We start from the raw sequence: 55854 nt of genomic DNA, 5'->3' as shown, positions 1-55854 counted from the left end.
CCGACGGCTACATCCACCTCTCGACCGCCGAGCAGTTGACCGAGACGGTCGACAAGCATTTCGCCGGGCAGAGCGATCTGCACGTTGCTGCGGTCGATCTCGGATCGTTCGGTGCGGGCCTCAAATGGGAAGAGTCGCGCGGTGGCCAGCTCTTCCCGCATCTGTACGGTGGTCCGCTGCTGCTCGAGACGGTAATCGCCTACGGCCCGCTCGAGCGCGATGCCGACGGCAAGGTCAAGCTGCCCGTCGCCGGCTGAGCGCAAGGCTCAACCGCGCATCGCCACCGCTTTGGTGAAGGTGTTGAGGTTGGGCAGATAGGGATTGCTGCGAACAACGGCGAGCGGCGCGATCGGCTTGTGAAAGTTGACGCCGCACGCGGTGCCGTCGCTCCAGACCACGGTACCGACGACTTCGAGATCCTTGGCCAGCAACAGGATCTCCTGGCCGCGCTGCGGCAAATCGTGCCCGCGAACGCACGCGCCGACGCAGGAAATATCGGCGATCTCGATCGCAAGTCGCTGGCGATCGACGATCACTGTACCGGCGAAGCGAGTCGGGTACCGCTGCTCACGCCGCGCCGTCTGAAGCTCCTTGATGCTGCGCACGCCCATAATCCTGTCTACTCGGGTATTGGCCCTCGACCGATAACAGACGCTGCACAGCTCTGTTCCTAAGATTGATGCTTAGCAAAAGATGACGACACTTTAAGCGAACAGATCGATCACTTCGGCATCCGCCGCTTCGGCCTCGAGCAGCAGCGTGCGATGGCAATGCCGCGGGTCGCGCTCGAAGCACAACAGGGCGCTCGGCTTCTCCGCCGCGAGTTCCAGCATCTGCGCGGTTTGCGCCTGCGCTTCGGGCAGGACGAGCTGTTCGGCATAGACCGCCTCGAGCGTCGCGACATCGCCCTTCTTGGCAGCATCGCGCCCACGTTTGGGGGTGCCGAGCGCTCTCAAATGGACATAGTCGATCCCTGCTTCAGCGAGCGACGCCGCAAGCGACGTCTTCGAAAATCCCGGCCGGCGCGACAAAGGCAGCGCGCGAACATCGATCACGCGGGCGACGCCCGCACGAGTCAGCGCATCGATAAACGCCGCCATCGTCGTGGCTTCATACCCGATCGTATAGATCTTCATCGCAACTCCTCGTCCGCTATGTCGGAACGAAGCGCCGCGCGATCAATGCGTCCGCCGCGATACCGCAGCTCAGCGCGCGGCGTGTTGCGCGGCCCCCGACGCCGCAAGCAGCGCCTGTGCCCGGGTCTTTTCGGGTGAATCGTACCCGCCATAGAGCACCGGTATCAGCACTTGCCGCGCGAGATCGGCATGCCCCTGCCGCACCAGCTCCTGCGCGAGCAGCAGCCGTGGCCCGGGCGCGGCGGGGACTTCCTGCGTCACCTTGACGAGCCCGAGCATCGCCTGGTCGGGCACAGGCTCGCCCGCCTCGGCATAGCTGTTGAAGAAGGCGAGCAACGGGAGCGGCGTATCGTTGTCGATCCGCAGCGCGCGGACGATCGGCACACGCGCCGCTTTGAGCGCGGCCACGCGATCGGCCGTCGGGCCTGCCAGCGCCTGATGCGTCAGCGCGATTCCCTTCCACGCGAGCGCGCGGATATTGTCGGGAACCCTGGCAAGCACGCGCTCGGCCGACGCGAGACATGCGGCATGCTGACCAGCGCGGCACTCGACCTCGGCTTCGGTCAACAACGCCTCGGGATTGTACGGCAGATCGGCCACCGTATCGTGCAGCTGTGCCACCCAGCCGCTGTCCGCCGCCGCGGCGGCAAGCCGGGTCCCTAGTTCGAGCCGCGCCTCGATCACCGCGGCGCTGCTGCGCGGCACGACGTTGATCGACGGATCGCCGCCCGGTGGTGGCACGGCGTCGGCGCGGGCATATTCGGTGCCGCGCTCCTGATAGATGTCGAGATCGTGCTGGAGACGGCTGAGATCGCCGAACACCTTTGCCGCCTCGGCCATCGGCACGCCCTGTCCGATCGCCGCCATATAGCGTTGGAATTGCGCGCTCCGCTCGGCCTTGAGCTGCGAGAAGAGGAAGAAATGCGTCAACAGCCAGGCATGATACGGCGTCCAGCGCATCTTGCCCGTATCCCCCTGGAGATATTCCCCAGTTATGATCGGCTTCACGCGCAGCGGCCCATAGGCATTGAACACCTGACGGTAATCGAGCGGATCGCGCGCATAGTCGACCTTGCCGTCCCGCCGCACTTCGAGCGTCGAGAACAACGCGCCGACCCCGTCGAGATACCAGCGCGGATAGGCGGCTGGCACGTAGGTCAGCAGGAAATGCTGCGCGAACGCCGAATAGAGCACCGCCTCCCATCGCCGCGCGATCGGCGCACGCGCCATCGCGCCCATCATGCTCGTCCCGCCGCTCGCCTCGTCATTGGTCGACGTCGACCCATCTTCGAGATCGCGATCCTCGGCGAGCGCGGTGGAAAGCTTGACCACTTGATCGGTCCGCGCGACGGCGAGGACCGGACCATCTTCGCGCGGATCGTAATAGCGCTCGCCGGCAAAGGTCGTCGCATAGGGGCCTTCTTCGGAGCGCAGGTTGCGCAGCTTCATCGCCTTGAAGAAATCGGCCGAGTCGACGAGCGTCACTTGCAGCTTCACCGTGTCGTCGGCGGAATTGGTCCGGTGATAGAGCCGCGCCATCAACGCATAGAGCCGCTCGAGCGTGTTGGTGACGCGCTTGAGTTCTGCCTCGCTCCCCTTGCTCGTGACGATGACATGCGCCGACTCGGCGCGCCGCCATGCGCTCGGCGTATCCGACAGCCCTTGGACGACGATGTCGGGCCCGGTCTTGGCCTGGACCGGCGGCTGTTGTGCCGCGCCGGGTGCCGCGACGCCCCACCATATCACCGCTGCAGCAAGATACCGGCCGATCGCCATGACACGACTCCGTAAGGGGCGGCTTTCAACCGCGAGGAACGTTCTCCGAGCGCAATCATATCGCGCGGCGGGGGCGAGCGGTAGAGGGCGGGCGCGCTAAGTCTCGAAATTCATGCGTGAAGTTTCTGTCATCTCGCGAACGCAGTGCTGTCGACGCGGGGCCGCGAAGCGCTCCGCACGCACGGCCTTTGCCACCCCGCCCCGCGCCCGCTATCAGCCAGCACATGACACACGACGTACACATTATCGGCGGAGGCCTTGCGGGCTCCGAAGCCGCCTGGCAGCTCGCCGAGGCCGGCTTCAAGGTGAAGCTCTCCGAAATGCGCGGATCGGGCGAGATGACCCCGGCGCATCAGACCGATGGGCTCGCCGAACTCGTCTGCTCGAACAGCTTCCGCTCGGACGATGCGACGAGCAATGCGGTCGGGCTGATCCACCAGGAAATGCGCACGCTCGGCTCGCTGATCCTGCGCGAGGCGGACGTCCACAAGGTGCCGGCGGGCTCCGCGCTCGCGGTCGATCGTGATCGCTTCTCCGACGGTGTAACGGCGGCGCTCAGCGCACACCCCAACATCACGATCGTCCGCGAACGCGTCGACGTCCTGCCCGCCGAGGGGCTCACGATCGTCGCGACGGGTCCGCTCACCGCGCCCGCGCTGGCCGACAACATCGGCGGCGCGACCGGCAAGGATGCGCTCGCTTTCTTCGACGCGATTGCGCCGATCGTCCATTTCGACAGCATCGACATGGAGACCGCCTGGATGGCGTCGCGGTGGGACAAGGGCGATACGAAAGATTACATCAACTGCCCGATGACGAAGGACGAATATCTCGCCTTCCACACCGGGCTCATGGAAGGCGAAAAGACCGAGTTCAAGGAATGGGAGAACGTCCCCTATTTCGAAGGCTGCATGCCGATTGAGGTCGCCGCATCGCGCGGTGTCGACACCTTGCGCTACGGGCCGATGAAGCCGGTCGGGCTCGACGATCCGCGCACCGGGCGCTGGCCCTATGCGGTCGTGCAGCTGCGGCAGGACAATGCCTCGGCCACGCTGTGGAACATCGTCGGCTTCCAGACCAAATTGAAGCATAGCGAGCAGGTCCGCCTGTTCCGCACGATCCCCGGGCTGCAGAATGCCGAGTTCGCGCGATTGGGCGGGTTGCACCGCAACACCTTCATCCGCTCGCCCGAACTGCTCGATCCGACGCTGCGGCTCAAGGCGCGCCCGAACATTCGCTTCGCCGGACAGATCACTGGCTGCGAAGGCTATGTCGAAAGCTCGGCGATCGGATTGCTCGCGGGGCGCTTCGCCGCGGCCGAGCTCGGCGGGGCCGCGATGACGCCGCCGCCGGTCGAAACCGCGCTCGGCGCGCTGCTCCACCACATCACCGGCGCCGCTGTCGCGGAAACGTACCAGCCGATGAACGTCAATTTCGGCCTGTTCCCACCGATCGAGGGCCGCACCAAGAAGGCCGATCGCAAGAAAATGTACACCGACCGTGCCCGCGACGCGCTTGGGGTGTGGATGGCAGCGTAACGCCGCCGTTCAGCTCTCCTCGGCGTTCGCCGGCGCGTCGTCCTTGGCCGCCGGCGGACAATCGCGCCGCACGCGCGGCGGCTTGCGCTTGACTGCGGTCCTGGCGAATTCGACCGGGGTCATCGCGCCCGATTTGTCGCCATCGGCCGCGGCGAACTTGCCTTCGGCCTTCACCGCCCATTCGTCGAACGCCAGCAGGCCGTCATGATTGACGTCGAGCTTGGCGAACGCCTTGCGCCGCGCGGCGAGATATTCCTCGCGCGTCACCTTGCCGTCGCGGTCCTTGTCGTAGCGGTCGAAGCGCTTCTGCTCGCGCGTTCTGTCACTTGCCTCGGGCACGGTATCGGGGAGCGGCGCCGCCGCGCCCGTCGCCTGTCCCTGCCCGACCGGCGCCAGCGGCAACGCGGCGACCGAGCGCGCGTTGCGATTGAACACCAGCATCCCCGCCGCCGCCAGCGCCAAAGCCGCCAGCCCGCCCACCAGATAGCGCCACATATCGTCCCCCCACGATCGTCGCGGCAGGATAACCCTTTCTGGCGCCTTGCGAAAGGCTATCGTCCGGTAATGCGGTGCAACGCCAGTCGCGCGACCCGTCGCGGTGCCCCATGCGGCACGGCGGTATCGAGCGGGACCGCCAGGTCCATCCGTGCAAGCTGCGCGAGCGCGCCGAGCGAGCGCCCGGCGCGGCTCCAGCGCACCGCCGTTGCCGCTGCGATCGCCTGTGAGGCGGAAGTCGCGGCGCGATGCGCGACCGCCGGGTCGCGTACGTGGCGCGCGAGGTCGGCCAGCACCCATCCCTCCCCTGCCGCCTCGACGGGGTCGGCTGGCGCGCCGCCGAGCACGGTCCGCGCCGCGACGAACAAACCGCGCCCCCGCGCTTCGGCATGGAGCTGCAGCGCGGGTCCGTCGATCGCCTCGGCTTCGAGCAGCGCTTCCCACCCATCGATCATCGCGGCGAGCTGCGCGCCGCTAACGCCCTGCGCCACGACATGTTCGGCGAGCGCCTGTAAAACAGGCTGCGCGGGGGGCGGCGCGCTGTCGAGCGCGCGCAGCGCCTCGTGCCACCATGTCAGCCGCATCTGTCCCACCAACGGCTCGCGCGTCGTCCGCAGGATTTGCCCCAGCGTATCGTCGAGCGAGAAAAGCGCGGCTAGCCCCGACCGCGCGGTCTCGGCCGCATAGGAAAGCGCTAGGGCTCGCTCGGCCGACCTGGCCTGCCCCGCGGTTAACGCACCTTTTACCATCGATCTTGTACCCAATTTAGCCGCCTCTTGTCCAAGGCGGCCCGATCTTTTGTTCAAGGCGTAACCATGTTCCGGCGTATCGCGAAACCCAAAGACGACGTACGACCATTTTTGAGCCGCCTGCGACACGATGTGCGCGGCAACGCCCTGGCGATCATGGCGGCCGCGATGGTCCCGCTGATCGGGTTCGCCGGCTCGGCGATCGACATGGGCCGGCTCTACGTCGTCAAGGTCCGGCTGCAGCAAGCGTGCGATGCGGGCGTTCTGGCCGGGCGCAAGACGATGACCGACACATCGACGACCACAGCGCTCGATTCCACGGCATCCGCGCAAGCGCAGAGCTTTTTCGCGAACAATTTCAAATCGGGTTTCTATTCGAGCACGGCGGTGGCGTTCACGCCGACCAAAGCGGTCAACGGAACGAACTCGACCGTCGCCAACGCGGTGACTGGCAGCGCCACCGCTACGGTACCGATGACGTTGATGGCCTTTTTCGGCCAGCCGGCGATAAAGCTGACCGTTGCGTGCCAGGCGGTGTTCGACCTCGCGGATACCGATGTGATGTTCGTGCTCGACACGACCGGTTCGATGTCGTGTCAGCCGAGCGATCCCACGAGTTGCGCGAATGCAGCCGTGTCGTACACGCGGGGCGACGGAACGACCGGCTATTACAATCAGGAAAGCAGCAATTCGAAGATCGAGGCGCTGCGGCAGGCGGTCGTGCTGTTCGATACGACGATGCGGTCCAGCGCCGACGTGGCGACGCATTTTCGCTATGGCTTCGTGACCTATTCGTCTGCGGTCAATGTCGGCGGGGTCATTCCGCCGAGCTACCTTCAGAACACGAACTGGACGTATCAGAGCCGGCACGTTCAGGGAGATTACAATTACGGTGCGGCCACGTCGGTCAGCTATACCGGTGTTCCAAGCGCCTCTTGCGTTGCGCAACGCATGCCGGCGACCGGCTATTCGCGGACCGGGCTTACCTGGACCGATCAAGGCTATTACCAGGCGCGGAATTACTACAACCTTTCGTGGACTTCGGCGAATGGCGGAACGTGTTCCGGCATGCAGCAACCGTTGCGCCCGCTGTGGCGCTATGAGCCGACCATGCTCAATACGAGCGGGCTTGTGTCCAGCCTCAGCACCGGCACCCCCGTCACCAATCCGACCAAGCTCGACGGATCGACGTCGACCTGGCGCGGCTGCATCGAGGAACTCGATACCACGACGGGGTCGTCGTTCAATGTCGCCAATCTGCCCGATGATCTCGATCCAGATATCATTCCCAACGCAACCGCCAACAAATGGCGTCCGCGCTGGCCCGAAGCGGAATGGCTGCGAAACACGATCGGAGCGCAAGACGTCAAGGACGATGCGATCGTAGAGGACAGTACCAACGCGTACTACAACCTCAACTATCGCCCGGGCGGTTATATGGACAAATTGGGCTCGTCGGCATGCGGTATGCCAGCCCAGCGGCTGAAGGTGTGGACCGCACAACAGGTCAACGACTATGTCTACAATGTCGATTTCAAGCCGTTCGGCGGAACGTATCACGATGTCGGGATGATCTGGGGAACGCGCATGCTGGCACCTGCCGGCGTCTTCGCCAGTGACACGGCAGCATGGCCGGGCCGCAAGGATCCCACGCGCAATATCGTGTTCATGACCGACGGCACGATGTCGCCGAGCCAGACGTCCTACGGACAATATGGCGTCGAACAGTGGGACAATCGTACCGGCGGAGCGGGCAATTCGACCACCGACTACAACAATCATACCGCGCGCTTCCGCGTGGAATGCGATGCCGCCAAGAAGCGCGGCATCACCATCTATGTCGTGGCCGTCGGCACCGGAGTCACGACCGACCTGACCTATTGCGCGTCGCCGGGGCAGACGTTCCAGGCATCGAGCAAGGATGATCTGACCAAGGCCTTCAAGAGCATCGCGCAACGCATCGCGCAGCTTCGGATCACGCAATGAGGATCGTGCGTGAAGCGCGGCGCGTCGTGCGGATCGTCCGCGACACGCGCGGCGCGACGATCATCGAATTCGCGGTCGTCGCCCCCGTGATGATCCTGTTGATCATGGGTTTGTCCGACCTTGCCTATCAGGGGTACATCATGTCGATCCTCGACGGGGCGATGCAGAAGGCCGGACGCGATTCGACGATCCAGGGCAACGATACGACCCCGAGCGGCGCCGCGATCGACCAGAAGGTGATGGCGTCGGTCTGGCTGGTGATGAAGAGCGCGACCTATGTCTCGTCGCGCAAGAGCTATTCGCAGTTCGGCAACATCGCGCCCGAATCGTTCCGCGACGATAACGGCAACAAGGTGTACGACGCCGCGACCGAATGCTTCACCGACGTCAACGGCAACAAGACGTGGGACGCCGATCCCGGCGCGTCGGGTCAGGGCGGCGCGAGCGACGTCGTCGTCTACAAGATGACGATCACCTACCCCCGGCTGTTTCCCATGGCCGGCCTTGCCGGCCTTTCGCAAACGGTCACGAATTCATCCACGACCTATCTGAAGAACCAGCCTTATGCCGGGCAGGTCTCCTACACTCCCACTTTGGTGTGCCCGTGATCCATCCCAATCCTATCGCCGCGCTGCGCGACTGTTCGCGCCGGCTCGTCTCTGCCAAGAGCGGGCTTGCCCTGATGGAGTTTGCCCTCACGCTGCCGCTCGTGCTGACGGTCGGCGGATATGGCATCGAATTGTCGTCGGTCGCGCTGACGAACATGCGCATCAGCCAATATGCGCTCAATCTCGCCGACACGACGTCGCGTCTCGGGCGAGACGCCGGCGGGGGCGTGATCCAATTGCGCGAGGCGGACGTGAACGATGCGTTCCAGGGCATTCGCCTCGCCAGCACCGCGCTCGATCTGGCCACGAACGGGCGTGTCACCCTATCGAGCCTCGAGAACACGAAGCAAACCTACGACACCGCCTATGTTCAGCGGATCCATTGGCAGCGGTGTTTCGGAAAGATGAGCGGCGTCAATTACGACTCATCCTATGGCACGACAAAGGCCACCGATGGGACGAGCAACACCGCGGCCGACGCCGGAACCGTGACAACGGCGGGCATGGGGCCAACCGGCGGCAAGGTCAGCGCTCCGCAAGACAATGCGGTGATGTTCGTCGAGATCAACTACAATTACAAACCGCTGTTCGGGTCGATGTTCGTCGCCCCGCAGGTCATTCGCTATACCGGATCGCTGCTCGTCAGAGACAATCGCGACTATCGTCAGATCTACAATCCAACTCCAGCCGCGACCGCCTCCACCTGCGATAAGTATACGAGCTGATCCGTATCCGGGGCTGATCAGCCCCGGTACGTCACCTGCTTCACCGCCGCGACGATCTTGTCGGCGTTGACCAGCATCAGCTTCTCGAGGTTCGCCGCATACGGCATCGGCACATCCTCGTTGGTGACGCGCAGCACGGGTGCGTCGAGGTCGTCGAAGCCCTGCTCCATGCACAGCGCCTGGATTTCGGACGCGATCGAGCAAGTGGGCCAACCCTCCTCGGCGACGACGAGGCGGTTGGTCTTCTTGAGGCTCTTCAGCACCGATTCGGTGTCGAGCGGACGCAGCGTGCGCAAATCGAGCACTTCGGCGTCGATACCCTCTGCGGCCAACTTCTCGGCGGCTTCGAGTGCCAAGCCCACGCCGATCGAATAGCTGACGATCGTCACGTCCTTGCCCTCGCGCATGATCCGCGCCTTGCCGATCGGCAGGACATAGTCATCGAGCTTGGGCACCTCGAACGTGCGGCCATAGAGCAGCTCGTTCTCGAGGAACACGACGGGATCCTCGGTGCGGATCGCCGCCTTGAGCAGCCCCTTGGCGTCGGCCGCGTCATATGGCGCGATCACGATCAGGCCGGGGACGCTCGCATACCACGGCGCATAGTTCTGCGAATGCTGCGCACCGACGCGGCTTGCGGCGGCGTTCGGCCCGCGGAACACGATCGGGCAGCGCATCTGGCCCCCCGACATGTAATTGGTCTTGGCGGCCGAGTTCACGATGTGATCGATCGCCTGCATCGCGAAATTGAAAGTCATGAACTCGACGATCGGACGAAGCCCGCCCATCGCCGCGCCCGTGCCGATGCCGGCAAAGCCATATTCGGTGATCGGCGTGTCGATCACGCGCTTGTCGCCGAATTCCTCGAGCAAGCCTTGCGTCACCTTATACGCGCCCTGATACTGCGCGACTTCCTCGCCCATCACGAAGATGCGCTTATCGGCGCGCATTTCCTCAGCCATCGCGTCGCGCAAAGCTTCGCGCAACGTCAGCGTGACCATCTCGGTCCCCTCGGGGATCGCGGGGTCGCTGACTTCGGCCTTGTGCTTGGCGGCATCGGCCAGTTGCTGCGTGCCCGTTTCGGCCTGCTTGGGCGCGGGCGTCGCCTCGAGCTTCTGCTCGGGTGCAGGCGCGGCAGCGGCCGGCTTGGCGTCGCCGCCAGCGTCGGGCGCTTCGCCCTCCGCGGTCAGCGTCGCGATGACGGTGCCGACCTTTACGTTATCGGTGCCCTCGGCGACGAGGATCTTGCCGATCGTCCCTTCGTCGACGGCTTCGAATTCCATCGTCGCCTTGTCGGTCTCGATCTCGGCCATGATGTCGCCCGACTTGACGACATCGCCTTCCTTGACGAGCCATTTGGCGAGCGTGCCCTCCTCCATCGTCGGGGAAAGCGCGGGCATCTTGATTTCGATGGGCATCAGTACGTTTCCACCAGAATGTCGGTGTAGAGTTCGGCAGCCTCGGGTTCGGGCGCCTGCTCGGCAAAGTCGGCGGCTTCATTGACGATCTTGCGGATCTCCTGATCCACCGTCTTGAGCTCGGCCTCGGTCACGCCCTGCGCGTCGAGCAGCTTCTTGACGTGGTCGATCGGGTCCGACTTGTCGCGCACCGCCTGGACTTCGTCGCGCGAGCGATACTTGGCCGGATCGGACATCGAATGGCCGCGATAGCGATAGGTCTTCATCTCGAGGATGATCGGACCCTTGCCGGCGCGGACCCAGGCGAGTGCTTCCTCGGCCGCACCGCGGCACGCCAGCACGTCCATGCCGTCGACCTGGATGCCGGGGATGCGGAACGATTCGCCGCGGCGGAACAGCTGGTCCTCGGCCGACGAGCGGTTGACGCTCGTGCCCATCGCATATTCGTTATTCTCGATCACGTAGATGATCGGGAGCTTCCACAGCTCGGCCATGTTGAAGCTCTCATACACCTGGCCCTGGTTCGACGCACCATCGCCGAAATAGGCCATGGCGACGCCGCCATCCTCATTGTATTTGTGCGCGAAGGCGAGGCCGGTGCCGAGCGACACCTGCGCGCCGACGATGCCGTGGCCACCGTAGAACTTCTTCTCGGTCGAGAACATGTGCATCGATCCGCCCTTGCCGCGGCTGATGCCCGCGCCACGCCCGGTCAGCTCGGCCATGATCACCTTTGGATCGATGCCGTAGGCAAGCATGTGGCCGTGGTCGCGATACCCGGTGATGACCGAGTCCTTGTCGCCATCGAGACCCGACTGCAGGCCGACCGCAACGGCTTCCTGACCGATATAGAGGTGGCAGAAACCGCCGATCAGGCCGAGGCCGTACAGCTGTCCGGCTTTCTCTTCGAAGCGGCGGATCAGCAGCATCTGCTTGTAGAATTCGAGCAGCTCTTCCTTCGAGGCCTCGTACGCTTTGGGCTCGTCGGGGCGCTCGCGGTTGGGCACGGGGGGTAGTGCCTTTACGGCAGCGGGGGCTTTTGCCACGTCTGGAAGACCTCATGACCTGGGGAGAGGGACGCCGAGCCTATAGGCGCGATGTTGCGCCGATATCAATCGCCCCTGTCAAAACGATGCGCATCGCCGATGTTTTCCGCCGAACCGCCACCGGGGTAGCGAAAGCGCGTGGCACGCGTCGATCGCGGATCAAGTCCCGGATGACGTGCGAACAGCGCAAGTTTCCACAGGCCAAGCACATCCTCGATTGCCCCTCCCGCATCGCACCGCTTAAGGCGGGGCGAGATGACCGCCGCCCGCCACCCGCTCCGCATCGCGCAATTCCGTTCGTATTGGGCGGCGCGCTTCGCGATGACGATCGCGCAAAATGCGATGATCATCGTGATCGGGTGGCAGACCTACACGATCGCGCGGACGACGATGTCCCCCGCCGGCGCCGCGGCGCAGCTCGGCTTGATTGGGCTGCTGCAATTCGTGCCGCTGTTCGTGACGACGCCACTCACCGGCTGGGTCGCCGACCGATTCGACCGGCGGCTGATCACGCGCTGCACGCTCGCCTTGCAAGTGGCGTGCGCGCTGATTCTCGCGCTCGTCACCTATTCGGGCGGCATGACGTTGCCGGTCCTGTTCTCGGTCGCGGTGCTGCTCGGGCTCGGGCGCGCGTTTGCGGGTCCGGCGTTCGGCGCGCTCGCGCCCAATCTCGTCCCCCGCGAAGTCCTCCCGACCGCGATCGCGCTGAGCTCGATCTCGTGGCAAGTCGGCACGATCGTCGGGCCAGCGCTCGGCGGCTTTGCCTATGCCGCCGCGCCGTGGGGCGCCTATGCGCTCGCCACGGTGCTGTTCGCGGTCGCGTTGGCGTGCATGCTGACGATCCCGCCGGTGCCGCGCACGATCACCCCGAACAAGGGCAACCCGCTGCGCCAGATCGTCGACGGCCTGGCATATGTGGGGCAGAACAAGCTGGTGCTCGGCGCGATCACACTCGATCTGTTCGCCGTGTTCCTGGCAGGGACGAGCGCATTGCTGCCGATCTACGCGCACGACATTCTGAAGGTCGGGCCGCAAGGGCTGAGCCTGCTCGCCGCCGCGCCCGCTGCAGGTGCCTCGGTCGTCGCGCTGTTCTTCTCCTTCCGCCCGATCAAGACCAATGTCGGCCCCAAGATGCTCGGCGCGGTGCTCGTCTACGGCGTGGCCACGGTGGTATTCGGACTGTCGCAGATCATGGCGCTCAGTCTGGCCGCGCTGGCGATCGCCGGGGCTGCCGACATGTTCTCGGTCTATATCCGCCAATCGCTGATCACGCTACACACACCCGACGACAAGCGCGGGCGTGTGGGCGCGGTATCGCAGCTCACCATTTCGGCGTCGAACGAGCTCGGCGAGGCCGAGTCGGGGTTCCTCGCGGCGGCGCTCGGGCCGGTCGGCGCGGTGCTGGTCGGGGGCGGCGGGGCGATTGTCGTTACGATCCTGTGGACCTATCTCTTCCCCAGCATTCGCAACGCCAAGACTTTCGATCTGCCCAAAAGCGCCCAAGATTCCCGCGATCTCGAACTGGAGGCCACGCCATGAAAGCCAACACGATCCTCGACACGATCGGCAACACGCCGCACGTCCGCGTCCAGAAGCTGTTCCCCGGTGCCGAAGTGTGGATCAAGTCCGAACGCTCGAACCCCGGCGGCTCGATCAAGGACCGCATCGCGCTGGCGATGATCGAGGCGGCCGAGCGTGACGGGCACCTCCAGCCCGGCGGCACGATCATCGAGCCGACCAGCGGCAACACCGGCGTCGGTCTGGCGATGGTCGCCGCGGTCAAGGGCTACAAGCTCGTGCTCGTCATGCCAGAGAGCATGAGCCTCGAACGCCGTCGGCTGATGCTGGCATATGGCGCGACCTTCGACCTCACCCCGCGCGAGAAGGGCATGAAGGGCGCGATCGAGCGGGCGCTCGAGCTCGTCGAGCAGACGCCGGGCGCGTGGATGCCGCAGCAGTTCGAGAACCCCGCCAACATCGATGTCCATGTCCACACGACCGCGCTCGAAATCCTCAACGACTTCCGCGATTCGCCGATCGACGTGATCATTACCGGCGTCGGCACCGGCGGGCACATCACCGGCGTCGCCGAACGGCTCAAGCAGGATTGGCCCCACCTCAAGGTCTATGCGGTCGAGCCCGCCGCCTCGCCGGTAATTTCGGGCGGCTCGCCCGGCCCGCACCCGATCCAGGGGATCGGCGCGGGCTTCGTGCCGGCGAACCTCCACACCCAGGCGATCGACGGCGCGATCAAGGTCGATGCGAGCGTCGCCAAGGACATGGCGCGCCGCTCGGCCGCCGAGGAAGGGATGCTCGTCGGGATCAGCTCGGGCGCGACGCTCGCCGCGATCCTGCAGAAGCTGCCCGATTTGCCTGAGGGGGTGCGCGTCCTCGGCTTCAATTACGATACGGGCGAGCGCTATCTGTCGGTGCCGGACTTCCTGCCGGAGAGCTGAGCCCCGTCGCAACACGCGGGCCGGACAAGCTACAAACATTTGTTCGTCACCCCGGGCTCGTCCCGGGGTCCACCGGGATAGCCGCACGCCGCCGTTGCTCATGCGGCACGGTGGACCCCGGCACGAGGCCGGGGTGACGGTTGGGGGGGTGTTCGCCCCTTCCGAACCGAACCGGACCGCGCACGGCGATGACATCGCGCCCATTTCGTATCCGCGCGGGAATGCGCTAAAGGCGCTGGCCCATTTCGGTCAGGAGCCGTTCGTGCCCCCGTTGCTTCTCAATTTCCGGTCTTGATCGCGTGACCCCCGTCCGCCCTCCCAGCGCCACGCTGCGCGCGATCGTCGTGGCGATCGCGACGCTCGCGATCCTCGCCCCCGTCCTGCTGATCCGCTTCGCGCCGCCATTGGTGCGCCACCATGTCGCGCGCAGCGCAGCGCAGCGCGTCGTCCCCGCCGCCGAGCTGCCGCCGGTCGAGCCCGTCGCGTTCCAGGATCTCGACCCCGACGACGCCCGGGCGTTCAACGCGAGCGTGCCGTTCGTCGACGGCCCCAACCCCGCCGCGCGCCCGTTCAAGCTCGCCGGCGACCCGATCCAGCGCGCGCGCGCGATCGACTGCATGGCAGCGGCCGTCCTGTACGAGGCGGGCGACGATCCGGTCGGGCAACGCGCCGTCGCGCAGGTGGTGATCAACCGCGTCCGCCATCCCGCCTTCCCCAAGACGATCTGCGGCGTGGTATTCCAAGGCGCCGAGCGCTCGACCGGCTGCCAGTTCACCTTCACCTGCGACGGCGCGCTGGCCCGCCATGGCTGGCTCGACGTGCAATGGGCGCGCGCGCGCGAAACCGCGACGGCGGCGTTGACCGGCGCGGTGTTCAAGCCCGTCGGCTACGCAACGCATTATCATACCGACTGGGTCGTGCCCTATTGGCAGTCGAGCCTCGACAAGATCGCCGCGGTGAACACGCATCTGTTCTTCCGCTGGACCGGCTGGTGGGGCACCCCGCCCGCCTTCAATCGCCACGTGTCGAACGACGAGCCGCTGATCAGCGCGCTCGCGCCCTATTCCGACGCGCACAAGGACGCCGCAGAGTTGAAGGTGAACGAAGCGCTCTATGTCGACCCGGTCGCCGCGGCGACGCCGCTGCCGGGCGCGCTGCCGGGCGAGGAGAACAGCTTCCTGCTGGTGCTCGACGCGAAGAAGATGACAGCCGACGGCTTCGCCCAGCTCGCCACGCGCACCTGCGGCGACCGGCCGTATTGCAAGGTGATGGGCTGGACCGACAAGACCAAGCTGCCGAGCGCACTGCCCCTCCAGCCAGTGCAGATCGCGGCGCTGTCGTTCAGCTATCTGCGCGACCGAGCGCATGATTACGACAAGGCGCTGTGGAATTGCAGCGAGTTCAAGCGCGCCGACATGGCGCAGTGCATGAAGCAGCAGATCTATGTGCCCGCGCCGCGCAGCGCGGACGGCTTCCGGCTCGAGACCCTGCCCGTCGCGGAGCGCGCGCCGGGGGTTCCGGCGGCGGCCGACGGCTTGGTCGGCGTGCGGCGCAAGGCCGAGGTCGCGCCGGCGGCCAAGGCGACGCCGGTCGCCAAGCCGGGCGCGGTCGCCGAGGGACGCTGAACGCTGGCAGGCGGCGCGCGATGATCGCGAAAGGCCCAGCAGCCTCCCTCGGCGCTACCTTCGCAACGTCCGTCTTCCAACATCCACCATCAGCAAGCTCGAGATAGATGCTGCGCAGCAGATCAGCAGCGCCGTGAAATACGCGACCGCGTAGAGCGGATCACGGTCCCAAACACCCCACCAGACAGTGGCCGTGAGAGCAGCGAGGGGGCCCACGGCAATCACCGCTGCCGCGATCCATCGCTGCCGGGGAAAGATCATCTGCACCAGCAAGCCAGCGATGAAAGTGGCCGCGAACAACGTCCACGGGTTTAGCGACAAGACCATAGAGGCAACGTTACGCCTTTCTGTTCGCGCCGCAATGTCCGCAATTTGGTCGATGCACGACGGCGCGCTGTTTCGCCCGACAGCTGCCACTCGGCTTTCAGGCGATCCACGCGCACAATCGACGCCGGAAGGGCGAGCCCTACCGATGGCCGGCCGCCGTTCCCGAGAACGATCTTCCACGAACTCCGACACGACCACGCTTTGGAGATTTTTTAGTTCAACTGCACCAGGTGATCGAACTTTAATTCTTTCGTTCTAGCGTCTTGATCGCAGGGATAGGATCGAAGCCGCATGGGACGTCTACTCAGGACCGCGCCAGTGATGATCGCAGCACTCTCGCTAGGGAGCTGTGGATCGACGCGCTCAGGCGGCGCGCTGCGTCTCCGGCACGTCGTCGTCGTGGCAACCGCCGCTGGCGAGCGGACCTTCGACACCGTCCTCCGCCTCGACGGGTACCAGCATTGGAACCAGGCGTTTGGCGGTCCAGGCTGGGGCGCAATTACCTGCAGGCTCACGGGGGACGCCCTTCGCACCACCGTTGGCGACCGCGACTTCCTGTTCCTGCTCTCGAAGCCGGGAGAAACGACGCCGGCCTCGACCCAGATCGACCTCATCAAGACGCACTTCGGGCTGCCCAACTGGACGGCGGACGCGGGTTGGGTCGGGCAGTGGAAGGACCTCGCGGCGAGCCGGCGTGGCGTCGATCTCAGGGGCGCCGAATTGCCGGCCATCGCCGTGATGCCGCACAACGGGTGGGTCAATGATGCGCGTATCATCTCGCTGGAGGAGGCCGAACGCCTCGGTCTACGCGTCATCCGGTATCGGCTGGAGATCACCGGGGAATCTGCGGGTTCGAGCTCGCGGTTGAGCGTCAGATACCGGGGGGCGACGAATAGGACCATGACCGACGTAGGGCGGGAAATGCTCACGGTGACAAACGGCGAGTCTTAAATCCGTGGTCGTTTACCGCGCCTGCTCGCAGCGCGAATCCAGGTGACCGAGGGATTCCTCCCCCGCCACTGCGGGGGAGGATGTTTCGTGCGCCTTACGCGGCAGCGAACATTTCGGGCGGGAGCGCCATCATCGCTTCGCTGCCCGCCTCGATCTTGCGACGCAGCGCGCCCGTCTCGGGCATCACCCGCTCGGCGAAATAGCGCGCAGTGACCAGCTTGGCGTCGAGGAACGCCTGATCGCCCTCACCCGCCGCCTTAAGCTTGGTCGCGGCGGTCGCCATGCGCAGCCACATCACGCCGAGCGCCACGATGCCCATGATGTGCATGTAGGGGTGCGCGCCCGCGCCGACATTGTCGGGGTTCTGCATGCCGTTCTGCATGAACCACATCGTCGCCGCCTGGAGGTCGCCATTGGCTTTTTCGAGGCGGCTGGCGAAGTCGGCGGTCGCCGGATCGGCCCTGCCTGCCGCGACGTCGTCGGCGACGACCTTGAAGAACGCCTGCACCGCACGGCCACCGTTCTGTGCGAGCTTGCGCCCGACCAGATCCATCGCCTGGACGCCGTTAGTGCCCTCGTAGATCATCGCGATACGCGCATCGCGGACATACTGCTCCATGCCCCATTCGGCGATGTAGCCGTGGCCGCCATAGACCTGCTGAGCGTTGGTCGCGACGTCATAGCCCTTGTCGGTGCCGTAGCCCTTGATGACGGGCGTGAGCAGGCCGATCAGGTCGGAAGCGAGCTGGCGCTCTTCCTCGGTCGCGCCGGCATGTTCGAGATCGACCTGGAGCGCGCCCCACAGGCACAGTGCGCGAAGGCCTTCGGTCAGCGCCTTGGCTTCCATGAGCATGCGGCGGACGTCGGGATGGACGAACAGCGTGTCGGCCTTCTCGTTCGGCTCCTTGGGGCCGGTCAGCGCGCGACCCTGGCGCCGGTCGTGGGCGTACTGGACGGCGTTCTGGTAAGCGACTTCGGCGACGCCGAGCCCCTGCAGGCCGACGCCGAGGCGGGCGGCGTTCATCATGATGAACATCGCCGCGAGGCCCTTCATCTCCTCGCCGACGAGCCAGCCGATCGCGCCGTCATAGTTCATCACGCAGGTCGAATTGGCGTGGATCCCCATCTTGTGCTCGATCGAGCCGCAGGTGACGGGGTTGCGCGCGCCGAGCGAGCCGTCGTCGTTGACGAGGACCTTCGGCACGACGAACAGCGAGATGCCCTTCGAGTTCTCGGGCGCGCCCGGGGTCTTTGCCAGCACGAGGTGGATGATGTTCTCGGTCAGGTCATGCTCGCCCGACGAGATGAAGATCTTGGTGCCGGTGATCGCATAGGAGCCGTCGGCCTGCGGCTCGGCGCGGGTGCGGATGAGGCCGAGATCGGTGCCGCACTGCGGCTCGGTCAGGTTCATCGTGCCGCCCCACTTGCCGCTGACCATGTTGGGGACGTACTTGGCCTTCTGCTCGTCCGAGCCCTTCGCCAGCAGCGCGGCGATCGCGCCGTGCGACAGGCCGGGATACATGGCGAACGCCATGTTCGAGGAGATCATGAACTCTTGGAACGCGGTCGAGACGACGTGCGGCATCGCCTGGCCACCGAATTCTTCCGGCGCGCTGAGCGTGCCCCAGCCCGATTCGACGAACGCGTCATAGGCTTCCTTGAAGCCCTTCGGCGTGGTGACCGAACCGTCCTCGTGACGCGTGCAGCCTTCCTGGTCACCCGAAGCATTGAGCGGGAACAGCACTTCGGCGACGAACTTGCCGCCTTCGTCGAGCACGGCATCGACCACGTCGGGGGTCGCATTCTGGAAGCCGGCATGGTTGGCATAGTTTTCGAGGCCGACGACATGCTCGAGCACGAAGCGGACGTCGCGAACGGGGGGCGTATATTGGGGCATCAGGCTTCCTTCGGATGATTATGTTCGACGAGTTCGATGAACTCGGTCAATTCGGCGATGGCGGCGTCGATGTCGCGCTTCTGCGCATCGAGCAGGGCGACGCGGCTGCGGCAGCGCTCGATCGTGACGGCACGCTGCGCGCGGCGTCCGTCGCCGATATCGTAGAGGTCGATCATCTCGCGGATCTCGGACAGCGAGAAACCGACGCGCTTGCCGCGCAGGATCCAGGCGAGCCGCGCGCGATCGCGCTGCGAATAGATCCGCGCGGTGCCGCGGCGTTCGGGGGCGATCAGCCCCTCATCCTCGTAAAAGCGCAACGCACGCGCGGTGACGTCGAACTCTGCCGAGAGATCGGAAATCGAGAAATGATCGCGATCGGGATGACGCTCGATCAAGGCATAGGCGGGATCGCTGGACATGCCCGCTAAATAGTTGCCGCTTACGTGAACGTCAACCCGCAAGGCGCCGGTTCGGGATCGTTTCGTGGGTCGGGCTGACCAATCCGTCGCGAACCCGCGGCTAGGCTAACCGCCATCCCCACACAGCAAACGCCCCCGCGCGTCGCGCAGCGTTGCAGCTTCCGACGCAGATTCACTCAGCCGCGTCACGTCGAGCGCGGCGATCGACGCGCGACCGCGGCACGCCTTCTGGCACGCGTCGGGGACGCGCGGCGGGAAAACGATGCGATCGCCCTCGAACCGCGCATCGATGGTGCAGCCATCGCCGCTCGCGCCGAGCGTCACGTGCAGCGTGTCGCCGTCGCGCGTGACGACGCCCGATCCGCCGCAATTCTGCGTCTCGTCATAATCGACGAAGACGCCGATCCGATATGCCTTCGCGCTCGGCACGATACAGACCCGGTCGTTCCCGGTCGCATAGACGCCGGTGAGATCGGTGCTTGTCGGGTCGGGAATGACGCCCGCCTGGATCGCGGCGGCTTCGAGCCCCTGCGGGGTCGGCGACGCGGCCGGATCCGATGCGCTACGATAGCATCCGGCCAGCAGCAGGGTCAGTACGACAAGCGCGACCTGCGCCCTCCCCCATACGCGCGTGCGCCGCCTCGGCATCATTCCGCCAATGCCAGCCGATCGCCCTCGATGCGGCGGTAGAAACAGCTGCGCGCGCCGGTGTGGCACGCAGGGCCAGCGGGATCGACGATCAGCCACACGGCATCCTGATCGCAATCGATCCGCATGTCGCTGACCTGGAGCACGTGCCCCGAGGTCTCGCCTTTCTTCCACAGCGCAGCCCGGCTGCGCGACCAGAAGTGCGCGACCCCGGTTTCCACCGTCAGCGCCAGCGCTTCGGCATTCATATGCGCGAGCATCAGGACGTCGCCCGTCACGCGATCGGTTGCGACCGCAGTGATCAAGCCGGCGGCATCGTATTTCGGGTCCAGCACTAGGCCGGTTTCGCGGGGATCAGGCATGGCTTGCCAATAGCGCCGCTCCCCCCTTCCGTCACCCCGGCCCGGTGCCGGGGTCCACCGGGCGGCAATCCCGCGTTTTGGTTCAAGCGGCCGCGCGCGTTGCACGGTGGGCCCCGCCACGAGGCCGGGATGACGGGTGGCATCCTCAATTCTCGCGAATCGCCTTCACCAATTCCGCCTTGGTCATCTTCGATCGGCCGGGAATGCCGATCTCGCGCGCTTCCCTCATCAGATCGTCCTTCAGATCGTCCTTCGTTCGATCCTCGAGCGCAGTCGCGCGATGGTCGATCGTCCCCGCCGCCTTGGCGTTGGCGATTCGCGCGGCTTTTTCCTTCGACGCGCCGTCGCGGCGCAGATCCTCGTAGAGCGTATCGTTCTTGACGCTCGGTCCATGATCCTTCGCCACCGCAACCTCCTGCTATTCAACGCCAAAAAACCCGCGATGCGACCAAACGCTCCGCGCGTTGTTACAAAAGCGCGACAAATCCCGGAGCCCTCCCTATATGCCACCGCGAGCGCTACCCCCGAAGGGCGATATGCTGACCACGAACCCACATGAAGACGACACGCTGCACGAAGAGTGCGGCATTTTCGGCATTTCCGGCGCGACCGACGCGGCCCGGCTGGTTGCGCTCGGGCTGCACGCGCTGCAGCACCGCGGCCAGGAGGCGGCCGGCATCACCAGCTTCGACGGGGTGGAGTTCCACACCCATCGCGCGATGGGGCATGTCGCGGGCAATTTCGATCGCGAGGACATTATGGTGCCGTTGCGCGGCTCGGTCGCTTGCGGCCATGTCCGCTACTCGACGACCGGCGAGACGGCGTTGCGCAACGTGCAGCCGCTCTACGCCGATCTCGCCTCGGGTGGTTTCGCGATCGCGCATAACGGCAACATCTCGAACGCGTTGCGGCTGCGGCGCGATCTGGTGCGGCGCGGGTCGATCTTCCAGTCGACCAGCGACACCGAGACGATCATCCATCTCGTCGCGACCTCGAACTACCGCACCACCGTCGACAAGTTCATCGATGCGCTCAAGCGCGTCGAAGGCGCCTATTCGCTGATCGTGATGACGCCCGAGGGCATGATCGCCTGCCGCGATCCGCTCGGCATCCGTCCGCTCGTGATGGGCAAGATCGATGGCCCGGATGGCGGGTCGATCATCTTCGCGTCGGAGACCGTGGCGCTCGACGTCGTCGGCGCGACCTTCGTCCGTTCGATCGATCCGGGCGAACTGGTGATGGTCAAGGGCACCGAGATCACCTCGCACTGCCCCTTCGCGCCCGTCGCGGCGCGGCCGTGCATCTTCGAATATGTCTATTTCTCGCGCCCCGATTCGATCTCGGAAGACCGCAGCGTCTACACCGTCCGCAAGGCGATCGGCGCGCAGCTGGCGATCGAGAGTCCAGTCGAGGCCGACCTCGTCATCCCGGTCCCCGATTCGGGCACGCCGGCGGCACTGGGCTACGCGCAGGAATCGGGCATTCCCTTCGAGCTCGGCATCATCCGCTCGCATTATGTCGGGCGCACCTTCATCCAGCCGAGCGACAAGGTCCGCCATCTCGGCGTCAAGCTCAAGCACAACGCCAACCGCGCGCTGATCGCGGGCAAGAAGATCGTGCTGATCGACGATTCGATCGTGCGCGGGACGACCAGCCTTAAGATCGTCGAGATGATGCGCGAGGCTGGCGCCGCCGAGGTGCATATGCGCATCGCCAGCCCGCCGACGCGGCATTCGTGCTTCTACGGCGTCGACACGCCCGAGCGCGCAAAGCTGCTCGCTGCGACCAAGAACCTCGAGGAGATGGCGGCGTATATCAAGGCCGACAGCCTCGCCTTCGTCTCGATTGATGGCCTGTACAAGGCGCTCGGCGAGCCGCAGCGCAACGCGATCCGGCCGAGCCATTGCGACGCCTGCTTCACCGGCGATTACCCGACCAGCCTGACCGACCAGGACGACGTATCCTCGGTCGATCAGTTCGCGCTGCTCGCGGAACGCGTGATCTAAAGACACTTAGCCCCGCCCCTTAAGGGGAGGGGTTGGGGTGGGGAAGTAACGGGCGCTGGCGCTCTGCGAGGCACGTCCCCACCCCCAACCCCTCCCCTGAAGGGGAGGGGCTCAAAGGGAGAGAGCCCCGAATGACCGACAAGCCACTCGCCAATCAAGTTGCCCTCGTCACTGGCGCAAGCCGCGGGATTGGCGCTGCAACCGCACTCGCACTCGGCGCGGCGGGCGCACATGTCGTGATCACGGCGCGCACCGCGGCGGGCCTCGAGACCGTCGAGAACGCGATCTTCGACGCGGGCGGATCGGCGACGATCGCACCGCTCAACCTGACCGAGACCGACAGCATCGCGCGCCTCGGCACCGCTATCGGCGAGCGCTGGCCCGCGCTCGACATCATGGTCCTAAACGCCGCGATGCTCGGGCAATTGTCCGCCGTCCCAGCGATCGACGCCAAGGAGATGGCGCAGGTCCTTACGCTCAACGTCAGCGCGCAGGCCGCGCTGATTGCGGCGTTCGACCCGATGCTGCGCAAATCGGCGCACGGCCGGGTGATCGGCCTCACATCCAGCGTCGGGCGCAAGCCGCGCGCCTATTGGGGAATGTATGGCGCATCGAAGGCGGCGTTCGAGACGCTGCTTTCGGCGTATGGCGACGAAATGGAGCTGATCAGCAAGGTCCGCACCGCGATCATCGACCCCGGCGCGACGCGCACCGCGATGCGCCACAAGGCCTATCCGGGCGAAGACCCCAAGTCGGTCAAGGATCCGTCGGTAGTGGCGGATCGGATCGTCGCTTTGCTGACCGAGGATTTCGCGACCGGACATTTCGAACGCGTCGAATAGAGCGCACGAGTCGAATAGAGTTCCCCTCACGCTTCCGGGAGGGAAGCCCTCAAAACTCCCCTCCCGCTTGCCGGAGGGGCTGGGCGAGGGAAATGCCGGGGGGCGCGGCGCGCGAGGCACGCCCCTCCCCTAACCCAGTTTGAGGTGAACGATGCCCCGCATCGTTCAGGTCATGCCGGGGGCATGACCGACCTCAAACTCGCAAGCGGGAGGGGAAATCTTCACCAGCGTGACATGCGCGACGTCGATCCCGCCGCCGCGAAAACCGCCTTCGCAATACATCAGATAATAGCGCCACAAGTCGATGAACGACCGGTCGAACTTGTCCGGCAACCGCCCGGCCGCGACCGCATCATCGAACGCCGCACGCCAGCGCCGCAGCGTCTCCGCATAATGCAGCCCGAAGGTGCGATTGTCTTGCCACTCGAGCCCTTCCGCCTCGGCCAGCGCGCGAAAGCGGCTCTCCGACAGCAGCATACCGCCGGGAAAGATGTAGCGCTGAATGAAATCGACATTCTCGGCATAGGCCGGGAAGATCGCGTCATCGATCGTGATGTACTGCAACGCCGCGCGCCCCCCGGGCTTGAGCGCGCGCGCGACCGCGGCGAGATAGGCCGGCCAATATTCCTGCCCGACCGCTTCGACCATTTCGATCGAAGCGACCGCATCGTATTCGCCGGTAACGTCGCGATAGTCGATCCGCGACACCGTCACGTCGCTCAAGCCGGCCGCCGCGATCCGCTGCTGCACCGCCAGCTCCTGCTCGGCCGACAGCGTGATCGCATCGACGCTGAGCCCGCGCCGCGCCGCGGCTTCCGCAAACGCCCCCCAGCCACACCCGATCTCGAGCACGCGGTCCCCCGGCGCCACCGCCAGCCGGTCGAGGATCGCGTCGATCTTGGTCGCCTGCGCGGCCTCTAGACTTTCCGCCGCCGACACCGGCGCGGCGAACAAGGCGCTCGAATAGGTCAGGCTCGGGTCGAGCCAGACGCGATAGAAATCGTTGCCGAGATCATAGTGGAACTCGATGTTACGCCGCGCGCCGACGCGCGAATTGCGCCGCCGGCTGTTCGCGATGCGCCGCAGCGTACGGATCACCCCGCCCGAGCGCGCGGTGCCGCCGAGCGTCACGCGGTTGCGCATGAACAGCTCGAACAGCACGGTCGGATCGGGGCTCGCCCATTCGCCCTTGGACCAGGCGACGTACCAGCCGGCCGATCCGCCCGTCGCCAGCCGCAGCAATGCGCGCCAGCTGCGCAGATCGACTACCGCCGCCGGCCCCGGCGCGCGGCCGCCGAGCAGCCGGTCGCGCCCGTCGGGCAAGTGCGCGGCAAGCGATCCCGCGACCAGACCTGCGTCGATCCGGTCGAGCAGGCGGTGAAACAATTTCGAGAAGGCCCCAAGCATCGCGCGCCCCCTCGCATCCATGCCCGCGTACCGCAACGGGATTTTCAGCGCGCCTGGCGTGCCGCCTCGAGCGCCCGCTCGCGTGCCTCGCGATGCCCGATGATTTTTGCCGGGTAGCCACGCGGGCGACAGCCGGCCTCTTCGGGATCGTGGACGGCATCGCCCTTGATGCCGGCAAGCTCGGGCACCCACTCGCGGATATAGTCCCCGGCATCGAATTTCGGCGACTGGACGAGCGGCGCCATGATCCGCACGAACATGTTCGAATCGATCCCGGTGCCTGCGGTCCATTGCCAGTTGACCGCGTTCGATCCGTAATCGGCATCGACCAGACAATCCCAGAACCAGCGCTCGCCCTTGCGCCAGTCGATCAGCAGATGCTTGATCAGGAAGCTCGCGGTGATCATCCGCACGCGGTTGTGCATCCAGCCCGTCGTCCACAGCTGACGCATCCCGGCATCGACGATCGGATAGCCGGTGCGGCCCTGCTGCCACGCCTCGAGATCGGCATCGGCGGACTTGCCCGTCCGCCAGGCGAGGTCATCGAGCGCGTCGCGACCGTTCTTGGTGCCGTAATCGGGATATTGCTGGATGACGGTCTGCGCATAATCGCGCCACCCGATCTCGCTGAGGAAGACATCGACCGAGCCCCCCGCATCGGCGACCGCGTGCCACACTTGCGCCGCCGACACTTCGCCGAAATGCAGATGCGGCGACAGTCGCGAGCTGCCCTCGACCGACGGCAGGTTGCGAGTCTCGTCATAGCGGTCGGCATGATCCGCGAACGCCTTCAGGCGCTTGCGTGCGCCCTTTTCGCCCGGCGTCCATTCCTTGCCGAACCCGGTCGACCAGTCGGGCTTGGTCGGCAGCAAGTCCCAGCCGGCCAGCGAATCGCTCTTCGGCCAGTGCGCCGGCGCGGGGATATGCGCGGGCACGTGGCTCGGTTCGGGCGGCGGCAGCGTCGCCTTGAGCGCGCGCCAGAATGGCGTGAAGATCTTGTACTGCCCGCCCGAGCCCGTCGTCACCGAGCTCGGCGGCGCGAGATAATTGCCGTCGTGGCACGCCAGATCGAGCCGCTTCGCCACCGCGCGCTCGGCATTTCGCCACCACGGTTCGAAATGGCGGATCGCATGGACGCGTTTCGCCCCGGTTTCCTCTGCGAGCTTGGCCAGTTCGACATCGCACACCCCGCGCCGCAGGATCAGCCGCGATCCCTTCGCGCGCAAAGCGGCATCGAGGCTTTCGAGGCTGTGATGCAGCCACCAGCGCGACGCGCCGCCCATCGCATAGTGTTTCGGCGTGTCGTCATCGAGGATGTAGACCGGGATCACCGCCCCATCCTCGATCGCAGCGAGCAAGGCGGGCTGGTCGGCCAGTCGCAAGTCGCGGCGCAGCCAGAGAAGAACGGAATCGGTCAAGCGTTGCCTCACAAACGAACGGGAGCGGCACCTCTTTAGGCACCCTGCCCCGCTTCCGTCATGCTCAACTTGACGGGAGCGCCATCGTTCCCGGAGTGGCCCGCGCCGCGTGATATGCGCGCCCCAAGGTCAGGATCACCGCGACATGCGTCGCGGCGAGCGCGCGGACGTCGTCGCCATACCCGCCCCCCACCGTGCTCGCGAGCGCGATGCCGCGCGTTGCGGCGGCTTCGGCGATGAAGCGGTCGCGCGCAACAAGCCCCTCGGGTGTCAGCGCGAGCCGACCGAGCCGGTCGCCCGCGAGCGGATCGATCCCTGCCTGATAGAGGATCAGGTCGGGCCGATAGTCGCGAATCAGCGGCAGCAGCGTCGCTTCGAGCGTCGCGAGATACGCGGCATCGCCGATCCCGTCGGCAAGCGGCACGTCGAGGCTCGAACGGGCTTTCCGCGCCGGGAAGTTCTTCTCGGCATGGATCGAATAGGTCGCGATTCCCGGTCGGCCAGCGGTGAGTGCCGCGGTGCCGTCACCCTGATGCACGTCGCAATCGACGATCAGCACGCGCGCGACATCGCCTTCCTCGACCAGCCGCACCGCCGCGATTGCGAGATCGTTGAACACGCAATAGCCGGCGCCGGTCTCGGCAAGCGCATGATGGCTCCCGCCCGCACTATTGGCGGCGAACCCACGCTCGAGCGCGAGCCGCGCCGCGAGCCACGTGCCCGCCGGCACGACCTGCGCGCGCGCCGCGACGCTCGGCGTCACCGCAAAGCCGATCCGCCGCTCTTTTTCGCGCGGCACGCGGGCTTCGAGTACCTCGGCGACATAGCCGGGATCGTGCGTCGCTTCGAGCCAGTGGAGCGGCATCGGCTCGGGTTCGTGCCAGTCGATCGCACTCCCATGCGTACGCAGCAGATCGCGAATCGCGGCATTTTTGCTGAGCTGGCTCGGGTTGGCCGCCTGGCCGTTCGCAACATAGGCTGGGTGATGGACGACCGCGATCATCCCCCCTAGGTAGGAGCAAACACGGCATAGACCAGATGGAGAGCAGCGTGACCGATCCGTATGTGCGCCCCGATGTCGCGGGCTTCCTCGCTTTCCTCAATAATATTCCCGGCCCCAAGATGCACCAGCTCGAGGCACCCGCCGCGCGCGCGACCTATGCCGCGATGAAGGACATTGCCGATCCGCCGGTGGGCGAGCTCGCGACGATCACCGACCTGAAGATCCCCGGCCCCGCCGGCGACATTCCCGCGCGGCTGTTCGACACCGCTGCGACGCGCGCGGCAGGGCCGCTCGTCCTGTTCTTCCACGGCGGCGGCTTCGTGATCGGCGATCTCGACACGCACGCGAGCTTCTGCGCCGAAGTCTCGCGCAGCCTCGACTTGCCCGTGCTCGCGGTCGATTATCGCCTCGCGCCCGAAAGCCCCTGGCCCGCCGCACCAGACGATTGCGAGGTGGCGGCACGCTGGGCGGCGGCGAGCCCTGAGGCGCTCGGTCGGTCGGTCACCGGCCTGATCGTCTGCGGCGACAGCGCCGGCGGCAATCTCGCGATCGTCACCGCGGTGGCGCTGCGCGATGCGCCCGCGGCGGTGCCGGTGATCGCGCAACTGCCTTTCTATCCCGCGACCGACACGAGCCGCGAATATCCGTCTTACTCGCAGTTCGCCGACGGCTTCCTGCTGACGCGCGACAGCATGGAATGGTTCAACGCCGCCTATCAGGCCGAAGCCGAGCATATCCGCACGTCGCCGCTCAAGGGCGACCTTGCGGGCATGCCACCCGCGGTCGTGGTGACCGCGAGCCTCGACCCGATCCGCGACCAGGGCCGTGCCTACGCCGCGGCACTGGCGGAGGCGGGCGTTCCGGTCGTCTTCCGCGAGGCGGTGGGCAACATCCACGGTTTCATCACGCTGCGCAAAGCGATCCCGTCTTCGGCGGAGGATGTCGCTGGTGCGCTGGCCGCCGCAAAAACGCTGATTGCCGAAGCCCTTTAATCCCTCCCTCCGGGAACCGGGGAGGCGGACAGCCAGCCTCCTTCAGGCTGGTGGTGAAGGGGGGCCGTCACACGCGTACCGCTCGCGGATAGCCCCCCTCCACCCCTCGCTGAATGCTCAGGGTCCCCCTCCCCCGTTCCGCGCGGGAGGATTTCCTAACGAAAGTCCCCAATGACCGACCCCACCACCCTGCCTTATCGCCCCTGCGCCGGAATCATGCTGCTCAACGCCGACGGCCTCGTCTTCGTCGGCCAGCGGATCGATGCCGAAGTCGAAGCGTGGCAGATGCCGCAAGGCGGGATCGACGATGGCGAGGACCCCGAGGCCACCGCTTTGCGCGAGCTCGGCGAGGAAACCGGCATCGCATCTAAGCATGTCGAACTGATCGCCGCCGCGCCGCACGAACTGTTCTACGATCTGCCCGAAGAGCTCGTCGGCCGCGTCTGGAAAGGCAAGTGGCGCGGGCAGCGGCAGCGCTGGTTCCTCTACCGTTTCCTTGGCAGCGACGCCGATATCGACATCGCGACCGAGCATCCCGAGTTCAAATCCTGGCAATGGATCCGCCCCGAGACGCTCCCCGACGTGATCGTCCCGTTCAAGAAGACGCTGTACGAGGACGTCCTCGCCGCCTTCGCGCCGCATCTGTCCTGACGCGGTGCCAGGGGTGGAGCGTACCGCGCAGACCGGCTAGACCGAGCCTATGGTGGGGATGACAGAAACAGACCGCGCGGCCGTCGCCTATGTCGCGACGCAGCCGATGCTGGCACAGGTCGAGGCCTGGTCGGCGATCAACAGCGGCACGCGCAATCTGGCCGGGCTGGCGGCGGTGGCGGATAAGCTCGCGGCGGCGTTCGGCGCGCTGCCGGGGGAGCTCGCGCTCGTCACGGGGGACACCGCCGAGAGCGTCGCCGCCGACGGGACCGTCACCACGCTCGATCACGGCAAGCATTTGCATCTCGTCGTCCGCCCCGATGCGCCGGTGCAGCTGCTGCTGACCGGCCACATGGACACGGTCTATCCGGTCGACCACGCCTTCCAGACGCTGACCTTCCGCGACGACGGCACGCTCAACGGTCCGGGCGTCGCCGACATGAAAGCCGGGCTCGCGGTGATGCTCGCGGCGTTGGAGGCCGTCGAGGCGAGCCCGCTCGCAGCGCGAATCGGCTATGAAGTCGTCATCAATTCCGACGAGGAAACCGGCTCCTTCTCCTCCTCGGCGCTGATCGCTCGCGCGGCACGCGGCAAGCTCGCCGCGCTGACCTACGAACCAGCCTTGCCCGACGGCACGCTGGCGGGCGCGCGCGGCGGCACTGGAAATTTCTCGATCGTCGTCACCGGCAAGAGCGCGCACGCCGGCCGCAATCCCGACGAAGGCCGCAACGCGATCGTCGCAGCGTCCGATCTCGCGGTGCGGCTGTTTGCGGTTCGCTCGCCCGCGCTCGCGGTCAATCCGGCTCGGATCGAGGGCGGCGGGCCGAACAATGTCGTTCCCGACCACGCCGTGCTGCGGATCAATTTCCGCCCGGCCGACCATACCGAGATCGCGCGCGCGCAGGCGGCCATCGACACGCTGGTGGCCGAAGTCGCCGCCGCGCACGACGTGACCATCGCGGTCCACGGCAGCTTCAACCGCCCGCCAAAACCGATCGACCCAGGCGCCGCCAAGCTCTTCGCGCTCGTCAAGGAATGCGGCGCCGCGCTTGGCCTCGACATCGCGTGGCGCGCGACGGGCGGGGTGTGCGACGGCAACACCATCGCGGCGTGCGGCGTTCCCGTCGTCGACACGATGGGCGCGCGCGGCGGTGCGATCCACTCGACCGACGAATTCCTGATCGTCGACTCGCTCCCCGAGCGCGCCGCGCTCTCAGCGCTGACGATCCTGCGCCTTGCCGAAAAGGGCTTATTGTGACCCACGTGATCCGCGCCGCGCGCGACAGCGATCTGCAGCCGCTCTACGAAATGGCCAAGCTCACCGGCGGCGGCTTCACCAATCTCCCGCCCGATCGCACCGCGCTCAAGGCCAAGCTCGATCGCAGCGCCGCCGCCTTCGCCCGCAGCGACGATGGCAAGGCCGACGACCTGTTCGTGCTCGTGCTCGAAAACGTCGCAACCGGCGAGGTGCGCGGCACCTGCCAGATCTTCACGCATGTTGGGCAGAGCTATCCGTTCTACAGCTATCGCCTCGGCACGCTGACGCAGCACAGCAAGGAGCTCGGCCGCACCTTCCGCGCCGACATGCTCGGGCTGACCACCGATCTCGAGGGCTGCAGCGAAGTCGGCGGGCTGTTCCTCCATCCCGGCGAGCGCGCCGGCGGACTCGGCATGCTGCTCGCGCGCAGCCGCTACCTGTTCATCGCGGCACATCGCGCGCGCTTTGCCGATCGCGTGCTGGCCGAACTGCGCGGGATCATCGACGAAGCGGGCGGATCGCCCTTCTGGGACGGGCTCGCGGGGCGCTTCTTCGGGATGAACTTCCAGGACGCCGATCAATTCAACGCGGTGCGCGGCCACCAATTCATCGCCGATCTGTTCCCCAAACACCCGGTCTATATCGCGATGCTCCCCGAAAGCGCCCGCGCGGTGATCGGCCTGCCGCATCCCTCGGGCCGCGCGGCGATGCGGATGCTCGAGAACGAAGGCTTCGCCTACGAGAACTATGTCGATATTTTTGACGGCGGCCCGACGATGATTGCCAAGACCGACCAGGTCCGCACCGTGCGCGATGCGCGGTCGTCGCGGATCGTCGCGCTCGACGGCGATGGCGGCGATCCCGCGCTTGTCGCGCACGGCCGACTCGCCGAGTTCCGCTGCGCCTATGGCAATGTCCGTCCGTGCGATGGCGGCGTGGTGCTCGATCACGCCACCGCCGATGCGTTGCGCGTGAGCGAGGATTTCGTCGTGAGCCACGTCGCCCGCACCTGATCCCGGGTGTCGGGTTAACTGACAGGTAACCATCTTCGTACACGAAAACCCACGCGAAACAGCGCTTGGCCCGCCCCTTGCTTAGCGATTTGCATGTGGACCAAGATTTCCAGCCTGTTCGTCATCAAGACCAAGTTCGAAGCCTTTGCGGTGATCTACGCGCTCGCGCTCGGCGCGGTCGAGCGCGGAGTGCACTATCTTTTGCAATATCCCGGCATCGGTGGCTGGCTGCTGTTCGCGGTCTGCCCGATCGCAGTGTTCATGGCGGGAGCCCGCATCCTCGACTCGGTCGAGCGCAACGCCGAGGTGTGAGCGCGCTTTAGACGCCAACAGGATAAGTTGATCGCGCGGCGGCGTTTCTGCACTATCTGCAACGCAGCATGACGACCCTCACCCACCTCCAGCGGCTCCAGGCCGAAAGCATCCACATCCTGCGCGAGGTCGTCGCCGAGGCCGAGCGCCCGGTGATGCTCTATTCGGTCGGCAAGGATTCGGCGGTGATGCTGCATCTTGCGCGGAAAGCGTTTTTTCCGGGCAAGCCACCCTTCCCGCTGCTCCATGTCGACACGACCTGGAAATTCCGCGCGATGTACGATCTCCGCGAGCGCGCGGCTGCAGAAGCGGGGATGGAGCTGATCGTCCACCAGAACCCCGACGCGGTCGCGCAGGGGATCAATCCGTTCGACCATGGCAGCCGCCACACCGACATCTGGAAGACCGAAGGGCTCAAGCAGGCACTGACGGCTGGCGGCTTCGACGTCGCGTTCGGCGGCGCGCGGCGCGACGAGGAGAAGAGCCGCGCCAAGGAGCGCATCTTCAGCTTCCGCTCGGCGAGCCAGCGCTGGGACCCCAAGGCGCAACGGCCCGAGCTGTGGCACCTCTACAATGCCAAGAAGGCCAAGGGAGAGAGCATCCGCGTCTTCCCGCTGTCGAACTGGACCGAGCTCGACATCTGGCAATATATCCTCGCCGAGCAGATCGAGATCGTCCCGCTGTACCTCGCCGCCCCGCGCCCGACGGTCGAGCGCGACGGGATGCTGCTGATGGTCGATGACGACCGCTTCCGCCTCGAGCCCGGCGAAGTGCCGGTCGATCGCTCGATCCGCTTCCGCACGCTCGGCTGCTATCCGCTGACCGGCGCGGTCGAGAGCCAAGCGACGACGCTGCCTGAAGTGATCCAGGAAATGCTGCTCACCACCACCTCCGAACGCCAGGGCCGCGCGATCGATCACGATCAGAGCGTCAGCATGGAGAAGAAAAAAGCCGAGGGGTATTTCTGATGGGCGCCAAGCCAGACCTCGTCGCCCCGGAGAAGGCCGGAGCCGCCGCGTTGGAGCGCGAAACGCCGGCCGCCCCGCCGCCATCCGGCGACCCCGGCCTTCGCCGGGGTGACGAATATACCCCCGACGCGCTCATCGCATCGGACATCGACGCGTACCTCCTCCAGCACCAGCACAAGTCGCTGCTGCGCTTCATCACCTGCGGCTCGGTCGACGACGGCAAATCGACGCTGATCGGCCGACTGCTCTACGATTCGCGCGCGATCTTCGCCGACCAACTCTCCGCGCTCGAGGCCGACAGCAAGCGCGTCGGCACCCAAGGCCAGAACATCGACTTCGCGCTACTCGTCGACGGCCTCGCCGCCGAGCGCGAGCAAGGCATCACGATCGACGTCGCCTATCGCTTCTTCGCGACCGAAAAGCGCAAGTTCATCGTCGCCGACACGCCCGGCCACGAGCAGTACACGCGCAACATGGTGACCGGCGCCTCGACCGCCGACGCCGCGGTGATCCTGATCGACGCGCGCAAGGGCGTGCTGCACCAAACCCGCCGCCACAGCTTCCTCGTCAAGCTGCTCCGGCTGCGCCACGTCGTGCTCGCGGTGAACAAGATGGATCTGGTCGAGTACGACCAGTCGGTATTCGACACGATCGTCGCCGACTATCGCGCCTTCGCCAGCGCGATCGGGATCGAGCGCTTCACCGCGATCCCGATTTCGGGCTTTGCCGGAGACAATGTCGCGAGCGCCTCCACCGCGATGCCGTGGTACGACGGCCCGACGCTGATCGAACATCTCGAAACGATCGACGTCGAGGCCGATGCCGCACAGGCGCGCCCGTTCCGCCTGCCGGTGCAATGGGTCAACCGCCCAGACTTGGATTTCCGCGGTTTTTCCGGCCTGATCGCAAGCGGCAGCATTCGCCCCGGCGATGCGGTCCGCATCCTGCCCTCGGGCCGCACCACGACGGTCGCGCGGATCGTGACGATGGACGGCGACTTGCCAGAAGCCGTTGCCGGCCAGTCGGTCACGCTCACGCTCGCCGACGAGGTCGATTGCTCGCGCGGCGACGTGATCGCGCTCGCCGACGCGCCGCCCCAGGTCGCCGACCAGTTCCGCGCGACGCTCGTCTGGATGTCCGAAACGCCGCTGCTGCCGGGGCGCAGCTACTGGCTCAAGCTCGGCACGCAGACGGTTGGGGCGACGGTCCAGGAACCGCGCCACGCGATCGACGTCAACACGCTCGCCGAGCTCTCGGTCAAGACGCTCGGGCTCAACGATATCGGCGTCGCCGAAGTCTATACCGACCGCGACATCGTCTTCGAACCCTTTGCCGATGGCGCCGATCTCGGCGGGTTCATCTTGATCGACCGCGCGACCAACGCGACGGTCGCCGCCGGGATGCTCGATTTCGCGCTGCGCCGCGCGCAGAACGTCCATTGGCAGGCGATCGACATCACCAACGCCGCGCATGCCGACCAGAAGGGTCAGACCCCGCGGCTTTTGTGGTTCACCGGCCTGTCGGGCTCGGGCAAATCGACGATCGCCAATCTCGTCGAGAAGAAGCTGTTCGCGCTCGGCCGCCACAGCTTCCTGCTCGATGGCGACAATGTCCGGCACGGGCTCAACAAGGATCTGGGCTTCACCGATGCCGACCGCGTCGAGAACATCCGCCGCATCGGCGAGGTCGCCAAATTGATGACCGATGCCGGGCTGATCGTCCTCACCGCCTTCATCTCGCCGTTCCGCGCCGAGCGCGACATGGTGCGCGCGATGCTGCCGGGCGCGTTCGTCGAGATCTTCGTCGACACCCCGCTCGCCGAGGCCGAGGTGCGCGACGTGAAGGGCCTCTACGCCAAGGCGCGTGCGGGACAGATCGCCAACTTCACCGGCATCTCGAGCCCGTATGAGGCGCCCCAGCATCCCGACATCCGCGTCGACACGACGCGCGAGAGCCCCGAGGCGGCCGCCGAGCGGATCGTCGAGCATATCATGGGCGTATGGAGTCACGACCTGTGATCGATCAGACCGACGCCCAACTCGCCCGTACGGTGGCGCTCGCCGCGGGCGACGTCCTGCGCGATCTCTGCGTCGCTGGCGCCTGCCCCGATGCCGAGCTGGGCGACCGCGGCGACACGGATGCCAATACGCTGATCCTCCGCCTGCTCCACGAAGCGCGCCCCGATGATTACGTGCTGTCGGAAGAAGCCGCCGACGACGGCCTGCGCTGCGCCGCGCGACGCGTCTGGGTGGTCGATCCGCTCGACGGCACGCGCGAGTTCCGCGAACGGCGCGAGGATTGGGCGGTCCACATCGGCCTCGCGATCGACGGCGTGCCCGTCACGGGCGCCGTCGCGCTGCCGGCGATCCAGCGCGTCTTCGCGACCGACGATCCACGCCAGCCTTTCGCCGCGGCCCCACAGCGCCCGCGGATGGTCGTCAGCCGCTCGCGCGCGCACCCGGTCGTGCTCGCGGTCGCCGAGGCGATCGGCGCCGAGCTCGTGCCGATGGGCTCGGCCGGCGCCAAGGCGATGGCGGTGGTGCAAGGCGATGCCGAGATCTACCTCCACGCCGGCGGGCAATATGAATGGGACAATTGCGCCCCCGTCGCAGTCGCGCTGGCGGCCGGCCTGTTCGCGTCGCGAATCGATGGCAGCCCGCTGGTCTATAACTGCCGCGACCCGTTGCTCCCCGATCTGCTGATCTGCCGCCGCGAATATGCCGAGCACGTGCTCGCGGCGGTTGCCGCAGCGACGCACCTGCTGCCCTGACCCCGCTACATCAGCCCGGGCTCGTAACGGGGCCAACCGTGCCGCACAGCGGGCCCACGAAGCCCGCGCTTTCATAGCGCGACACCTCACCCATCTTCGTCATCCCGGGCTCGTCCCGGGGTCCACCCTGCCGCACAGCATGCCCGCCAAGCGCGCGTGGCACGGTGGGCCCGGCACGAGGCCGGGGTGACCTCGGACGCTGAGGATGTGCCCCCACCGACACCCCCAGAACGCAGAAAAGCCGGGACATTTCTGTCCCGGCTCATCGCCCGCCATCCGGCGGAAATAGGTGGTGCACCCAGAGCGATTCGAACGCCCGACCCTCAGATTCGTAGTCTGATGCTCTATCCAGCTGAGCTATGGGTGCAGTGGAGTGGCGCTGTTAGCGGCGTCTTTCGGGGGACGCAAGGGCGTTGCGTCACCTTTCTTGCCAGCATAGAGAATTTATCGATGAACCAGCCGCTTTTGCCCGCCCGCCCCGCCGCTTTCGCGCTGGCCGTGACCCTCATTCTCGGAGGATGTGCCGCGCAGACGTCGACGCGCTATCCCTCGCTGCTGCCGCGCGCGATCGAATCGCGCAGCGATGCCGAGCCCGAATCCCCCGTCGTGCTTGCCGAACCCGAGCCTTCGACCGATTCGGCGCTGGCCGACCTGCGCAAGACGCTCGACCGCACGAGCGCCGACTTCGCGCCCGCTGCGACGCGCGCCGAGCGGCTCGCCGACGCCGCCCGCGGTGACGCGCCCGGTGGCGAACGCTGGATCGCGGCGCAGACCGCGCTGGCCGAACTCGACGGTTATCGCGCAACGACGTCGGCCACGCTCTCCGCGGTCGATACGATGGCGTCGGACCGCATCACCGGCGGCAAACCCGAATATCCCGCGATCGCGACCCTCCAGACCGCGGCACAGGCCGCGCTCGAGGCGCAGAGCACACGCATCACCGCAATCTCGGCAAAGCTGCGTAGCGCCTAGCGGACGCCTTTGAGCAGCGGCAGGATCGTCGAATAATCGTCGGTCCACGGCGTGAAGCCCGCGCGGACCGGGACCGCCCCCCATGCCGCGTTGCCGCGCTGCAACGCCGCGATGATCTTGGAGTCGTGCGACAAGGCCACCCATTGCGACTTGGTCGCGCCTGCCGCGTTGGCCTGCGGCGGACGATAGAAGAGCTGGACGGCGTGCCACCCCCCAACCTCGGCAGCGCCCGCAACGACGGGTTCGAGATCGAGGAAGCGGTTCGAGATGTGCACCAGCAACAGCCCGCGCGGCGTGAGCACTCGCGCATAGCTCGCGAACGCCTCGCGCGTCATCAGGTGCATCGGCACCGAATCGGACGAGAAGGCATCGAGCGCGAGGAAATCGAGCGATCCGCTCGCCGCGTGCGCAAGGTTGAGCCGCGCATCGCCGAGCACCACCGGGGCATCGGGCAGACAGCGCGACAGGAAGCTGAAGCGCGTCCGCGCGATTCGGACGATCGCCGGATCGATCTCGTAGAACCGCCAGTCCTGTCCGGGCTTGGCATAGCAAGCCACCGTCCCTGCCCCCAGACCCACGATGCCGACGCGTGCCGCCGGCCCGTACAGCGCCGGGACCGCCTGCAACGCCTGTCCGATCCCGGCACCAGGGACGTAATAGGTCGTCGCGGTCCGCTCGCGTGCGGGCGTGCCGAGCAGCTGCAGGCCGTGCACCGTCGTGCCGTGCGCGAGTTCGCGTTCGCGCGGGTTTCCGCGGACGGTGTAGATGCCGAAATAGCTGCGCGTCCGCGCATCGGGCTCGAGCGAGATCATCACCGCGTGATAGCCACCGAATGCGATCAGCGATCCGAACATGGCAATCGCGAAAGCACGACGCGATTCGATCGTCAGCAAGCCGAGCGCCACCATCACCATCAGCGTGATGTGCTGCGTCGGTCCGGGGCGACCGATCGGGCCGGGATAGGTGAGCACGAGCGCCACGAGCCCGACCACCGCGATCGCCACAACATAGAGCAGGATCCGCTGCCGCTGCGCATTGCCGTCCCACAACCGCGCGACCACACCGAGCAAGGCGCGTTGCGGCGTCAGCACCGCCGCGGCGAGGATGAGGATCGGATATTCGTAGGTCCAGTCGAACAGCAGCGGCGCGAGCAGCGCCGAGAACACCCCGCCGAGCGCCCCGCCGACCGACATCGCGAGGTAGAACCCGGTCAGCCGGTCGGGCTCGGGCCGCAGCCGGTACAGCGCGGTATGGAGCGCGACCGAGACGAGGAACAGCACCGCCAGCGCCATGATCGCGCCGAGCATCGGCATCCCGGCCATCCCACCGACGAGCAAGCCGCCGAACAGCAGCATCGCGATCGGCGCGATTCGCGTCTGGATATCGGCTGTGGTGCGGTCGCTCGCAAACGCGATCGTGAAGCTCAGCAGATACAGCCCGAGCGGGAGCACCCACAGCAGCGGCATCGCGACGATATCGGTGGTGATCAGCGTCGAGGTCGCGAGCATCAGCCCCGACGGCACGAACGCCAGCAGGATCCAGTGCGCAACGCGTCGCCGACCCGGCGCGGGCGACGTGGCGCGCGGTGCTGCATCGGCCACCGGCCCGCCGCGCGGCAGCGTCGCCGCGCACAGCGCCACCAGCAGACCGACCAGGATATAGCCGCTGCTCCACACCACGCGCTGCCCGTACAGAGCGAGCCCGGGCTCGACGAACAGCGGGTAGGCCAGCAGCCCGGCAAAGCTCCCGAAGTTCGACGCGGCGTACAGCGCATACGGATTGTCGCCGTGCCGCGTCAGGCTGAACCAGCGCTGCAGCAACGGCGCCTGCGCCGAGATCGCGAAGAACAACGGCCCGATCGACAGACCGAGCAGCCACGGCACCCAGATCGCGGGCTGCGCGGTCGGGCTCGGCTGGAGCGCGGTGAGCCCGATCGGCAGCCACAACCCCGCGACGAGCAGGACGCCGAGATGCGTCATCGCCTGCGCGCGTGGGTTCATCCGACCGAGCCAGTGCGCATAGCCGTACCCGGCGAGCAGCAGCGCCTGATAGACGAGCATCGCCGAGTTCCACACCGCCGGCGCACCGCCAAGCCGCGGCAGCGCCATCCGCGCGACCATCGGCTGGACGAGGAAGAGCAGGAACGAGCTCGCCAGGATCGTCAGCACGAACAGCGGCCGGGCAAGGCGCATGGGAGCTCGGAGGGTCGTCATGCGGTCGGCCGATCGATTCGATAGAGGATGAGGCGCCGGAGCGGATCGCCCGCGGCGAGATTGGGATGGTCGAAATCGCCACCCACGACGCGCGTCATGCCGAGCCGCTCCATCAGCCCCCAGCTGCGCGTATTGGCGGGGACGGTGATCGCGGTGACACGCGGAATGGCGAGGTTCGCCCAGCCCCAGGCGAGGCTCGCCTCGGCCGCCTCGCGCGCATAGCCCTGCCCCCACGCATCGCGCGCCAGCCGCCACGCAATCTCGGTTTCGCCCGCAAGGAAGCTGTCACCCGGCTTGATCCCGCAAAATCCGAGGAACGCACCGTCGGCACGACGTTCGACCGCCCAGAAGCAGAAGCCGTGCGCATCCTGGCACGCGACCATCCGGTCATGCCCCTCGCGCGCGGCGTCGATGCTCAGCGGCGGGCCGAGATAGCGCATCACCTCGGGGTCCTGCCCCATCGCGTGCAACGGCGCGATATCGCGCTCGCGCCAGCCGCGCAGGATCAAGCGCTGCGTCTCGATCATGCGCGTGGACGGTCGATCACGTAGACCACGCTGTCGCGCAGCCGGTGCCCTTCGGCAAAGGCGGGATGCTCGAAATCGAGCGCGGGCGCGGCGTGCATGCCGATCCGCTCCATCAGCCGCTGGCTCGCGACATTCACGCGGGCGGTAATCGCGCCGATTTGCGCGTCGCGGCAGTTCGGCCACGCCCAGGCGAGTACCCCCGCCGCAGCCTCGCGTGCATAGCCCTGCCCCCAATGCGCGGGCCCGAACATCCAGCCAATCTCGAGCGCGCCCGCCAGCGGTGTTTCGGGGTTGCCGCGCTTCAGCCCGCAAAAGCCGAGCGGCACACAGTCCAGCCTGCGCTCGACCATCCAGAAGCCGAGGCCTTCGCTACGATACCCGTCGTGCCGTGCGATCGCGGCATCGGCCGCCGCTGCATCCATCGCCGGCGCGAGATCGGCCATCACCTGCGGATCGCCGAACCAGCCATGCAGCGTCGCGCGGTCGCCCGGTCCGGGAACGCGCAGCCGCAACCGCTCGGTCTCGACGATCGCGTCGCTCACGCGCCCAGCAAGCGCGCCGCATGCGCCGCATGATAGGTCAGCACGCCAGAACAGCCCGCGCGCTTGAACGCCATCAGCGTCTCGAGCACCATCGGGTCGCGCTCGGCCGCGCCGGCCGCGACCGCGGCCTCGATCATCGCATATTCGCCGCTCACCTGGTACGCGAACACCGGCACTTCGAACGCCGATTTCACCCGCGCGACGATGTCGAGATAGGGCAGCCCAGGCTTGACCATCACACTGTCGGCGCCCTCGGCGAGATCGAGCGCGACTTCGCGCAGCGCTTCCTCGGCATTGGCCGAGTCCATCTGATAGGTCTTCTTGTCGCCCTTCAGCAGCCCGCGCGAGCCCACCGCGTCGCGGAACGGGCCGTAGAACGCGCTCGCATACTTGGCCGCATAGGACATGATCTGGACGTTGTGGTGCGCATCAGCCTCGAGCGCCTCACGGATCGCGCCGATGCGGCCGTCCATCATGTCCGAAGGGGCAATGATGTCCGACCCCGCAGCTGCCTGGTTGAGCGCCTGCGCGACCAGCGCATCCGAGGTCGCGTCGTTGAGCACATAACCTGCCGCGTCGAGCAACCCGTCATGCCCATGGCTGGTATAGGGATCGAGCGCGACATCGGTCAGCACGCCCACTTCGGGGACCGCGTCCTTGAGCGCCTTCACCGCGCGGCACATCAAATTGTCGGGATTGATCGCTTCCTCGCCCGTCGCGCTGCGCAGATGCCCCGGCGTATTCGGGAACAGCGCGACGCACGGAATGCCGAGATCGCGCGCTTCACGCCCGCGGGCGACGATCCCGTCGACCGACCAGCGCGACACGCCGGGCAGCGATGCGATCGGCTCCTCGACGCCGGTGCCTTCGGCGATGAACAGCGGCCAGATCAGATCGGCGGGGGTCAGCACCGTCTCGGCATAGAGCCGCCGGCTCCAGGCCGAGGCGCGAGTACGACGAAGGCGAAGCGCTGGATATTGGGCGGTCATGTTGCGCGTTCTGGAACCTCGCGCGGGCGGGCGCAAGCGGTCTTGCGCGTCAGCTCGACGGGTGCAGCCGCCCCGCGGGTTCGGCCGAGCTCGGCACCTGTTCCTGCGCGCGCTCCGCCGGCACGACGAGCCGCTGGTTGCGCCAGCCGCCATAGCGATAATAGCACAGCGCCATCACGAAATTGGCGCACGAGCCGAGCGGGAAGCTCCACCACAGCGCATCCGCGCCCATCGTCGGCTGGAATAACAGCGCAAAGCCGATCCGCACCGGATACATCGCGACGAACAGCATGATCAGCGGCGCCCACACCGCGCCGTTCGCGCGGACGGTCGAGAACAGCACCATAGTCATGCCGAAGATGATGAAGTTCCAGCTCGCCAGCACCTGGATATGCCGCGCGATCGCAATCGCCGGGCTCTCGCCGCCGAGGACCAGCCCCATCACCGGTCGGTCGAACGCGATGATCGCGAGCACCATCGTCGAGGTCAGCACCGCGCTGAAGATCAGCCCGGCGCGTGTGATCCGGTCGACCCGGTCCCAGAAGCCCGCACCGATATTCTGCGCCGCCATGCTGCTCACCGCCGCGCCGACCGCCAGCGCGGGCATCTGGATATAGCCCCAGAGCTGGAGCGACACGGCATAGGCCGCGGTCGTCTCGATCCCGTAGCGGTTGACGAGCCCGGTCATCGTCAGCGCGGCGACCGACATGACGAGCATCTGCGCGCCCATCGGCAAGCCCTTCGACAGGATCGTTCGAGTCAGCGCTAGGCTCGGGATGAGGTAGGACAGCTCGTGCCCACGCAGCCGGATCGGCAGGTCGCGCGCATAAACGTAGGCAACCAGCCCGAACGCCGCGACGTGCGACGCGATCAGCGTCGCGGTCGCCGAGCCGGCAATCCCCATCGCCGGCATTCCGAACCAGCCGCGGATGAACACCGGGTTCAACCCGCTATCGAGCAGCACGCTGAGCATCGTGAACCACAGCGGCGTGATCGAATCGCCGATCCCGCGCAGCGCCATGCTGAGCAGCACGAGCAGCATCGACGCCGGCAGCCCGAGAAAGATCACGCGCAGATAGGCGAGCGCGAGCGGCATCGCGCTCGGCGGCGTCGCCAGCACGCGCAGGATATCGGGGGTGAAGATCCAGCCGAGCGCCGCGACCACCACCGCGCCGCCCATCACCAGCCCGATCGACGCGCCGAACGCGCGGCGCGCCGCCTCGACATCGCGCCGCCCCATGCTCTGGCCGATCAGGATGGTCGAGGCCATGCCGAAGCCGAACACGAGCGCGAACATCAGGAACATGATCGTATTGGCATTGGCGGTCGCCGCGATCGCGCCCTCGCCGAGGAAGCGCCCGACCCAGATCGTGTTGATCGAGCCGTTGAGCGACTGAAGGATGTTCGAGCCGAGCGTCGGGAGCGCGAAGGCGAGCAGCGTCATCGCGATCGGCCCGGTCGTCAGGTCGCGCTGACCGCGGCGCGTCGGGGAGCTTGCCATCGTCGTCTCTACTCCCCTTCGTCACCCCGGCCTTGTGCCGGGGTCCACCGTGCCGCGAGAGCAACGCTGCCCGCTCGTGTGTCACGGTAGACCCCGGCACAAGGCCGGGGTGACGACTATCCGATTTCAGCCCAGCCGCTCGAGCGCCGCCGTCAACCGCTCGGCCTCGGCGGACTTCTCGGCGTGATCGGCGCGCGCCTTCTCAACCGCCTCGGGCTTCGCGCGTTCCACGAAGCTCGCATTCCCAAGCCGTCCGGCGAGCGCATCGCGCTCCTTGGCGGCGGCGGCAATGCCCTTGGTCAGCCGTTCGCGCTCGACGGCGAGGTCGATGATCCCCTCGAGCGGCAGCACGAAGGTCGCGCCATCGACGACGACCTGCAGCGCGCCACCACCGGGCGCATCCTGCACCACGCTCGCCCGCGCGAGGCGAGCGATCACCGTCGCCTGCCGCTCGAGCCGCGCGAGCGTTTCCGCATCGGCATCACGGACATGCATCTGCATCCGCGTGCCCGGCGCAATGTTGACCTCGGTCCGCGCGGCGCGGATTTCCGACACCAATCGAATCAGCCAGTCGATCTCCTTGCTCGCCGCCGGATCGAGCGAGCGCGCATCCGCCATCGGCCATTTCGCGACGATCAGATCATATTCGCGCGGTCCCATCGCGTGCCACAGTTCCTCGGTGATGAATGGCATGAACGGGTGGAGCAGCACGAGGATCTGGTCGATCACCCAGCCCGCGACCAGCTTGCTCTCGGGGTCGATGCTGCCCTTCTCGTCGCCGTCGAACACCGGCTTGATCAGCTCGAGATACCAGTCGCAGAAGCGGCTCCACACGAACTGATAGACCGCGTTCGCCGCGCCATCGAAGCGCAGATCGGCGAGCGCGAGGTCGACTGCCTGGACGCAACCGATCGTCTCGGCGATGATCCACTTGTTGACCGCGAGTTCGGCCGCAGGCGCTTCCATGTGCGTACTCGCGACGATGCCGTTCGACTGCGCGAAGCGGCATGCGTTCCACAGCTTGGTGGCGAAGTTGCGATAACCCTCGACGCGCTTCTCATCCATCTTGATGTCGCGGCCCTGGCTCTCCATCGCCGCCATGAAGAAGCGCAAAGCGTCGGCGCCGTACTGGTCGATCAGCCCGAGCGGGTTGACGACATTGCCCTTCGACTTCGACATCTTCGCGCCGTCCGCAGCGCGAACGAGGCCGTGGAGGTACAGCTTCTTGAACGGCACATCGCCCATGAAGTGGATGCCCTGCATCATCATCCGGGCGTCCCAGAAGAACAGGATGTCGAAGCCCGAAATGAGCACGTCGTTCGGGTAGCGACCATGCAGCGTCGGCGAGGTTTCCTCGGGCCAGCCCATCGTCGCGAACGGCCATAGCGCGGAGGAGAACCACGTGTCGAGCACGTCGCTATCCTGGCGCAGCGCCACGCCCTCGCCGGCCTGCGCCTGCGCTTCGGCCTCGGTCAGCGCGACGTAGATCGAGCCATCCTCGGCGAACCACGCTGGGATCCGGTGCCCCCACCACAATTGCCGCGACACACACCACGATTGGATGTTCTCCATCCAGTTGAAGAAGGTCTTCTCCCACGTCTTGGGCACGATCTGGATCGCACCCGAGCGCACCGCCTCAATCGCCGGCTTCGCCAAGGTCGCCGCATCGACATACCATTGGTCGGTCAGCCACGGCTCGATCACCACGCCCGAGCGATCGCCGTAGGGCGTCTGGATCGTGCGCGGCTCGGCGTCGTGCTCGACGCCGTCCTTGTCGGTGTGCGCGATGAGGAAGCCTTCGGCCTTCAACCGCGCGACGACCGCCTTGCGCGCCTCCGCCGTGGTCAGCCCGAGCAGCTCGGCCGGGATCAACCCGTCAGACACCTGGACGACCTGCGCCTTGGCATCGAGCATGTTGAGCATCGCGTTCGCCGCGATCCCGGCGCGCTTGCCGACCTCGAAATCGTTAAAGTCATGCCCCGGCGTGATCTTGACCGCGCCCGACCCCAGCTCGGGATCGGCATGGTCATCGGTCACGATCGGGATCAGCCGCCCGGTGATCGGCAGCTTGATCTGCTTGCCGACCAGATGCGTGTAGCGCGCGTCCGACGCGTTCACCGCGACCGCCATATCGGCGAGCATCGTCTCGGGTCGCGTCGTCGCGACCTCGATAAAGCCCGATCCGTCGGCGAGCGGATAGCGCAGATGCCAGAAGCTCCCCTTGATCTCGCGCGTCTCGACCTCGAGGTCGCTGATCGCGGTGCCGAGGCCCGGATCCCAGTTTACCAGCCGTTTGTCGCGGTAGAGCAGGCCTTCCTTGTGCAGGTCGACGAACACCTTCAGCACGGCCTTGGAGAAGCCCTCGTCCATCGTGAAGCGCTCGTTCGCCCAGTCCATCGAGCAACCGAGCCGGCGGAGCTGCTGCGTGATCTCGCCGCCGCTCTCTTCCTTCCATTCCCACACTTTCGCGACGAACTCTTCGCGAGTGAAGTCGGTGCGCTTCTGTTGGGCGGAGGCCATCTGGCGCTCGACCACCATCTGCGTCGCGATGCCGGCATGGTCGGTGCCGACCACCCATAGCGCGTCCTTGCCCTGCAGCCGCGCATGCCGCGCCAGAATGTCCTGCAGCGTATTGTCGAGCGCATGGCCGATGTGAAGCGAACCCGTGACGTTGGGCGGCGGGTTGACGATCGTCCACGGCTCGGCGCCCGGGCGGTCGGGCCGGAACAGGCCATTGGTTTCCCAATGCGCGTACCAGCGCTGCTCGAGTTCGGCGGGGTCGAAGGTTTTGGAGAGCTCGGTCATAGCCTGCAGGCTTTAGCCGCGATGGCACAAAAGAAAAGGGCGGCCCGTACGGACCGCCCTCAAGGATCGCAGCATTGTCCCCCACGCCGTTCGGGCTGAGCCTGTCGAAGCGCTGCCCTCCCGACGTCCGGCGTTCCGGGCGGAGAGGTGCCCTTCGACACGCTCAGGGCGAACGGAGGGGGACGGTAGCGCAGCCCGGTCAGACCGCGTCGTGCGGCACGGTCTTCGGGGCTTCGATCGCCTTGGCGGGCTTGGGTGCCGCCTGCAGCTGCCCAGCCTTGCTGCAATCGCCACTGCTCTGCGAGACGACCTTGGGCTCGGCATTGCCGTAGGCGGTCATTTGGTAGCTTTGCGTGCAGCCGCCATTGCTCGAGCTGTACGAGGTGAACGAGTAGCTGCTCCCCGCCGGCATCGACGTGAGCGCCGCCTTGTCGATCTTGCCGCCCGTGGGTGCCGCCGCCTGCAGCGCGGCCGCTTGCTGCAGCATCGCCGCAGCCTGGCGATCCATGTCGGCGAAGATCTGGTCGAACCCGACGAACGGCGATTCGATCAGCGCGACCGGGATGGTGCGATCGACCGGCACCAGCGCGATCTTCGGCGGCGTATCCCCGGCATAGCGGACCTGCGCCACGCTGCCGTCGGGAAGAGCGACGTTCATCACGTGCGTCGCACGCTCGGCGGCAATCGCGCTCCCGGCCAGCGCGCACGTGCCCAGCCCGGCGAGAAGGATCTTCGAAAACGGAGTCATCGGATGGTTTCCTCGGTTGGTTGAAGACGGCGGAAAGTCTATCCCACCAACCTGAACGCCAGATGAAACAATCCGCCGCCACGCGGCATTGTGACGACATCATTGAACCGAGGAGCCGCCATGCGCATCGAACTCACCGTGCTTGCCTGGGGGTGTATCCTGGCGCTGGTCCACATCTTCGCCGCGGTCGTCCTCAAGACGCAGCTCTACGGCACCGCCTGGAACGCCGGAGCACGCGACGCGGCGATGCCACCGCCGCCGCCGCTCATCGCCCGGCTCGATCGCGCGCAGCGCAATTTCTTCGAGACCTTCCCGCTCGTCGTTGCAGCGATTGCGCTGCTCGGCATCACCGGGATCGAAACGCGCTGGACCGCGATCGGCGCCGTCGTATGGCTCGGCGCGCGGATCGCCTATCTGCCGATCTACGCCGCCGGCACGCCCTATGTCCGCACGCTCATCTTCCTTGTGAGCGTGGTCGGACTGCTGATGATGCTATGGCCGATCCTCGTCGCGCCGCTTTTCGGGTAAAGCTCCGGGCCGGCGCGGCGGTCAGCCGCCCTTCCCGCCGGATGTGCCGGCCGGACGCGGCGCGATCGCGCCGCCGGTGTATTTCCCCATCCAGCCAAGCACTTCGCGATACCATTGACGGCTCTCATTGGGCTTCTGCACCCAGTGGCTCCCGCCTGGATACACCACCAGCCGCGACGGAATGTCGCGCCGCTGCAGCGCGGTGAACGCCGCGATCCCCTGCGTGTACGGAATGCGATAATCGCCCTCCGAGGTGATGACGAGCTGCGGCGTCTTCCACGCGGTCACATGGTTGACCGGGTTCCATTTCTCGAACGCGGCGGGGTCTTCGTAATAGGCCTTGCCGCCATGCTCCCACTCGTCGAACCACAGCTCCTCGGTCTCGTACGCCATCGCGCGCGCGTCGAACACGCCGTCATGCTGGACGATGCACTTGAAGCGATCGGGCCAATTGCCCTCGATCCAGTTCATCATATAGCCGCCATAGGAGGCGCCGAGCGCGCAGGCATTGTCTGCGTCGAGCCAGGAGAATTTGGACGTTGCTGCGGCAAGGCCCTTCTGCAGATCCTCGAGCGGCCACCCGCCCCAATTGCCCCGGATCGCATCGGTGAAGGCCTGGCCGTACCCGGTCGACCCATGGAAATCGACCGCGACGAGGCCATAGCCAGCGCCCGCGAACACCGCCGGGTTCCAGCGATACGACCAGCTGTTGTTGCTCGACCCCTGCGGGCCGCCATGCACCATGTACGCGACGGGCACCTTCCCGGTGCTGCCCGCAGGCTTGACCGCATAGCCCCATACCGTGTCGGCGTTCGCACCGGTGAAGCTGAACTTGGTCACGCTCGGCATATCGATGCCGGCAAGCTTGGTCGCGTTGACCGCGGTCAGCCGCGCTGTCTTGGTGCCCGTGAGCCGGTAAAAATCATCGGGCGCGGTCAGCGAATTCATCGCGAACACGACCCCGCTCGCGGTCGGCAGCACCGCCGTGACGTTGCCCGCCTGCGTCAGCCGCGTGACCTTGCCGCTGACCGGCGAAACCGACCAGATCGGATTTTCCTGCGTGTCCTCGGCGGTGACGAGGATCGTCTTGCTGTCGGGCGACCACGCGATCGACCCGATCGAGCGATCCCAATCCTGCGTCAGCGCGCGGACCTGCCCGCTCGCCAGATCGCGCAGCATCAGCACTTGCCGATCGGCTTCATACCCAGCGCGCTTCATCGCGACCCAGGCGAGCGATTTGCCATCGGGCGACACCGTCGGGAAGGTGTCGGTCCCCGTGTTCGCCGCGGTCAGATTGGTCGGCGCGGCCGACCCATCGGCAGGCGCCGCGAAGATATCGAGATTGGTCGACAGCGGCTCGATCCGCCCCGCCTCGCGCAGCGCGAAGAAGACGGTCTTGCCGTCAGCGCTCCACGACACTTCCTCGCCGCCGCCGAACGGCTTGGAGGGTGCATCCCCAACCAGCGCGCCTTCGATCGCGACGCCGTTGCCGGTCGCGCCCGTCGGCGTCAGCGGCAGCACGAACAGTTGCGAGCGCGTCCCGTCGGACCAGCTCGCCCAGTGCCGCACGAACATCTGGTCGTACACGCGCCCGTTGCCGGCGTTGGCATCCTTCTTGACCATTGCCGGCTCGAGGCTCGGCGCGCCGGGACGGCGATCCGCCCAGACGAGCAGCTTGTCGTCCTGCGGCGAGACCTTGAAGCCGCCCATCCCGCCCTTGAATTGCGTCAGCCGCGTCGCAGCACCGCCCGCGATGCCAATCGACCAGACCGCGTCGTCGCCGCCTTTGTCCGATTGGAAATAGACCGTCCGCCCGTCGTGCGAGAATTGCGGTGCGGTCTCATTGACCTCGGCCTCGGCGGCAAGCCGCTCAGGCGCAGCGCCCGCGCGCGCGAGATCGAGCCGCCACAGGTCGAAGCGCCCGCCATCGATCGACAAGTCAGTCTCGCGCTGCTGCCATACGAGCCAGCGCCCGTCGGGCGAAACCGCAGGCGCCGAGACGCGCGACAGCGCGACGACGTCGTCGATCGTGAGTTGGCGGGCAGCTGCGGGAGCAGCGACGAAAGCGGCGCTCAAGGCGGTCGCGGCAAGAAGCATCTTCATGGCGGCACGTTACAGCAGAACGCAGCTGCCGCCGCAATCGGGTCTAAGCGGGCAGGTCTTACTTCCCCGTGATCCGATCAATCTCGCGCGCGACCATCGCCTCGACCATCGTCGGGAGATTGGCGTCGAGCCAGTCGCGCAGCATCGGCCGCAGCATCTCGCGCACCACGCCCTCGAGCGTGTCCGATCCGGTCACCTCGGGCTTGACCACCAGCCGCGACAAAGCGTCGAGCGGGCTGCGCGAGGCTTCGGCGGTGCGCGCCGACAGCAGCGATTCGGGGCTCGGTTCGGGCGCGACCGACGCCGGCGCAGGCTTGGCGGCCACCGCTACAGGCTCCGCCGCAGGCGCTGGCGCAGGGCGGGGGGCAGGCTCGCGTGCATATTCCGGCTCATGGACGGGCTCGCTCAGCTCGAGGATGTCGTGGTCGAAGGGTTCCGCTTCGGAGCGCGGCGGCAGCGAACGCGGCGGGCGCTTGCTGCGGCCCGGCGTCGCGTCGTTTTCCTCGGCGATGATGCGCTTGATCGACGAAAGGATGTCTTCCATCGATGGCTCCGCGCTCAGATCACCCATTACCGCATTCCTAGTTTGTGCGTAGATCCGATGGTTAACGGTTCTTCGTCGCATTACCTGCAGTGATCGGCGCGCTTCTGTCAACTGGCGCTTCGAGAATTGGGTCGAGCGGTTGCGTCATCTTCGCGGTCTGCGGGCGCGTCGCGTTGGTCCGCGTGCCGGTGACCGCCGGGTCCGGATCCGACGACCAGTCCCAGATCCGGTGCCGCACGCTGGTATAGTGTGCGACCGGATCGTAGAGCGGACCGCCGTCGAGCCCGAGATTGCGTGCTTCCGCCTCCCCCATCGCCGCGAGCAAGGCGAAGCCCGCGACATAGGCGTCGCGCTGCGCCGTAACGAGCGTGACCTGCGAGTTGAGCAATTCCTGCTCGGCGTTGAGGATGTCGAGAATCGTGCGGTTGCCGACGCTGTTCTCGGCGCGGACGCCCTCGAGCGAGAGCTTGTTGGCGTTGACCGCGACTTCGCTCGACGCGATCGTCTCGAGCGAGGATTTCCACACCGCATAGGCCGACCGCGCCTGCGCGATGACGCCGCGCTCGGTCTCGGTCACTTGCTCGATCGCGCGCACGCGCGCGTCCTGCGCCTGGCGAATCTGCGCGGCCGGGCGGCCGCCCTGATATAAGGGCATCGTCAGCCCGAGCCCGACCGTAGCCGCCTTCCCGCTCTGTCGGACCGCAACCCCCGTGCCCGAACCGAGCGAGCCGAGATAATTATAATAGTTGCCGCCAACATTGACCGCGACCGTCGGCAAGCGGTTGGCGCGTGCAACGCCAATGTCATAGCCCGCCGCATCGCGCGCCTTGGCCGCCGCGAGCAAGGTCGGATTGTTCTTCAACGCGACATCGACCGCGACATCGGGTTCGGCCGGCAGATTGGGCAAGTCGGGCGGCGTGTCGAGCCGGCCGGGCTCGGTGCCGACGAAGCGGATATAGCTCTCGCGGCTGGTGATCAGCTGCGCTTGCGACGATTGCAGCTGGCTGCGGGCGACCGCGAGACGCGCCTCGGATTGCGCGACGTCGGTGCGGGTCAGGTCGCCGACCTGGAACCGATCGCGGCTGGCTTGAAGGTTGACCTCGAGCACGCGGACGTTCTGCGTGTTGAGTCCGACGATCGCCTCGTCGCGGATCACGTCCATATACGCGCCGACCACGGTGGTGAACAAGCTCGCCTCGGTCCCGCGCAAGCTCAGCTGCCCGCTCTCGACTCGCGTCTGTGCGGCGCGAATGCCGTTGCGGACCGCGCCGCCGCTGTAGATCGGCACCGCGAGCGTCACGCTCGCCCCGGCCTGGCGATCGGGCGAGACAAAGCTGTTCGCCGCCTTCACGACATTCTCGGTGTAGGTGCTTTGCAGCTGGACGCCGGGCAGCCCCTGCGAGCGGATGATCGGCACGTTTTCGTCCACCCCGCGCTGGCTCGCGCGTTGCGCGGCGAGCGTCGGGTTGGTGTTGTACGCCTTGACCAAGGCCTCGCGCAGCGTTTCCGCCGACAGCGGTGCTGCGACCAGAGCGAGCAGCGCTGTACCGGTGACGAAAAAGAGTGCGCGCATGGCTCGGCGTGTCTTTCTGATCAGAACGTGAAGGAGCGCGGCCGCGAGAAGCCCGGCAGCGGAACGCAATCGATGTCGGCAAAGTCGAGCAGCGCAAAGCCGCCTGCGGTCTTGCGGCCCGAGGTCAGCCGCGTCACGCCGCGATCGGCGATCCCCGTGACGACCCGCCCGCCGATCGCGACTTGCGCAACCAAAGCGTCGGACACTGCCTCGACCGCGCCGTCGATGACGAGCACGTCGTACGGCGCGCCGGCAGCGTGGCCCGCCTCGAGCGGACCCTCGACCACGGTCACGTTGGTGGCATCGGCCAGGGCCGTGCGCGCCGCTGCCGCCAGGGCCGGCTCGCATTCGAGCGCGACGACCGAATCCACCAGATGCGACAGCACCGCCGCGGTATAGCCGCCCGCCGCGCCGACGAGCAGCACGCGGTCGGTCGCGCGCAGTTCGGCCTGGGTCAGCAGGCGCCCGGTCGCGATCGGCACGTTCTGCGCGCGGCCATGGCCGAGCGGCACCGCGGTATCGCGATACGCGATCGCCTGCGCATCGGCGGGCACGAAGGCTTCGCGCGGGACGCTGTCCATCGCGGCCACCACGCGCGCATCACTCACCGCATTGGTGCGCAGCTGGCTGGCCACCATTGCGTGGCGCATCGCCACCATCTCGGAATCCTGCGTCGTCACTGTCATCGAACCACACCCTTGTCGGACACCAGCTTTGCACAACTGTTGTAGCTGTGCAATACACTCGTTTGCTGCGCTCGCTTCTATCGTGATGGAAAGGCTACGCCAAGCGACGCGTAGCGGCATTTTTGCACGCCTGCGGTTGACAGCGCGCGTGCGCCCCTGCATCAGCGCGCCTCCCCGAAACGCCCCACAGCGTCTCGTGGCCCGATGGCGGAGTGGTGACGTAGAGGACTGCAAATCCTCGCACCCGGGTTCGATTCCCGGTCGGGCCTCCATATTCTTTCCTGCCCCGCGGCGCGGCAGGCGCGACGATCCTAGCGGTCGTCCCCGATATCCTCGAGCGCAGCGATGAACGGCAGGTCGGCCGGCGGCATCGCCAGGTCGCGCAGTGCCGCTGGTGCGTGCCACGCGAGCGCGGTCGCATCGAGCGCTTGCGGCACCCCGCCCCATACGCGGCAGACATAGAGCAGCAGCAGCAAATGGCGTCCGGGCAACGCCGCGCTGGCAAAGGTCAGCGGCGCCAGCGCGTCTTGCGCAACGACGATCCCCAATTCCTCCTCGAGCTCGCGCACCAGCGCCGCCTCGGGTGTCTCGCCCGGCTCGACCTTCCCGCCGGGAAACTCCCACAGCCCCGCCATCGCCTTGCCGGGCGGGCGCAGCTGCACCAGCACGCGCCCGTCGCGATCGATCAACGCTGCCGCAACCACCGGCATCAGCGAGGCCGTCTCGCCCGCGCCCAAAGGTTTAGACATTCGTTAATCATCCTTAGGTATCAAAACGCCGGAACCTGGCTCGGAGAGTATCGCCATGATCATCCGACTGCTGAAATCTCTGCTTGGCGACCGCCGGGGTGGCACCGCTATCGAATATGGGCTGATCGCCGCGCTCGTCGTGATCGCGCTGATCGCGTCGTTCACGCAGCTCGCAAATACCACCATCGGCATGTGGGGCAACGTGAACACCAAGGTCAGCAGCGCAGGCGCCGCGACCCCAGCGAACTGACCCGCAAACGCCACCGGTCGCCTTAAACTTTTATCAACTCTGGCCTTCTACACAAGCTGTGTTGGCCCGGCACTCCGGTCCGACCGGGTACTGAAGCACTTATCCACGGAGACCGAAATCATGAAGACGATCCGCAATTTCATCAAGAACTCCAAGGGCGCCACCGCAATCGAATACGGCCTGATCGCCGCGCTGATCGCCGTCGCTGCCATCGCCGCGATGCAGGGCCTGGGCAACTCGCTCAAGACCACGTTCACCAACGTGTCGGGTACGCTGGGTTCGGCTGCCAAGTAAGCTTTAGCGCTTACGTGACGACAGACGGGCGGCAAGACGATGGTCTTGCCGCCCGTTTTCGCGTGCGCGCCCTGCAAACGCCGCGTCTGCGACCGAATCCGCACGCATCGCGGCGCGGATAGCCGTCGCCGTGATGCAAGGAGTTCAGCCATCAGCGCGTGACGACCTTCACCAAGATTTCGGAATTGCGAAGTCCGCTTGATCCGGCAAGCGGCGGAGCGGCTTAGAGCCGCCCCATCGCCAGGAACTTCTCGCGCCGGCTGCGGCGCAGTTCGGCCGGACTCTTGCCGTCGAGCTTGATCAACGCCGCCTCGATCGCATCGCCGAGCGCAGCGATCGCCGTGGCCGGATCGCGCTGCGCACCGCCAAGCGGCTCGGGAACGATCGTGTCGATGACGCCCAGACCCTTGAGGTCCTGCGCCGTGATCTTCATCGCCTCGGCCGCTTCCGGCGCCTTGTCGGCGGTGCGCCACAGGATCGACGCGCAGCCCTCGGGCGTGATCACCGCGTAGATCGCATGTTCGAACATCATCACGATATTGCCGGCCGCCAGCGCGATCGCGCCGCCCGAACCGCCCTCGCCGACCACCGCCGCGACCATCGGCACGCCGAGCGCAAGGCACGCCTCGGTCGAGCGCGCGATCGCCTCGGCTTGCCCGCGCTCCTCGGCCTGGATGCCGGGAAACGCGCCGTTGGTGTCGACCAGCGTCACGACGGGCAGGCCGAAGCGATCGGCGAGCTGCATCAGGCGAATCGCCTTGCGATAGCCCTCAGGCTTGCCCATCCCGAAATTGTGCTTGAGCCGGCTCGCGGTATCGTCGCCGCGCTCGTGACCGATCACGAGGATGCGGCGCCCGCGAAATGTCGCAAAGCCGCCGAGGATCGCCTGATCGTCACCGAACGCGCGGTCGCCCGCGAGCAGCATGAAATCCTCGAACAGGCCAGCGACATAGTTCTTGAAATGCGGCCGCTCGCCGTGGCGCGCGACTTGCGCCTTCTGCCACGGGGTTAGCCTGGAATAGGTGTCGCGCAGCAGCTTGTCGGACTTTGCCTGGAGCCTGGCGACTTCCGCGCCGATATCGACCGTCCCTTCGGACGCGGTCTCGCGCAGCTCGTCGATCCGGCTCTGAAGCTCGGCGATCGGTTTTTCGAAATCGAGGAAACTTGCCATAGCCAGCGGCGGTTAAGGCCCGCCGCGCTTTGCGTCAACGCGCGCTGTCGCCTCGGCCAGCGGATGGCGCGTATTGACGAGCTCCGCGAGCCGGCTCGCATCGACATGCGTGTAGATTTCGGTCGTCGCGATATCGGCATGGCCGAGCATCGATTGCAGCGCGCGCAGATCGGCCCCGCCCGCCAGCAGATGCGTCGCAAAGGCATGCCGCAGCACGTGCGGACTGACGCGATCGGGCGGAATCCCCGCCTCGCCCGCCAGGCCCTTGAGCAACTGGTACAGCCGGATCCGGCTGAGATGGCTCTTGCCCGAGGGGAACAGCCACGGGCTCTCCTCGGGAACATGCAACCGCCACACCGCCACCGCCGCCCGCGCGCGATCGGACAGCGGGACGAGCCGCTCCTTGCCGCCCTTGCCGCGCAGGATCAGATACGGCCGGTCGGGCGCCACCGCGCGCCGCGGCAGCGACATCAGCTCGGTCGCGCGCAGCCCCGATCCGTAGAGCAACTCGACCAACGCGGCGAGCCGCAGGTCGTTGGGATCGGGCGGGTCGCGGACGATTCGCGCGGCGATCGCGGCGAACAGCCGGTCGATATCGGCATGGTCTAGCACCTTGGGCAGCCCGCGCGATGCGCCCGGCCGTGGGAGCGCGGCACCCGGATCGTCGCTGCGAAACCCCTCATCGACCAGGAACGCGAAAAAGCGCCGCAACGCCGCCGATTTGCGCGCCACGCTCGCCTTCGACAGCGCGAGCCATTCGCCACCGAGCCGCGCGAGCTCGTCGGCGCCCGCAGCGCTCAACCGCCCCTCGAGAAACCCCGAAGCCAGCTCGAGATCGCTGCGATAGGCGAGCACGGTATTCCTCGCCGCGCCCGATTCGGCGGCCATCATCTCGAGAAAGCGATCGATCAGCGCGCGGTCCCCGCCCGCGGCCGACGGCTCGGTCACAGCCGGCTCATCGCCTCGACCGCGACCATCTTGGCCTCGCCGGGCAAGCCGACCGCACGCAGCGCGGTCACGATGTGATAGAGCGCCTCGGGCGACACGCCGCGCCACGCACGCGTCTGCATCCCCACCGCCGACAGCAACGCCACCGTGCCGGGCTCGCGGTCGACGACCGCTGTCTTGAGCGCGCGTGTCCAGCTATCCTCGCGCCCGACGCGCACGCCGAGCGTCCGCGCGCCGCGCTCGATCTCGCTCGCCGACATCCGGCCGAGGCCGGCCAGGCCAGCGAAGAACATCCGCCGCTTGAGCCCGTCCGAATCGTTGGCGCCGGCATAGGCGCTGACCTCGTCATAGCTCGCCACCGGTTCGGCCGGGTCGACCAGCGTCAGCATCGCCCAGGCGGTGCTGCCGCGCTCGGCCTTCTCGCGCCAGCGCATCGCGCGCGGATCGAGCCCCGCACTGAGGATCGCCGCGACGATGCGGTCGATATCCGGCTTCTCGAGCGATTGCGGCAACCGCGCCGCCGCGCCCGCGGTGAGCACGAGCCGCGCATAGCGGCCTTCATCGGTCTTGGGTTCGTCCCACAGCCGCTTGAGCGCATCGGCACGCCCGGCCACGCTGCTCGCGTCATACGACGCGCGCAAGTCGCGGGCGATGCCCGCTTCGGCGACCGACTGGTCGTCTCCGGCATCGATCGCGCTGTAGAGGTCGATCAGCGCCGCGCTCGACAGGATCCCGCGTGCCGCCGCGAGCTCGGCAGCCGCCGCGCGGACGTTCGGCGCGAGCGTCGGCGCAAGCGCACGCCAGCCGTCGACCGCAGGCGTTCCCGTCGCGAGCAGCGTTGCCGGGATCTCGACCCCAGCGGCCGTGGCGAGGCCGTAGCGCCATGCGGTCAGTTGCGAGACATCGTCCCACTCGATCGTCACCGCCTGGCGGCCGCTTTGTCCGGTGCCGGCAACCTTCTGCGCAAGTAACAGGTCGACGCCCCCGGCCAGCCGCGTCCGCCGCGCCTGGGTCAGCAACGGCTGCACCTTCGCGGGCATGCCCGACAGGCCAGCGCACATCGCGCGCGCGAGGATCCAGCCGCGCTCGGCGCCGAGCGTCGCACCCGCCTCGACCGCCGGGCACAACGCCGCGGGGTCGCCCGCAGCCAGCGCCGCCTGCATCGCTGCGACAAACATCTTGGGCGTATAATCTTCGGTATCGACCGCTTGCACCATCGCCCGCGCGGCGACCGATTCGCCCATCCGCACCAGCAGCCACGCGCGCTCGGCGGCGAAATCCGCGCCGTTGACGCCACGCGGCGTATCGACGCGCGCGAGCAAGGCGCGCCGCAGCACGATCGACACCCAGCGCGACGCGACCGGCGGATTGAGCCGCCGCATCAGCGTTTCGAGATAGCGCCCATTGGCGCGACCGAACGCGTCGGTCGCCATCGCGCCCTGTGCCGGGCCGACGACACCGACCTGCGCCAGCGAGCGGCGGGCGTACGCCGGCATGTCGGCGCGAACGAACGCCGCAAAATCGGTCGCCGCAGGGGGCGCGACGGTCGACACCGGCGTTGCGAGCGGCGTCGGCGCGGCATCTGGGCCTCCGGGACCGATCGGTGTGAGACCGAGCGGGGCGGGAACGAGCGGAGCCGCCGCAGGGGCCGCCGGCCGCGCCGCAGTCGGCGCGGCGTCGGGCCGATTCGGCTGGGCAGCGCGCGGACGCGGTGCGCTCGGCGGCGGCGTGGGATCACCGAAGCCGGGCGGAAGAATCGATTCGGGCTTGTCCTGGCCTAGCGCCGGAATCGCCAGCGCTGCGGCCAGCGCGGCGATCGCGACCTTACTTCTGGAGATTCGCAAGCGGGACGGCCTTCTCGACATGCTTCAGCGGCTTTTCGTGCGACAGACGCGACAGGCCGAACAGC

Annotated in this window: 55 protein-coding genes and 2 tRNA genes (2 of these 57 only partly in view); 24 read left to right on the top strand and 33 right to left on the bottom strand. The window is 66.9% G+C overall.

Translation table 11 applies throughout. From position 1 onward, the window contains the following. Positions 1-257, top strand: partial view of a DUF952 domain-containing protein gene (locus ABIB28_RS15760; RefSeq protein ID WP_354289026.1) — the 3' portion only. Its footprint begins 100 nt before the window's first position; the window shows 257 of its 357 coding nt (coding positions 101-357); the start codon falls outside the window, past its left edge; its stop codon occupies positions 255-257. Positions 258-266: 9 nt separating this feature from the next. On the opposite strand, the gene ABIB28_RS15755 is transcribed toward ABIB28_RS15760, so the two are convergent. The 3 genes from ABIB28_RS15755 to ABIB28_RS15745 form a co-directional block, all read right to left on the bottom strand. Then, positions 267-605, bottom strand: a complete 339-nt coding sequence (locus ABIB28_RS15755) for a PilZ domain-containing protein (protein ID WP_354289025.1) — start codon at positions 603-605, stop codon at positions 267-269. A gap of 99 nt (positions 606-704) precedes the next feature. Further along, on the bottom strand, positions 705-1136 hold the full coding sequence (locus ABIB28_RS15750) for a DUF488 domain-containing protein (protein ID WP_189675150.1): 432 nt from the start codon (positions 1134-1136) through the stop codon (positions 705-707). Between the two features lie 69 nt (positions 1137-1205). Then, positions 1206-2912 carry a tetratricopeptide repeat protein gene (locus ABIB28_RS15745; RefSeq protein ID WP_354289024.1) on the bottom strand — a complete coding sequence of 569 codons (1707 nt, stop codon included), beginning with the start codon at positions 2910-2912 and terminating at the stop codon, positions 1206-1208. A gap of 224 nt (positions 2913-3136) precedes the next feature. Between ABIB28_RS15745 and trmFO the strand changes: the two genes are divergently transcribed. Then, a complete protein-coding gene (gene trmFO, locus ABIB28_RS15740; protein WP_133189078.1) occupies positions 3137-4450 on the top strand; it encodes a methylenetetrahydrofolate--tRNA-(uracil(54)-C(5))-methyltransferase (FADH(2)-oxidizing) TrmFO in 1314 nt (437 codons plus the stop codon). 9 nt (positions 4451-4459) lie between these two features. On the opposite strand, the gene ABIB28_RS15735 is transcribed toward trmFO, so the two are convergent. Both ABIB28_RS15735 and ABIB28_RS15730 read right to left on the bottom strand, forming a co-directional pair. Beyond that, a complete protein-coding gene (locus ABIB28_RS15735) occupies positions 4460-4945 on the bottom strand; it encodes an EF-hand domain-containing protein (RefSeq protein WP_354289023.1) in 486 nt (161 codons plus the stop codon). Positions 4946-5001: 56 nt separating this feature from the next. After that, on the bottom strand, positions 5002-5694 hold the full coding sequence (locus ABIB28_RS15730) for a squalene/phytoene synthase family protein (protein WP_354289022.1): 693 nt from the start codon (positions 5692-5694) through the stop codon (positions 5002-5004). A 132-nt stretch (positions 5695-5826) separates the two neighbouring features. Between ABIB28_RS15730 and ABIB28_RS15725 the strand changes: the two genes are divergently transcribed. Genes ABIB28_RS15725 through ABIB28_RS15715 form a run of 3 tightly spaced genes read left to right on the top strand, consistent with a single transcriptional unit; the run spans position 5827 to position 9013 of the window. Continuing rightward, positions 5827-7680, top strand: coding sequence for a pilus assembly protein TadG-related protein (locus tag ABIB28_RS15725; RefSeq protein ID WP_354289021.1), 1854 nt, complete (start codon positions 5827-5829; stop codon positions 7678-7680). Next, a complete protein-coding gene (locus ABIB28_RS15720) occupies positions 7677-8288 on the top strand; it encodes a TadE/TadG family type IV pilus assembly protein (protein WP_133189082.1) in 612 nt (203 codons plus the stop codon). The genes ABIB28_RS15725 and ABIB28_RS15720 overlap by 4 nt, the downstream gene beginning before the upstream one ends. Then, complete coding sequence (locus ABIB28_RS15715; RefSeq protein WP_354289020.1) at positions 8285-9013, top strand: TadE/TadG family type IV pilus assembly protein; 729 nt, start codon at positions 8285-8287, stop codon at positions 9011-9013. Before ABIB28_RS15720 ends, ABIB28_RS15715 begins: the two co-directional genes overlap by 4 nt. 17 nt (positions 9014-9030) lie before the next feature. Here ABIB28_RS15715 and ABIB28_RS15710 read toward each other — a convergent pair whose 3' ends face one another. Both ABIB28_RS15710 and pdhA read right to left on the bottom strand, forming a co-directional pair. After that, on the bottom strand, positions 9031-10431 hold the full coding sequence (locus ABIB28_RS15710; protein WP_354289019.1) for a pyruvate dehydrogenase complex E1 component subunit beta: 1401 nt from the start codon (positions 10429-10431) through the stop codon (positions 9031-9033). After that, positions 10431-11477 (bottom strand): pyruvate dehydrogenase (acetyl-transferring) E1 component subunit alpha, encoded by a 1047-nt coding sequence (gene pdhA / locus ABIB28_RS15705; protein WP_133189084.1) that lies wholly within the window; start codon positions 11475-11477, stop codon positions 10431-10433. The genes ABIB28_RS15710 and pdhA overlap by 1 nt, the downstream gene beginning before the upstream one ends. 255 nt (positions 11478-11732) lie before the next feature. On the opposite strand from pdhA, the gene ABIB28_RS15700 reads away from it, so the two are divergent. From ABIB28_RS15700 to ABIB28_RS15690, 3 genes are all read left to right on the top strand, one after another. Further along, a complete protein-coding gene (locus ABIB28_RS15700) occupies positions 11733-13016 on the top strand; it encodes an MFS transporter (protein WP_354289017.1) in 1284 nt (427 codons plus the stop codon). Further along, positions 13013-13933, top strand: coding sequence for a cysteine synthase A (gene cysK, locus ABIB28_RS15695; protein WP_189675157.1), 921 nt, complete (start codon positions 13013-13015; stop codon positions 13931-13933). The genes ABIB28_RS15700 and cysK overlap by 4 nt, the downstream gene beginning before the upstream one ends. Positions 13934-14232: 299 nt before the next feature. After that, on the top strand, positions 14233-15558 hold the full coding sequence (locus tag ABIB28_RS15690; protein ID WP_354289016.1) for a cell wall hydrolase: 1326 nt from the start codon (positions 14233-14235) through the stop codon (positions 15556-15558). Positions 15559-15612: 54 nt separating this feature from the next. On the opposite strand, the gene ABIB28_RS15685 is transcribed toward ABIB28_RS15690, so the two are convergent. Next, a complete protein-coding gene (locus tag ABIB28_RS15685; RefSeq protein ID WP_133189087.1) occupies positions 15613-15858 on the bottom strand; it encodes a hypothetical protein in 246 nt (81 codons plus the stop codon). Positions 15859-16206: 348 nt separating this feature from the next. Between ABIB28_RS15685 and ABIB28_RS15680 the strand changes: the two genes are divergently transcribed. Beyond that, positions 16207-16836 (top strand): hypothetical protein, encoded by a 630-nt coding sequence (locus ABIB28_RS15680; RefSeq protein WP_189675159.1) that lies wholly within the window; start codon positions 16207-16209, stop codon positions 16834-16836. 94 nt (positions 16837-16930) lie between these two features. Here the strand turns inward: ABIB28_RS15680 and ABIB28_RS15675 are convergent, their stop codons facing one another. The 5 genes from ABIB28_RS15675 to ABIB28_RS15655 form a co-directional block, all read right to left on the bottom strand. Beyond that, the gene (locus tag ABIB28_RS15675) at positions 16931-18733 is read right to left on the bottom strand and encodes an acyl-CoA dehydrogenase C-terminal domain-containing protein (RefSeq protein ID WP_354289014.1); all 1803 of its coding nucleotides are present in this window, start codon (positions 18731-18733) and stop codon (positions 16931-16933) included. Further along, positions 18733-19152, bottom strand: a complete 420-nt coding sequence (locus ABIB28_RS15670; protein WP_133189090.1) for a MerR family transcriptional regulator — start codon at positions 19150-19152, stop codon at positions 18733-18735. Before ABIB28_RS15670 ends, ABIB28_RS15675 begins: the two co-directional genes overlap by 1 nt. Positions 19153-19257: 105 nt before the next feature. Then, positions 19258-19800: a hypothetical protein gene (locus ABIB28_RS15665; protein ID WP_133189091.1), complete on the bottom strand. Its 543-nt coding sequence runs from the start codon at positions 19798-19800 to the stop codon at positions 19258-19260. Next, positions 19800-20162: a phosphoribosyl-AMP cyclohydrolase gene (gene hisI / locus ABIB28_RS15660; RefSeq protein WP_322163025.1), complete on the bottom strand. Its 363-nt coding sequence runs from the start codon at positions 20160-20162 to the stop codon at positions 19800-19802. The genes ABIB28_RS15665 and hisI overlap by 1 nt, the downstream gene beginning before the upstream one ends. A gap of 145 nt (positions 20163-20307) precedes the next feature. Beyond that, positions 20308-20568, bottom strand: a complete 261-nt coding sequence (locus ABIB28_RS15655; protein ID WP_354289013.1) for a DUF7218 family protein — start codon at positions 20566-20568, stop codon at positions 20308-20310. Between the two features lie 130 nt (positions 20569-20698). On the opposite strand from ABIB28_RS15655, the gene purF reads away from it, so the two are divergent. Both purF and ABIB28_RS15645 read left to right on the top strand, forming a co-directional pair. Continuing rightward, a complete protein-coding gene (gene purF, locus ABIB28_RS15650) occupies positions 20699-22168 on the top strand; it encodes an amidophosphoribosyltransferase (protein ID WP_354289011.1) in 1470 nt (489 codons plus the stop codon). A gap of 131 nt (positions 22169-22299) precedes the next feature. Further along, entirely contained in the window at positions 22300-23010 is a 711-nt protein-coding gene (locus tag ABIB28_RS15645; RefSeq protein WP_354289010.1) for an SDR family NAD(P)-dependent oxidoreductase, read from the top strand. Positions 23011-23175: 165 nt separating this feature from the next. Here ABIB28_RS15645 and ABIB28_RS15640 read toward each other — a convergent pair whose 3' ends face one another. The 3 genes from ABIB28_RS15640 to ABIB28_RS15630 form a co-directional block, all read right to left on the bottom strand. Beyond that, positions 23176-24417 (bottom strand): class I SAM-dependent methyltransferase, encoded by a 1242-nt coding sequence (locus ABIB28_RS15640; RefSeq protein ID WP_354289009.1) that lies wholly within the window; start codon positions 24415-24417, stop codon positions 23176-23178. 44 nt (positions 24418-24461) lie between these two features. Then, positions 24462-25835, bottom strand: coding sequence for a cryptochrome/photolyase family protein (locus ABIB28_RS15635; protein WP_354289008.1), 1374 nt, complete (start codon positions 25833-25835; stop codon positions 24462-24464). A gap of 64 nt (positions 25836-25899) precedes the next feature. After that, positions 25900-26838, bottom strand: coding sequence for a histone deacetylase family protein (locus tag ABIB28_RS15630; RefSeq protein ID WP_354289007.1), 939 nt, complete (start codon positions 26836-26838; stop codon positions 25900-25902). A 35-nt stretch (positions 26839-26873) separates the two neighbouring features. Here ABIB28_RS15630 and ABIB28_RS15625 point away from each other — a divergent pair, with 35 nt between their 5' ends. From ABIB28_RS15625 to ABIB28_RS15590, 8 genes are all read left to right on the top strand, one after another. After that, positions 26874-27830 (top strand): alpha/beta hydrolase, encoded by a 957-nt coding sequence (locus ABIB28_RS15625; protein WP_354289005.1) that lies wholly within the window; start codon positions 26874-26876, stop codon positions 27828-27830. Between the two features lie 171 nt (positions 27831-28001). Next, positions 28002-28481 carry an RNA pyrophosphohydrolase gene (locus ABIB28_RS15620; RefSeq protein WP_133189100.1) on the top strand — a complete coding sequence of 160 codons (480 nt, stop codon included), beginning with the start codon at positions 28002-28004 and terminating at the stop codon, positions 28479-28481. A gap of 49 nt (positions 28482-28530) precedes the next feature. Beyond that, positions 28531-29739, top strand: coding sequence for a hydrolase (locus ABIB28_RS15615; RefSeq protein WP_322163011.1), 1209 nt, complete (start codon positions 28531-28533; stop codon positions 29737-29739). Further along, entirely contained in the window at positions 29736-30752 is a 1017-nt protein-coding gene (locus tag ABIB28_RS15610; RefSeq protein WP_133189102.1) for an arginine N-succinyltransferase, read from the top strand. Before ABIB28_RS15615 ends, ABIB28_RS15610 begins: the two co-directional genes overlap by 4 nt. Positions 30753-30845: 93 nt before the next feature. Continuing rightward, complete coding sequence (locus ABIB28_RS15605) at positions 30846-31064, top strand: hypothetical protein (RefSeq protein WP_354289004.1); 219 nt, start codon at positions 30846-30848, stop codon at positions 31062-31064. A gap of 68 nt (positions 31065-31132) precedes the next feature. Then, positions 31133-32032 carry a sulfate adenylyltransferase subunit CysD gene (cysD, locus tag ABIB28_RS15600; protein ID WP_354289003.1) on the top strand — a complete coding sequence of 300 codons (900 nt, stop codon included), beginning with the start codon at positions 31133-31135 and terminating at the stop codon, positions 32030-32032. Beyond that, positions 32032-34050: a sulfate adenylyltransferase subunit CysN gene (gene cysN / locus ABIB28_RS15595; protein ID WP_354289002.1), complete on the top strand. Its 2019-nt coding sequence runs from the start codon at positions 32032-32034 to the stop codon at positions 34048-34050. Before cysD ends, cysN begins: the two co-directional genes overlap by 1 nt. Then, positions 34047-34802 carry a 3'(2'),5'-bisphosphate nucleotidase CysQ gene (locus ABIB28_RS15590; RefSeq protein ID WP_354289001.1) on the top strand — a complete coding sequence of 252 codons (756 nt, stop codon included), beginning with the start codon at positions 34047-34049 and terminating at the stop codon, positions 34800-34802. The genes cysN and ABIB28_RS15590 overlap by 4 nt, the downstream gene beginning before the upstream one ends. A gap of 290 nt (positions 34803-35092) precedes the next feature. On the opposite strand, the gene ABIB28_RS15585 is transcribed toward ABIB28_RS15590, so the two are convergent. Then, positions 35093-35169: transfer RNA gene (locus tag ABIB28_RS15585), tRNA-Arg, on the bottom strand. Positions 35170-35252: 83 nt separating this feature from the next. Between ABIB28_RS15585 and ABIB28_RS15580 the strand changes: the two genes are divergently transcribed. Next, entirely contained in the window at positions 35253-35774 is a 522-nt protein-coding gene (locus ABIB28_RS15580; protein WP_189675174.1) for a hypothetical protein, read from the top strand. Here the strand turns inward: ABIB28_RS15580 and ABIB28_RS15575 are convergent. The 7 genes from ABIB28_RS15575 to ABIB28_RS15545 form a co-directional block, all read right to left on the bottom strand. Next, positions 35771-37987 carry a spermidine synthase gene (locus ABIB28_RS15575; RefSeq protein WP_354289000.1) on the bottom strand — a complete coding sequence of 739 codons (2217 nt, stop codon included), beginning with the start codon at positions 37985-37987 and terminating at the stop codon, positions 35771-35773. The two genes, ABIB28_RS15580 and ABIB28_RS15575, sit on opposite strands and share 4 nt — an antisense overlap. Continuing rightward, entirely contained in the window at positions 37984-38514 is a 531-nt protein-coding gene (locus ABIB28_RS15570) for a GNAT family N-acetyltransferase (RefSeq protein WP_354288999.1), read from the bottom strand. The genes ABIB28_RS15575 and ABIB28_RS15570 overlap by 4 nt, the downstream gene beginning before the upstream one ends. Next, a complete protein-coding gene (locus ABIB28_RS15565; protein ID WP_354288998.1) occupies positions 38511-39056 on the bottom strand; it encodes a GNAT family N-acetyltransferase in 546 nt (181 codons plus the stop codon). The genes ABIB28_RS15570 and ABIB28_RS15565 overlap by 4 nt, the downstream gene beginning before the upstream one ends. Next, positions 39053-40045, bottom strand: a complete 993-nt coding sequence (gene hemB / locus ABIB28_RS15560) for a porphobilinogen synthase (RefSeq protein WP_354288997.1) — start codon at positions 40043-40045, stop codon at positions 39053-39055. Before hemB ends, ABIB28_RS15565 begins: the two co-directional genes overlap by 4 nt. Positions 40046-40094: 49 nt before the next feature. Continuing rightward, positions 40095-41546 carry an MATE family efflux transporter gene (locus tag ABIB28_RS15555; protein WP_354288996.1) on the bottom strand — a complete coding sequence of 484 codons (1452 nt, stop codon included), beginning with the start codon at positions 41544-41546 and terminating at the stop codon, positions 40095-40097. Positions 41547-41672: 126 nt separating this feature from the next. Continuing rightward, the gene (locus ABIB28_RS15550; RefSeq protein WP_354288994.1) at positions 41673-44351 is read right to left on the bottom strand and encodes a valine--tRNA ligase; all 2679 of its coding nucleotides are present in this window, start codon (positions 44349-44351) and stop codon (positions 41673-41675) included. 199 nt (positions 44352-44550) lie between these two features. After that, positions 44551-45099, bottom strand: a complete 549-nt coding sequence (locus ABIB28_RS15545; RefSeq protein ID WP_354288992.1) for a hypothetical protein — start codon at positions 45097-45099, stop codon at positions 44551-44553. Positions 45100-45219: 120 nt separating this feature from the next. Between ABIB28_RS15545 and ABIB28_RS15540 the strand changes: the two genes are divergently transcribed. Further along, positions 45220-45627, top strand: a complete 408-nt coding sequence (locus ABIB28_RS15540; protein WP_133189141.1) for an MAPEG family protein — start codon at positions 45220-45222, stop codon at positions 45625-45627. A gap of 21 nt (positions 45628-45648) precedes the next feature. Here ABIB28_RS15540 and ABIB28_RS15535 read toward each other — a convergent pair whose 3' ends face one another. From ABIB28_RS15535 to ABIB28_RS15520, 4 genes are all read right to left on the bottom strand, one after another. Then, a complete protein-coding gene (locus ABIB28_RS15535) occupies positions 45649-47730 on the bottom strand; it encodes a S9 family peptidase (protein ID WP_354288991.1) in 2082 nt (693 codons plus the stop codon). A 58-nt stretch (positions 47731-47788) separates the two neighbouring features. Then, positions 47789-48274, bottom strand: coding sequence for a DUF2497 domain-containing protein (locus ABIB28_RS15530; RefSeq protein ID WP_354288990.1), 486 nt, complete (start codon positions 48272-48274; stop codon positions 47789-47791). Positions 48275-48335: 61 nt separating this feature from the next. Continuing rightward, the gene (locus tag ABIB28_RS15525) at positions 48336-49847 is read right to left on the bottom strand and encodes a TolC family outer membrane protein (protein ID WP_165954490.1); all 1512 of its coding nucleotides are present in this window, start codon (positions 49845-49847) and stop codon (positions 48336-48338) included. A gap of 20 nt (positions 49848-49867) precedes the next feature. Beyond that, on the bottom strand, positions 49868-50533 hold the full coding sequence (locus tag ABIB28_RS15520) for a protein-L-isoaspartate O-methyltransferase family protein (protein WP_354288989.1): 666 nt from the start codon (positions 50531-50533) through the stop codon (positions 49868-49870). A gap of 198 nt (positions 50534-50731) precedes the next feature. Between ABIB28_RS15520 and ABIB28_RS15515 the strand changes: the two genes are divergently transcribed. Next, positions 50732-50805 (top strand) — tRNA-Cys (locus ABIB28_RS15515). 39 nt (positions 50806-50844) lie between these two features. On the opposite strand, the gene ABIB28_RS15510 is transcribed toward ABIB28_RS15515, so the two are convergent. Beyond that, positions 50845-51282, bottom strand: coding sequence for a (deoxy)nucleoside triphosphate pyrophosphohydrolase (locus ABIB28_RS15510; RefSeq protein WP_354288987.1), 438 nt, complete (start codon positions 51280-51282; stop codon positions 50845-50847). Positions 51283-51337: 55 nt separating this feature from the next. On the opposite strand from ABIB28_RS15510, the gene ABIB28_RS15505 reads away from it, so the two are divergent. Together ABIB28_RS15505 and ABIB28_RS15500 are read left to right on the top strand one after the other, a co-directional pair. After that, a complete protein-coding gene (locus ABIB28_RS15505; RefSeq protein WP_133189145.1) occupies positions 51338-51532 on the top strand; it encodes a Flp family type IVb pilin in 195 nt (64 codons plus the stop codon). Between the two features lie 120 nt (positions 51533-51652). Further along, positions 51653-51826: a Flp family type IVb pilin gene (locus ABIB28_RS15500; RefSeq protein ID WP_133189146.1), complete on the top strand. Its 174-nt coding sequence runs from the start codon at positions 51653-51655 to the stop codon at positions 51824-51826. A gap of 223 nt (positions 51827-52049) precedes the next feature. On the opposite strand, the gene ABIB28_RS15495 is transcribed toward ABIB28_RS15500, so the two are convergent. The 4 genes in view from ABIB28_RS15495 to ABIB28_RS15480 are tightly spaced (at most 12 nt apart) and all read right to left on the bottom strand, a layout consistent with a single transcriptional unit that may run on beyond the window. Continuing rightward, positions 52050-52997, bottom strand: coding sequence for an acetyl-CoA carboxylase carboxyltransferase subunit alpha (locus ABIB28_RS15495; protein WP_354288985.1), 948 nt, complete (start codon positions 52995-52997; stop codon positions 52050-52052). A gap of 12 nt (positions 52998-53009) precedes the next feature. Continuing rightward, complete coding sequence (locus ABIB28_RS15490) at positions 53010-53945, bottom strand: tyrosine-type recombinase/integrase (protein WP_354288984.1); 936 nt, start codon at positions 53943-53945, stop codon at positions 53010-53012. Continuing rightward, positions 53942-55789, bottom strand: coding sequence for a hypothetical protein (locus ABIB28_RS15485; protein ID WP_354288982.1), 1848 nt, complete (start codon positions 55787-55789; stop codon positions 53942-53944). Before ABIB28_RS15485 ends, ABIB28_RS15490 begins: the two co-directional genes overlap by 4 nt. Continuing rightward, positions 55770-55854, bottom strand: partial view of a hypothetical protein gene (locus ABIB28_RS15480; protein ID WP_165954491.1) — the 3' portion only. The gene runs 53 nt beyond the window's last position; only the last 85 of its 138 coding nucleotides appear in the window; its start codon lies off the right edge, out of view; the stop codon is at positions 55770-55772. Before ABIB28_RS15480 ends, ABIB28_RS15485 begins: the two co-directional genes overlap by 20 nt.

Origin of the sequence: Sphingomonas sp. UYEF23, assembly GCF_040546165.1 — a bacterium.
In the GTDB taxonomy this organism is placed as follows: domain Bacteria; phylum Pseudomonadota; class Alphaproteobacteria; order Sphingomonadales; family Sphingomonadaceae; genus Sphingomonas; species Sphingomonas glacialis.
The sequence above is the reverse complement of the archived record's forward strand: the minus strand, read 5'-3'. Positions and strand labels throughout refer to the sequence as shown.

Excerpts from the sequence above, each read along its gene's own strand:
- ABIB28_RS15750 (WP_189675150.1), bottom strand. The coding sequence starts at position 1,136 with ATGAAGATCTATACGATCGGGTATGAAGCCACGACGATGGCGGCGTTT.
- ABIB28_RS15745 (WP_354289024.1), bottom strand. The coding sequence starts at position 2,912 with ATGGCGATCGGCCGGTATCTTGCTGCAGCGGTGATATGGTGGGGCGTC.
- trmFO (WP_133189078.1), top strand. The coding sequence starts at position 3,137 with ATGACACACGACGTACACATTATCGGCGGAGGCCTTGCGGGCTCCGAA.
- ABIB28_RS15735 (WP_354289023.1), bottom strand. The coding sequence starts at position 4,945 with ATGTGGCGCTATCTGGTGGGCGGGCTGGCGGCTTTGGCGCTGGCGGCG.
- ABIB28_RS15730 (WP_354289022.1), bottom strand. The coding sequence starts at position 5,694 with ATGGTAAAAGGTGCGTTAACCGCGGGGCAGGCCAGGTCGGCCGAGCGA.
- ABIB28_RS15720 (WP_133189082.1), top strand. The coding sequence starts at position 7,677 with ATGAGGATCGTGCGTGAAGCGCGGCGCGTCGTGCGGATCGTCCGCGAC.
- ABIB28_RS15710 (WP_354289019.1), bottom strand. The coding sequence starts at position 10,431 with ATGCCCATCGAAATCAAGATGCCCGCGCTTTCCCCGACGATGGAGGAG.
- ABIB28_RS15700 (WP_354289017.1), top strand. The coding sequence starts at position 11,733 with ATGACCGCCGCCCGCCACCCGCTCCGCATCGCGCAATTCCGTTCGTAT.
- cysK (WP_189675157.1), top strand. The coding sequence starts at position 13,013 with ATGAAAGCCAACACGATCCTCGACACGATCGGCAACACGCCGCACGTC.
- ABIB28_RS15680 (WP_189675159.1), top strand. The coding sequence starts at position 16,207 with ATGATCGCAGCACTCTCGCTAGGGAGCTGTGGATCGACGCGCTCAGGC.
- ABIB28_RS15675 (WP_354289014.1), bottom strand. The coding sequence starts at position 18,733 with ATGCCCCAATATACGCCCCCCGTTCGCGACGTCCGCTTCGTGCTCGAG.
- ABIB28_RS15670 (WP_133189090.1), bottom strand. The coding sequence starts at position 19,152 with ATGTCCAGCGATCCCGCCTATGCCTTGATCGAGCGTCATCCCGATCGC.
- ABIB28_RS15665 (WP_133189091.1), bottom strand. The coding sequence starts at position 19,800 with ATGCCGAGGCGGCGCACGCGCGTATGGGGGAGGGCGCAGGTCGCGCTT.
- hisI (WP_322163025.1), bottom strand. The coding sequence starts at position 20,162 with ATGCCTGATCCCCGCGAAACCGGCCTAGTGCTGGACCCGAAATACGAT.
- purF (WP_354289011.1), top strand. The coding sequence starts at position 20,699 with ATGCTGACCACGAACCCACATGAAGACGACACGCTGCACGAAGAGTGC.
- ABIB28_RS15645 (WP_354289010.1), top strand. The coding sequence starts at position 22,300 with ATGACCGACAAGCCACTCGCCAATCAAGTTGCCCTCGTCACTGGCGCA.
- ABIB28_RS15640 (WP_354289009.1), bottom strand. The coding sequence starts at position 24,417 with ATGCTTGGGGCCTTCTCGAAATTGTTTCACCGCCTGCTCGACCGGATC.
- ABIB28_RS15630 (WP_354289007.1), bottom strand. The coding sequence starts at position 26,838 with ATGATCGCGGTCGTCCATCACCCAGCCTATGTTGCGAACGGCCAGGCG.
- ABIB28_RS15625 (WP_354289005.1), top strand. The coding sequence starts at position 26,874 with ATGGAGAGCAGCGTGACCGATCCGTATGTGCGCCCCGATGTCGCGGGC.
- ABIB28_RS15620 (WP_133189100.1), top strand. The coding sequence starts at position 28,002 with ATGACCGACCCCACCACCCTGCCTTATCGCCCCTGCGCCGGAATCATG.
- ABIB28_RS15615 (WP_322163011.1), top strand. The coding sequence starts at position 28,531 with ATGGTGGGGATGACAGAAACAGACCGCGCGGCCGTCGCCTATGTCGCG.
- ABIB28_RS15605 (WP_354289004.1), top strand. The coding sequence starts at position 30,846 with ATGTGGACCAAGATTTCCAGCCTGTTCGTCATCAAGACCAAGTTCGAA.
- cysD (WP_354289003.1), top strand. The coding sequence starts at position 31,133 with ATGACGACCCTCACCCACCTCCAGCGGCTCCAGGCCGAAAGCATCCAC.
- cysN (WP_354289002.1), top strand. The coding sequence starts at position 32,032 with ATGGGCGCCAAGCCAGACCTCGTCGCCCCGGAGAAGGCCGGAGCCGCC.
- ABIB28_RS15580 (WP_189675174.1), top strand. The coding sequence starts at position 35,253 with ATGAACCAGCCGCTTTTGCCCGCCCGCCCCGCCGCTTTCGCGCTGGCC.
- ABIB28_RS15575 (WP_354289000.1), bottom strand. The coding sequence starts at position 37,987 with ATGACGACCCTCCGAGCTCCCATGCGCCTTGCCCGGCCGCTGTTCGTG.
- ABIB28_RS15570 (WP_354288999.1), bottom strand. The coding sequence starts at position 38,514 with ATGATCGAGACGCAGCGCTTGATCCTGCGCGGCTGGCGCGAGCGCGAT.
- hemB (WP_354288997.1), bottom strand. The coding sequence starts at position 40,045 with ATGACCGCCCAATATCCAGCGCTTCGCCTTCGTCGTACTCGCGCCTCG.
- ABIB28_RS15555 (WP_354288996.1), bottom strand. The coding sequence starts at position 41,546 with ATGGCAAGCTCCCCGACGCGCCGCGGTCAGCGCGACCTGACGACCGGG.
- ABIB28_RS15550 (WP_354288994.1), bottom strand. The coding sequence starts at position 44,351 with ATGACCGAGCTCTCCAAAACCTTCGACCCCGCCGAACTCGAGCAGCGC.
- ABIB28_RS15545 (WP_354288992.1), bottom strand. The coding sequence starts at position 45,099 with ATGACTCCGTTTTCGAAGATCCTTCTCGCCGGGCTGGGCACGTGCGCG.
- ABIB28_RS15540 (WP_133189141.1), top strand. The coding sequence starts at position 45,220 with ATGCGCATCGAACTCACCGTGCTTGCCTGGGGGTGTATCCTGGCGCTG.
- ABIB28_RS15535 (WP_354288991.1), bottom strand. The coding sequence starts at position 47,730 with ATGAAGATGCTTCTTGCCGCGACCGCCTTGAGCGCCGCTTTCGTCGCT.
- ABIB28_RS15530 (WP_354288990.1), bottom strand. The coding sequence starts at position 48,274 with ATGGAAGACATCCTTTCGTCGATCAAGCGCATCATCGCCGAGGAAAAC.
- ABIB28_RS15525 (WP_165954490.1), bottom strand. The coding sequence starts at position 49,847 with ATGCGCGCACTCTTTTTCGTCACCGGTACAGCGCTGCTCGCTCTGGTC.
- ABIB28_RS15520 (WP_354288989.1), bottom strand. The coding sequence starts at position 50,533 with ATGACAGTGACGACGCAGGATTCCGAGATGGTGGCGATGCGCCACGCA.
- ABIB28_RS15510 (WP_354288987.1), bottom strand. The coding sequence starts at position 51,282 with ATGTCTAAACCTTTGGGCGCGGGCGAGACGGCCTCGCTGATGCCGGTG.
- ABIB28_RS15505 (WP_133189145.1), top strand. The coding sequence starts at position 51,338 with ATGATCATCCGACTGCTGAAATCTCTGCTTGGCGACCGCCGGGGTGGC.
- ABIB28_RS15500 (WP_133189146.1), top strand. The coding sequence starts at position 51,653 with ATGAAGACGATCCGCAATTTCATCAAGAACTCCAAGGGCGCCACCGCA.
- ABIB28_RS15495 (WP_354288985.1), bottom strand. The coding sequence starts at position 52,997 with ATGGCAAGTTTCCTCGATTTCGAAAAACCGATCGCCGAGCTTCAGAGC.